Raw genomic sequence first — 57,671 nt, 5'->3', positions numbered from 1 at the left:
ATATTTAATATTATTCCTGTTTGCATATCCACTGATGCTGACATTTCTTCTGTTCCAGCTGCTGACTCCTCAGTTATTGCTGAAATCCCTTGAATAACTTCTACTACTTTATTTTTATTTTCACTCATACTTTTAATATTACTAGTTAGTAGATTTGTTTCATCTATGTTTTTCTTTACAGCAACTGAAATTATATCAAATATTTTTTCGGTTTCTGATAATTTTATGTTTGCTTCATTAACAATGTTTTCAACCAAATCCACATTATTCTTTGTTGTGTATATTTCATCTTTAATTTTACTAATTATTAAAGAAATTTCTTCTGTTGCAGTAGAGGTTTCTTCAGCTAATTTTTTTACTTCATCTGCTACAACCGCGAATCCCTTGCCTGTTTCTCCTGCCCTAGCTGCTTCAATGGCTGCATTAAGAGCAAGTAAATTAGTTTGCGCTGCAATACTTTTAATTGTTTCTACTATTGTTATTATAGAACTTGATTTTTCAGCTAATGAATCCGCATTTTGTGTAACTTTTTTAGACAATTCTATATTAATGTTGAATTTTTCCTGCAACACTTTTAATGATTGGTTACCTTCATTATTAACATCGTCTACAACCTTAACATATTTCTTGATAAGTTCTGAACTATTTACAATCGTGTCAATTTCATTAGACAATTCCGAAAGTTTTGAAGAGCCTTCCACAGCTTGTGAAGCTTGATAAGATGCCCCTTCTGCTATTTCTAAAACAGTTTTTGATAATTCCTCAATATTAGTAGATACATCTTCTGTTCCTTGAGTTACTCCTTTTGAAATATCCAAAACACTCAATGAGGATTTTTCCAATTTAGAAACTATTTCTCTCAGTTCTCGTCTCATATCAAACGTCGCTCTAGCCATATCACCAATTTCATTGTTTAATTTGCCTAAGTGCTCAAATGATTCATCATAAATCAAATCCAATTTAGAAGTTTTTTCCACTAACTTTGCAATTTTTGTTATTGGTATTGATATTTTTATTCCTATATACCAAGCGACTAGCATACTAATAATTACACCAACAGCTATTACAACACAAATGACTTTTATTGTTCTATACAACGGCTCCATAATTTCTGATGTGGGAACCACATTAACTAAAATAGTATCATTAATAAGTTTTGAATAACTAACAATCATATCTTTACCTTCAAAATTAATTTCATATATACCTTCATTAGTTGAAGATATATCATTTGCAAGTTCACTATATTTACCATTATCTATATTTTTCAAATTATCAGTAGAAGTATATTTAGGATGCACTAAAAAATTAAAATCTGAATTTAACAAAAATTCATACCCTGAATTATATAATTTAGAATCCAAAATATTTTTTTTAAATGATTCAAATTCTATATCAGTTCCAACTACTGCTATCAATTTTCCATCGACAATAACAGGCTTTGAATATGTGACTAGATTCATTTTTAAATTTTGATCATTATACGGATCAGACCATACTCCATTTTTAGCTTTAATAGGCGCATAATACCAAGCCATAGTAGGATCATCCTCTTTAAATTGTTCTATTGGAAGAGATCCCCCATCTACATATTGACCATTATCTAAAACAAACATAGATCCATATACTTTTCCTAAAATAGTAGGATCAAAAGTTATATATTCATCTAAAGATTGTTTATTACTACCAATAAATTTTTTTACCACTGGTTTTAGTGATTCGTCTAAATCCTTTAAGTAATTTGGATCATAAATTTTAGTCACATCAACTTTAGATTCAACTATATCTGCAAGACCATTGACTGAGTCTTCAGTAGATTTTAATTTAATGTTTTCAATGTTTGCATTATTTTTTACAATATAAGCAAGTTTATCTTTTGATTCCGATGAAATTATATTGCTACTTTTATAAATACTAATGGTCCCTATTGATGATGCTAATAAAATACTAATTGTTGCTATAGCAAGTATGATTTTTGTGCTTAGTTTCTTTTTCCTCATAAAAATCCGCCCCCTCTATCGTTTAAATTCATATCGCACTAATAAGTAAAATTAATTTTCACAAAGTAAATTAATTGTTAATTTTCTATCAAATATGATTTGTGTAGCTCTACTGGTAAGAAAAATACGTTTTGTAAACATTCATCAATTATCCTATAAACCAATTAATATCCCTTTTAAAACTAATTTGTCTACATACTATCTTATTAATATAAAATATTCGTATTCATAGTATAAACCAATATATTTTTACTGTATATACATAATATTTCTAGGAAAAATTTAAATTTAAATTAATTCATATCTTTTTACACTAGTTAATTGACACAAGTCCTTTATTTTACCCAGAGCAGAGATTTGGAATCGTAATAGAATAATTTCTGTTAGTAGAATAAGTAAGCATTAATGTATGAAAAATCTTTTTGTAGATTCTTTGTGTTGAAAAAGACTGTTATGTAAAATTAGGAGAAAACTAAAATTATAATAGCTAGCTAAAAGCAATTCAAATATTATGCTTTAGCTGGCTATTTATTATGCAGGTTAAAATTTTATGAATAATTTACATTATAAACTTAAGCTTAAGTATTCCTTTTGAATAAAATTCTTTCAGATCTCCAACAAGCTTTTCATATGGTGGAGGTATTTGATGTGTATATGAATTTATAAAACAAATTTTATAATGTCTAAATCTTTATTTTGTGATAACTTAATAAAAGTATCATCTAATAATATTAGAGGTCTATCTAAAGCGTTAATATCCATTTGAATTATTTGTGCTATTTTGTTATTATTTAAAACTACATCTTTTCCTAAATAATAATTAAATATATGATTTAAAAATATATCAGCATATTTGTAATCTAATTTACCAAAACTTTCTTTTCTTATTATTTGAAGTGATTCAAAAGGTAAACTTTTTTTCCTATAAGGTCTATTGGAATTTATATCATCAAAAACATCTGCTATGGCAATTATTTTACCAAATTGAGATATAGCATCATTTTTTAATCCAAAAGGATAACCACTACCATCTAATCGCTCGTGATGCAGTAATATACCTTGAGCAACTGAGGTATCTAAAAAGTTAATTTCTTTAATGATATTATAACCTAATAGTGCATGTGATTTTACAGTAATATAATCTCCTTCACTTAATGAAAATTTTGAATTTAAGATATTTGAATCTATCTTAATTTTTCCAATATCATGTAAAAGCGCAGAGTATGTAAGAAGATTAATCTTATTTTCTGAAAGTCCAATCCATCTTCCTAGAAGATTACTGAGTAATGCTACATTGACACCGTGACGGTATATAGAATCAGCTCCACTTCCGTGTAATACGATATCATTAATAAGTGCGTTAATATCAGTCATATTTTCTTGAAGTTGTTTAGTTAGTTTTCTGATTTCGTCAATTGTAGATAATTTGAGTTTATCTAATTTGAAAAAGGTTTGAGCTAAATCTAAAGATAATGAATTAAAATTTTCTTCTAAAATAGATACAGTTTCAAAAACATTAAATTTCTCCTTATTGTATTTATTTGAAACTTCATTTTCTAAAGAGTCATCTTCAAGAGTTTCAAAATCTGCATTATAATATTTTTTAGTTTTATAAACACAAATATCAACTAAAGTCGCTTCGCTTTTTAAAATCTCTAATATATTACTTGTTATAGTTTCATTTTTATATAATGTGTTATTTTCAGAGACTTCAATAGTTTCAGCTAAGATCATACCTATTTTTAAGTCATTTATTTTTAGTTTATGTGAATTATCAACAGGATTAGTAATAGTCATTCTTTTTGAATTCTCTTCCATTTAACCATCTCCATTAATATTAATGTTTATACTCATAGTATAATAATTCGACATATGTATTATTTATCCTGTTAAAAAAGTGAGAATTAATTGAAGGCAATAATTACTTTGTAGATAAGAGTTTATTAATAAAATAATTTATAGAAAATAGTGTAGATATAATATTAACGCCAAGACCTAGAAGATTTGGAAAGACGAAAAATATAGATGATGACCTTGTTTTTGGTGGAAATGATAAAACAAAATATAGTTTAAGATATTTAATTAGTACGAAAGAAGTCGAGAGATTCTATAATAATCATCCACGTTTTTACAAAATATGTAAAAGAGTTGTGGTATTGTATATCTTGTATATATTGTTATTACATTATATATATTATGTAGATGCGGAGGGGTATGATGAAAGATGCAACGATAATGCTTAGAGTTACAACAGATGAAAAGTTAGTTATAAAAAGAATGGCACGAAAACAAGGAATGACCATTACCGAATTTATGTTGTTTAATATTATGAAATCAATCAGTAAAGCTGAATTATCTGAATTAGAGGGAGGGATTGATTTAGACTTAGACTTAGAAACGGTAAAGAAATAGATGTGACCTTTTATTTGTGTATATAACATGCAGCAAGCAATACAATATACACAGCCATGCACAACACTAATATTAACGTTTATAAGGTAATGGTGGTATAAATATCATATAAATGCCACACAAAAGAAGATTAAAATATATATTTAATCGAGATAAATAATTTATAAGCAAATAGTGGTATAAACGCCATACAAAAGTATTAGAATATCAAAGTAAAAAAGGGAGATTAAAGAAATGAGAATTAGTGCAGATATAGGTTATAATACAACAAATTTCATCGGACATAACATAGAAGGTTCTTTTTTGTCTACAGTAAAAGAAAAGACACATGAGTTGGAGACAGCTGAATATACAGTAGAGTATAATAACAACACATACTTAATTGGTAATCATGATGGGTTTACCAGTATTGAACACACAAGAGATAAGGATATGATTTTTCATCTTTGCTTATATACAGCTATAGCAGGTAACATGAGATCTACAATAGACAACGATGTTAGAGTTGTAACTGGACTTCCTGCTCAGTTTTTTGCGGAACAAAAGAGTGCTTTAATAAAATCTCTTGAAAATAGACGAGTATTCATGAAACTTAATGGAGAAACCAAGACTTTTACAATTACTAAAGTAATTGTATTCCCACAATCAGCAGGGTTGTTTCTATATGACAAATCGTTGGTGGAAAAAGATACCTTAGTAGTAGATATAGGAGGGGGTACATTAGATATAGCATACATGAGTAATGGGCAATTTAAAGATGGAAGGACATATCCATTGGGAGTAAATTACACTTACGATATTCTTCTTCAAGAATTATCTAAGTATGGAGTGAACTACTCTAATCGTATGAAGGCAGAGCAGATAATTGCAGATAAAACTATATTCGTAGAAGGCAGAGAAGTGGATGTAAAAGAAGACATAGATAATGTCTTAAGTCTTAGAGCAAAAGAGATAGTAAATGCTATAAAACAGGCGTTTCCAGAGCAGGCAAAATACTCTAGATTCATTTTTATAGGTGGAGGAGCTCTATTGCTTAAAAATTACCTAAGTGAATATAGGGTGCTAGATGATGCTCAAATGATTAATGTTAAAATATATGACATAATAGGTAAGAGCAAGAATGTGTAAAAAAATAAAAACTACAATTACTTTAGCATCCCACATCAAAGACTTTGCGTCTCAAGAAGCAAAATCTCTCGGTTTAGATTTTTCGGCATATATAACAGTATTAATAGCTGAAAAAATGAGAGGAACCATGATTGCTCCACCTGCAAGATTTGTTACTGATAATACAAGTGATGAAATAGCTACAGGTAAGGAAGAAAGTGTAACTATAGATAGTGATCAGGAGAACGAAATAGATAGATTATTAAAGTGGTAAAAAACAGGTGAATTTTTTGTTCATCTGTTTTTTTTTATATTGAGCATATCAAGAACAGAGAGAAATATGATAAAATATAATTTAAATTTATAGATAAGAATAAAAAAGTTAAAGTAACAGATAATAAAAGCAATTTAAAGGGGAGATTTTAGGATGTTAAAAGAATTTAAGGAATTTGCAATGAAGGGAAATATAGTTGATTTAGCAGTAGGTGTTGTTATTGGAGGTGCTTTTGGTAAAATAGTTACATCTTTAGTTAATGATATTGTAATGCCTATAGTAGGTATGCTAATGGGTAAAGTTGATTTTTCAAATCAATTTATTGCACTTGGAAATGGAAGTTTTACAACTATAAAAGAAGCTAAAGAAGCTGGTGTTGCTACATTAAACTATGGTTTATTTATAAATAACATAATAGATTTTTTAATAGTAGCTTTTTCAATTTTTATAGTTATAAAACAAATTAATAGATTTTCAAAAAAGAAAGAAGAAAAACCAGTTGAAAATAAGAAAAAATGTCCACATTGCTACAGTGAAATTCATATTGATGCAACAAGATGTCCAAATTGTACATCAGAATTAAATTAAATTAATTTGATTAATTTCAATTTTATTCCAAGTAAATGAAGGAATAAAAAATAATTATTTCATATTTATAAAAAAAATAACTTGATATTATAATAAAAATCGTGTAAAAATTAATAGAAAAGATAAAAAATGTGTGTTAAATAGCATGAAATATGTTATAATCTAAGATATTAATTTTCAATCAAGGAAATTATATTATGACAACATATGAGTTATGAAAATTGCATAATTAGTTTTTTATAAACTGTGTTGCAAAGAATAATTCAGTTATTATAAATAAAAAATTAAGAAGTATTAAAGGAGTTGCATTTTAATTGGGGAAAAAATTTAAAAGAGTGCTAGTTGCCAATAGAGGCGAAATAGCAATAAGAATCTTTAGGGCTTGTCATGAACTAGGAATAAGAACAGTGGCTATATATACAGAGGAAGATAAATTATCTCTTTTTAGAACTAAGGCAAATGAATCATATTTAATTGGAAAAAATAAAGGACCAGTTGAAGCTTATTTAAACATTGATGAAATAATAAGTCTTGCATTAAAAAAGCATGTAGATGCTATACATCCAGGCTATGGATTCTTATCTGAGAATTCTGAATTTGCTAGAAGATGTGAAGAAGCTGGAATAGAATTTATAGGGCCAAAAGCAGAAATGATGGAACAATTAGGAGATAAGATTCAATCAAAAATAGTTGCTCAAAATGTTGGGGTTCCAGTAATCCCAGGTGTAGAAAGGGCAATATCTTCAGAAGAAGAAGCTGCTGAAATTGCTAAAATGTGTGGATATCCTGTAATGATAAAAGCTGCTGCTGGTGGTGGCGGTAGAGGAATGAGAATAGTAAGACGTGAAGAAGAACTTATTGAATCTTTCAGAAGTGCTAAAAATGAATCGAAAAAAGCTTTTGGCATAGATGACATGTTCATTGAAAAATATATAGAAGGACCAAAACATATTGAAATTCAAGTATTGGGAGATAAATATGGTAATATAGTACATCTTTATGAGAGGGATTGCTCTATTCAAAGAAGGCATCAAAAAGTTATTGAAATTGCACCAGCATTATCTTTAACAGAAGAGAAAAGAAAAGAAATATGCGTAGATGCATTAAAAATAGCTAATTCTGTAGGTTATAGAAGTGCAGGAACTTTAGAATTTTTAGTTGATCTTCAAGGTAATCATTACTTCATAGAAATGAATCCAAGAGTTCAAGTTGAACATACTGTTACTGAAATGATTACAGGAATAGACATAGTTCAAAGCCAAATATTAATAGCAGAAGGATTTAAATTAGGTTCTAATGAAGTGGGTATATATTCTCAAGATGATATAAAACCAAGAGGATATGCAATCCAATGCAGAGTAACTACAGAAGATCCTTCAAATAATTTCTCTCCAGATACAGGGAAAATTGATGTTTATAGAAGTGGATCAGGTTTTGGTATAAGACTTGATGGAGGAAATGGATATAGTGGTGCAATAATTAGTCCTTATTACGATAGCTTACTTGTAAAGAGTACTGCATTTTCAAGAACTTTTGAAGACACAGTTAGAAAATCTATACGTGCAATTAAAGAATTAACTATTACAGGTGTTAAAACCAATGTAGATTTCTTGATAAATGTATTAAATAATGAACAATTTAAAAAAGGTGAATGTGATACTAACTTTATATCAGATAATCCGCAATTATTTGATATAAAACCAAGAGCAGATCATGAATATAAAATTCTAAGTTTCATTGGTAACAAAATAGTAAATGAAACTAAAGGAAATAAAAGAGAATATGATGTACCTCATATTCCTGTTATAGATACGTTAGAAGCATTAGGAGGTACTGGAACTAAACAAATATTAGATACAGAAGGCCCAGATGGAGTCGTTAGATGGATAAAAAGTCAAAAGAAACTGCTTCTTACAGATACGACTATGAGAGATGCACAACAATCATTAATGGCTACTCGTGTTAGAACTCAAGATATGAAAAACATTGCCAAAGCAACATCTGCTTATGGAAATGACTTATTCTCTCTTGAAATGTGGGGTGGAGCTACCTTTGATACTGCTTATAGATTTTTAAAGGAATCTCCATGGAGAAGACTTGAATCTTTAAGAAAAAGAATTCCAAATGTTATGTTTCAAATGCTTATTAGAGGAGCAAATGGTGTAGGATATAAAAATTATCCAGATAATGTTATAAGAGAACTTATAAAAGAGTCTGCAGCAAGTGGAATAGATATATTTAGGATTTTTGATTCACTTAATTGGTTAAAGGGTATAGAAATATCTTTAGATGAAGTTTTAAAGTGCGGAAAAGTTGCAGAAGTTGCATTGTGTTATACTGGCGATATTTTAGATGAGAGCAGAGATAAATATAGTCTTAAATATTATGTAGATAAGGCTAAGGAAATCGAAAAGATGGGTGCACATATACTTGCTATAAAGGATATGTCAGCATTACTTAAACCTTATGCAGCTAAAAAGCTTATAACTGCATTAAAGGATGAAATTTCAATTCCTATTCATTTACATACACATGATACTACTGGTAATGGTGTTGCTACAGTATTGATGGCAGCAGATGCAGGGGTTGATATTATTGATACAACTTTTAATAGTATGTCAGGTCTTACAAGTCAACCAGCATTGAATTCAATTGTAGCAGCTCTTGAAAATACAAATAGAGATACAGGTATTGATTTAACAGGAATTCAAAAATTATCTGATTACTGGGATGCTGTAAGACCTGTTTACAGTCAATTTGAATCAGACTTAAAATCAGGAAGTGCTGAAATTTATAAATTTGAGATACCAGGTGGTCAATATTCAAACTTAAAACCACAAGTTGAAAGCTTTGGGCTTGGACATAGATTTAATGACGTAAAACATATGTACAAAAAAGTAAATGATATGCTTGGCGATATAATAAAAGTTACGCCTTCATCAAAAATGGTTGGAGATATGGCTATCTTTATGGTTCAAAATGATTTAACTCCTGAAAATATAAATGAAAAAGCAAAGAATATGGCGTTCCCAGATTCTACAGTTGCATATTTTAAAGGAATGATGGGTCAACCAGAAGGTGGATTCCCTAAGGAATTGCAAAAAATTGTTTTAAAAGGTGAGGAACCTATAACTGTTAGACCAGGACAATTATTGCCACCAGAAGATTTTGATAAGATTGAAGCGTACTTAAAAGAAGAATATAAATACACTCCATCAAAGAAAGATTTAATAAGTTATGCATTATATCCAGATGTATTTGAAGCATTTATAAAATCTGTTTTAGAATATGGTGATGTAAGTCGTATGGGTAGTGATGTGTTTTTCCATGGATTATCAGAAGGAGAAACTAGTGAAATTGAAGTTGCAGAAGGCAAGACAATGATTGTACAATTAATTCAAATTGGTAAATTAGATGCAGATGGAAATAGAGCTTTAGAATTTGAGATTAATGGAAATAGAAGAGAAATAAAGATAAAAGATAAAACAGAAAGAATTCTAGGTAATTCAAACGAAGGTACTGCTACTAAAATAGCTAATCCTGAAAATAAATTAGAAATCGGAGCAAGTATTCCGGGAACAATAATTAAAGTACTTGTAAAAGAAGGCGATGAAGTTAAAGAAGGTCAAAGCTTACTTGTAATAGAAGCAATGAAGATGGAAACAAATATAGTAGCTTCTAGTGCAGGAATTATTGAATCTATCCTTAAAGAAGAAGGTCAACAAGTTAAAACAGGTGAATTATTAATTAAAATAAAGTAATATAGTTAAACATAAATAACTATATTGATAAGTATTAATTATATATTCATGAAACACGATTTACATTATTTATTTTATATGAGTAATGTGGGTCGTGTTTTTATATAGTTATAATTATTGAAAATTATACAGAAAAATTATATAGTTGTGATAATATAATTTTATATAAAAGACTTCAAATTTCTGAAATAAAATACAAACAATATCTGTTTATGATAGATGTACTTGTACTTAATCTTGATTCAGAAATACAGTAATTCTCATGAATTTATGCTATAAAATGATTTACATAGAAAAGTAAAACTGTTAGTATGAATATAAGGATATTTATAGAAAAGATTTATACTATTTATATAGATTATTCAAATTTAAAAGCATAATATATGCAAGGAGTAGTAGTATTGATGCCAAATATGATGCAAGTTTTAAAAAGTAAAGTTTTTAAAAGATTTATAACATTATTAATAGTATTTATATTTTTATATGCAATGAAGAGTATGCTTAATTTAATGCTTTTGACTTTCGTATTTACATATTTAATTAATAATGTTTCTAAGTTTTTAATAAAGAAATTGGAAGATAGAATAAGGATAAACTATAAAGTGATGATATTAACAGTTTCTTTAGTTGTAACAGCTATGTTATTTATAATAATAATAGATTTCTTGCCATTAGTTATTAATGAATTTAGCCAGGTTGTTAGACAAGTAAGTGAGATATATAGTTCACCGCAAGAAAATCAAATTGTTAATTTGATAAAAGAGAAATTAGACCAAATTTATGGAAGTATCTTTTCCTCAGAAGGCATAAGCTATATGATAACCTATATTTCTAATATAGGTAAAGTTGGAATAAACATTATAATTGCTTTGATTTTAAGTATTTTTTTCCTTTTGGAAAAAGACAAGATAATTGAATTCACATCTAAATTTAGACAAAGTAAAATTTCTGGAATTTGTAGTGAACTTGAATTCTTTTGGGAAAAGTTTATTTCTTCATTTGGTAAAGTTATAGAGGTTCAAATTCTTATAGCCACAATCAATGGAGTACTTTCTACTATTGGATTATGGATAATTGGGTTTCCGCATTTATTAGGATTTGGAATGATGGTAATGCTGCTTGGTCTTATTCCTGTAGCTGGAGTAATAATATCATTAGTACCATTAAGTATAGTTGCTTTTAATAATGGAGGATTAGTTCAGGTTGTATATGTGCTTATTATGATTGCAATACTTCATGCAATTGAAGCGTATATATTAAATCCAAAATTAATGTCTGCAAAAACTAAGCTTCCTATATTTTATACACTAAGTATACTTATAGTATCAGAACATGTTGCTGGAGTTTTAGGATTGATTGTCGGAATTCCTATTTTTATGTTTATATTAGATATAATTGAAGTTCCTTATAATAACAAAAAGATAAAAGAATGATAAATCTAAAAAAAGTTAGAAAAGTTTATTAATCTAAAGAAAGAATTTATTGTTATAGTATTATGAAAATTATTGAGTATTGTTGAATTTTGAAATATAATAAGATTAACTGGTAGAAAGTAGATATATTATCTTGTAATGGGAATGTATTGCGAAATAATAAGTAGGGACATATCAAAGTTATGAGAATTATATTTTTAAGAAAAAAAGGGGTGTACGAATTATGAGAAAAGTGAATGTTGTTATAGTTGATGATTCTCCATTTCAAATTGCTTTATTGAGAGATTTGTTAACAGAGAATGGGTTTAATGTTGTAGGTGAAGCAAGTTCATTAGAAGAAACTATTGAAGTAGTTACTAATGCAAAACCAGATTTAGTGACAATGGATATGACTATTCCAGGAACTGACGGGTTTGAATGTACAAGAGCAATACATGAAATTGATTCTAATATTAAAGTAATAATTGTTAGTTCTATGATGGATGATGAAATTGTAAGAAAAGCTAGAAAAATTCATGTATCTGGATATGCACAAAAGCCAGTTGATGCAGAAGAATTAACTTTACTAATAAATAGAATTATGGGAGATGAAGAATTATTCTTAGAGTTAGAAGGATTTTATTCTAATGTATTTAAAGAAGCTTTATTAAATGTTTTTAATAAACTTACGAAGACTATTCCGGAAATTGTAAATGAAAGTAATGTTAATGTAGAAAAATCCAGTAAGGGTATTTCAGTTGTCATGGGTGTTATAGGAAAATATTCGGGTAGGATAATTTTTGATATGTCATTTGAAGCTGCAAAGGATATAGCAGAAATATCGCTTAAAAGAGAGCCTAAAAATAATGAAGAAATTCTTAATGTTATGTCTGAAATATCAAATATGGTAGCAGGGAATGCATGTTCAATGATAAATAAAAAGAATAAAATATTTGGGCTAAGAGTTGCACCACCAACTACATTTCATGGAGAATCAATTAGTATATCAAAAGCAGAATTAGGAGTTACTTATTCGGCAAACGTAAAGACTAAATTTGGAGATTTATCAATAAGTATAGGTTTTGGAAGAGGTGAAGGGGAATGGATGTCAATTATATAAACCCTATTTTAAGTTCCTTCGCAAATGTTATGCCTCAATTAGGGATAGCTAATGTGAGAAAAAAGGGGATGAGTTTAAAGGGTAGATTTATAAAAAGTCCAGGCGTTATGATTATTGTGGGTATAATAGGTGACATTAGAGGAAATGTTATTTATGGAATGAGTTTAAATGATGCAAAAAAAATTGCGTCAACAATGATGATGGGTATGCCTGTAGATAATTTTGATGAATTAGCTCAAAGTGCAATTTCAGAACTTACAAATATGTTAACTGCAAATGTAGCAACTAATTTTTCAAATGACAATATAATTATAAATATATCAACACCAACTCTTATTCATGGAGAGTTTACTGCAAATGCAAGTTCTGACAAAGTAGTTTGCGTAGAAATGGCCGTAAATGACATGGTTATTGAAGTTAATATATCTATGGAAAAGAATACAATTTAATATATTTAAGAGCTGGAAATAAAGCCATTTATGATTTTTTAATTATAAATGGCATTTATTATAAAATTACTATGAAAATATTATATTAGAGGTATGATTAATATGGGAAAGAATTTTTATGAAGCTGTGGCAGATAGTCGTTTAAACAAAACAAATGTATTTCTAAGAATCTTTAGAGATATATTTTATGCAATTTCCATTATTGCTATTGCTGTTTTAGGAGTTCTAAATACAACAATTGTATATAAATATGCAATAAATAAATATGAATTAAATAATTATACTGGACTATCAACAGAAGTATTGATGGATAATTATAAAAGAATAGTTCATTATGTTGGAAATCCATTTAGCAAGGAATTAATACTTAATAGTTTAACTATGAGTAACTTGGGAAAAATTCATTTTATTGAGGTAAAACAAATATTTTCGGTTTTATATATAATTAGTATTATTTTTATTAGTATAATGGTTTGCAAGATCATAACCGGTAGAAATAAGGGGTTAGGAAAAAAGCTTATAGAAAGTTTTAATAATAGTGTAAACATAATAGCATTAGTATTTATATTTGTTTCTATAATGGCAGTAATAGATTTTTCTAAAACATTTTATTTTTTTCATAAACTATTTTTTAGAAATGATTATTGGATTTTCGATCCAGTAACCGATCCAATAATAAATGCATTGCCGGAAGAACTTTTTATGCTTGAATTAATATTAGTAATAGGTTTATTAATAATATTCACTGTAGTTATTAAGGTGCTCTATTTAAAAAATACCCTAATTATAAGCAAGAAGAGTAGTTAAAGTTTGAAAATTATTAGAATTTAAATTATAATAATTTATAGAGAAATATAGGACGATGCAAAAAAAGCATTCTGTATAGGTGATGAAGTTCATATTTGAACATAAATTTAGATATTAAAAACTTCTACCATGATAAAACATAGTAGAAGTTTTTTACTTTTATATTATTCTTGAATGGAGATCCAAATTATAAAAAGATAAAATGAGATCAAGATGAAAAGAATATTATAGGTAATAGTAATATTTGTATACTAAAGGTAGGGAGGAATTAATTTGCAAAAAATTATTTATGTTGGTATTGGAGGATGCATAGGAGCATCAATTAGATATTTGATTACTATGCAATCATCAAAACTATTTAATTCAAATATTCCTTTAGGTACATTAATAGCAAATGTACTTGGAGGATTTCTTATAGGGGTAATAATGGAAATTAGTATGTCTACAAATTTGATATCTCCTAATTTAAAACTTTTTTTAACAACAGGTATTATGGGGGGATTAACAACATTTTCTACATTTAGTTATGAAACAATTAGTCTAATAAGCAATGGAAATTATTTGCTTGGAATTGGGAACGTTTTTCTTAATTTGTCTTTGAGTTTTGGCGGAGTTATCTTAGCTACATCATTATGTAAGATGATTCTCTAATAATATCTTGTGGAGGTATTGAAATGGAAAATCCTAATATTTTAATAGTAGAAGATGATCAAGAAATAAATAATTTAATTTGCAATGCTCTAAAAAGGGAGAACTATAATGTAGTCCAAGCTTTTGATGGAAGGCAAGCTCTTGAAAAGTATAATGAAAATTGTCAATTGGTTATACTTGATCTAATGCTTCCTTATGTTGATGGTATAGAGATCTTAAGAAAGATCAGGGAAAAAAGCACTTTGCCAGTTATTATTCTTTCAGCTAAAGATGAAGAAGCTGATAAAGTAATTGGACTTAGCATGGGTGCAGATGATTATATAATAAAACCATTTTCAGTAAGAGAACTACTAGCTAGAGTAAAAGCACAACTTAGAAGATCAGCGGATTACAATAATAGTGAAGTTCAAAATTCTATTTTACAATATGATGAGTTGAAATTAGATACTTTAAATTATAAAATATTTAAAAATGATCAAGAATTAAGTTTAACAAAAAAAGAATTTGAACTTTTAAAGTTATTTCTTTCTAATCCTAATAGAGTTTTTACAAAAGCACAAATATTTAATAGTGTTTGGGAAAATGAATATTTAAATGATGATAATACTGTAATGGTTCATATAAAAAGACTTAGAAATAAAATTGAAGATAATTCTAATAACCCTCAATATATAATGACTGTATGGGGAATTGGATATAAACTTGGTGAATGATATGAATACATTAAATTATATTTTAATAGCTATAATTTTAATTATTACAATAATAATAGTATCTTCATATAAAAAGTTGAATTACATATTCAAAACACTAGATGAAGTATTACAAGGAAATTTTAATCAAAGAATAAGGCTACAAAATCATATAAAGCCTATAAATATATTAAGTATAAAGATCAATAGTATAATTGAAAGACTTCAAAAGATAAATGAAGATAATAAAATAAGTGAAGAATCTAGAAAAAAGATGATATCTAATATATCACATGATCTTAGAACACCACTAACTTCAATGCTTGGATACATGGAACTTATACTTGATGATAATATTTTAAATAATAATCAAGTTTTAAATGATAACAATACTTTAGATAAGGATGAAATCTTAGATAGTAATAAATTAAGTGAGGAACAAAAGGAAGAATACTTAAAAATAGTTTATAGTAAAGGAAATTATTTATACAATTTAATGGAGGAATTTTTTCAAATTTCTAAGTTAGACTCAAATGATATTAAATTAGAAATCAAAGAAGTTAATATATCTGAAATTATAAGAGAAAATATTATTTCTTTTTTCAATGAAATAAAAAAGCTTAATATAGAACCTAAGATAAGTATTCCCAAAGAAGATATTTATGCGATTTCTGATGAAAAAGCATTAAATAGGATATTAAGTAATTTAATAAGTAATACATTAAAACATGGCTCAAAAGCTACAGTAATTGGAATTAGCTTAAATTGTGATGAAAAAAATATTTTTATAGATATATATGATAATGGTATTGGGATACCAGAAGCTGAAATAAATTATGTATTTGATAGATTATATACTGTGGAGAAGTCTAGAAAATTAGAGTTAAGGAGTAGTGGCCTTGGGCTTACTATAGTAAAGAAATTAGTGCAAGCTCTAGATGGAAGTATTTCTGTATACAGTATTCCTTTTGAAAAGACGGTATTTACCTTTACACTTCCTAAAAAATTAAAATAAGGCACCTTCAAAAAGAAAATAGGCAAACACAGTGATCTTGCTATTTTTTTTGATTGTGCCTTAAAGGTGGTTAAAATATTATATCTTAAATTTAGATACAAATTCGGATAGGTTATTAATACTGTCTTTAATAGAGTGTGTTTGTGTTGTTATATCGCTTGCCATTTCAACTACATCGGTTGTTTTTTCTGCTATAGTGGAAGTTCCTTCTGCGCCTTCATTGGTTGCTAAAGTTATTCCATTTAGTGATTCTACAATATTTCGCATAAGCTCTCCTATTTGTTGTGTTGACATACTAAAATCAGTAGATAAATTATAAATATCGTCAGCATCCTTATTGTACTTTTCACCTGTTTCTACCATTGAAATATAGTCATTTTTTACACGTTTATCAACAAATTCTAATATTTCACGGGAACTTGTTGCAAGATTTGCCACTGAAGTTAAGACTATTTCAGTTACATTTTGTATTTCATTTACAGTATTCGCTGAGTCTTCTGCAAGTTTTCTTATTTCATCTGCTACTACTGCAAAACTTTTTCCAGCCTCGCCAGCTCTAGCAGCTTCTATAGCAGCATTTAAGGCAAGAAGATTTGTTTGAGATGTAATCTGTAATATAGAATCGGATAGTACTTTAATTTGTTCAACTGCTTTTGACTTTTCTATTGCATCCCTTAGATTTATATTAGTTGATGAATAGATTTCATCTGCATTTTTTTGAGAAGTGATTGCAGTAGCTTTTATTTCATTTGCTCGATTACTTATGTCATTTGATGATAGAGCACTTTTCTTTGCCTTAGAGGCAATGCTTTCAATAGTATTTTGTATTTCTGTTGAGGTGGCATTCATTTCTTCAGTGGAGGCAGCAGTTTCTTCCATTCCAGCTGAAAGTTGTTCTGTTGTAGCAGATACATCTTGAATATGAAAAGATAATTTTGACATACTATCTTCAGTATTATTAATCAGGTTCTCAATATTAGATGATTCATTAATTACTGATGCTAAAGCTTCTCTTATTGATCTTTGCATTTTATCTAAAGCACGTAGCATTTCACCAATTTCATCCTTTTTATTTAATAAATTAGACGAAATATCCTTAGTAAAATCTCCAGTTGCAACTATGCCTAAATAATTTGTTGCAGTTTTTAATGAAAGCGTAATTGGTTTTACTATTAATATTGTAAGTATTATGCCAAGAATTATAGCTATAATTAAAATAGTTAAAAGTATTTTTATAGATTCTTTGTTGGCATTTTCTGTCTGTGAATATGTAGCATCAGCTTTGGCCAAATGAGATTTTAACAAAGCATTAGCAACACTTCGATACCCATCTAAAGTTTGTTCATTACTAGAAATATAATCATATATATCTTCAGCTTTAACATTTCCAGTTGAACACATCTCTCTTATTTTTGTACAAACTTTATTATATTCTCCTAAGTTTCCTTCAAGATTGGTAGCAGCATCTTGTTCATCTTTACCTAAATTCAATGCTTTATATGCAGTAATATTAGTGGCTATCCCTTTCAATTTTGTATCCATTTCGTCTGAAAACTTTTTTTGATTTTCTAAGTTACCATTATTTAAAGTTAAGTTAAGTAAATCATATTGACAAGTTCGTGCTTGAAGCCTCACATCATCCATTAGATTTATTGCTTTCATATCATCATTATACATTTTAGACAAGTTAGTATTTGAGTGTTGAGTAAAATAATAGCCGGTAGAACCGATAATAAAAGCGAATAATAATAATATTATTGATAAAAGTGTTATTTTGTAAAAAATTTTAAGATTTTTGAACATTTATTAATCCTCCTCGTATATGGTAAAAGATAATATCGTATTGATTTAAATTCTAAATTACCATCTTATATTATATTCGTAAAAGTTAAATAATAATGTACTATATGGTAGAATATTTTTTTATGTGGTTAATTAAAAAGGTGAATTTTGTAAAATATAAAGTGATTAAAATCAAGATAACCATCTGTGTAGAAAATATGTTAAAATATATATAAAATTTAAAGGGGTGAATTATTTGAAGTGCAACATATGTGGAGTGGAAATAAATGAAAAAAATTATAATTTTAATGAAGCAGCTTTTAATAATAAGAATTCTATAAATAATATCATATATTGCCCATTTTGTGGTGTGAGTGAGAGATACTTAGGTGAAGATGATGAAATTATTGCAGTAGAAAGTAATTTACTTAGCGAGAATGCTTTAAAAATTCTAGATCATGCTGTTAAACTTGAACTTTTTAATGGTGATTTTTACAATATGGCAACAAAGATGGCAAAGAGTCAAGAAGTTAAAAAAACATTTGAAGCATTAGCAAAAATAGAAATATTTCATTCAAAAATACATCAGAGACTAGGTGGATTTACTAAAACTCCAAATTTAAATAAAGTAAATTATGATAAATATGATAATGATAATGCGCTTTTAGAATTAGCAAAGCAAAAGGAAGAGCATGCTGTGTCCTTTTATGAAAAGTATAAGAATGAAGTTGATGATGCTAATTTATTTAAAATTTTTGAGGCGTTAGCAGATGTAGAGAAAGAACACATTATTCTGGTTGAAAAATAAGGCACATGAAAATATTTTAAAAGTTAAGGAATTTGTAAGAACACGGTAAAAGTGTTGTAAGGATTATGTTATATAGTTATATACATAGTCCTTTTGTGCGTTGCAAGCATAGTTATTAGCCATAGGACATATAGGCTGGCAAAATAAACAATATTTATAATGGAACAAGTATGATTAATGAATAATTGTAAATATAAAAAATTATGGAGGAATAAAAATGGAGTATATTTTAAAAACTTATAATTTAACTAAAAATTTTAAGAATTTTTCAGCAGTTAAAGATTTAAATATGAATATTAAACAAGGTGACATATATGGTTTTCTTGGAGAAAATGGTGCGGGTAAAACAACTACTATAAGAATGATCATGGGCCTTATGAAAGAGACTTCTGGTGAAATAGAATTATTTTCTGAAAAAGCATCAAAACAAAATAGAAATTTACTACAAAGAATTGGTTCTATGATAGAGTATCCAGGTTTTTATCCTAATTTAACAGCAGGAGAAAACTTGGAGATACATAGAAGAATGATGGGGATGCAAGATAAAAATTGTATAATGGATTCTTTGAAAATAACAGGAATACAAGATGTAAAAGATAAAAAAGTGAAGGAATTTTCTCTTGGCATGAAACAAAGACTTGGAATAGCTAGAGCTATTTTACATCATCCTGAATTTTTGATTTTGGACGAGCCTACTAATGGTCTTGATCCAAGTGGAATAAAAGAGATTAGAGAATTAATTTTAGATTTATGCCATACTCAAGGAATTACATTTCTAATATCAAGTCATATATTAAGTGAAATTCAGCAGATGGCAACTAAAATAGGAATAATTCATAAAGGAAAATTGCTTGAAGAAATAGAGTATGAAGAATTGCAAAAAAGAAATAGACATTACATTAATATAAAAGTTAATGATGATAAGAAAGCTTCAATTATATTGGAACAAAAACTTAATATAAAAGATTTTGTAGTATGGGAAAAAAATAATTTGAGAGTCTATGAAAATCTGCAGCAGGCTTCAAAAATAAATAACATATTAGTTTCAAATGATATATGCATAGATGAACTTTGCGTGAAAGTGGATAGCTTAGAGGATTATTTCTTAAGACTTACTGGAAAATAGAAAGCAGAATATTCGATAAAGTTACGTATTTATAATATTTATGATTAGGAGGGTGATTAATGTTTAACATAATATATTCAGAATTTATAAAGCTTAGAAAGTCGTTTATTTTTATAATAGCTTTAATTGGTGGAGTTTTAATGCCAGGTGTTCAGTTTGTAGGAGCTATAGGAACTGTGGCAGAGCATTATAATGAAATTCAACAAGTGTCAATAGAACCTTTTTTAAAAAGCTATATAGGAAATATAGAGGTGATGTCATTTCAATTTACATATATTATTATTTTTTCTTTAATAGCTGCTTATATTTTTTCAAGAGAGTTTACAGATAAAACATCAAATATCTTGTATACTTATCCAATTAGTAAAATCAAAATATTTATTGGCAAGTTTATTACAATATATATATTAATATTATTTGTATATATAATTCAATTTATAACTACATACTTAAGCTTGTATATAGCATGGGGGGAATTACCTTCAGCAGAGTTTATTAGTAATGATATGAAAGTAAATCTGTATTCTGTACTATTACAATTTTTATTAATACCTATACCTGTATTAATTGCAAATATTACTAAAAACATTATATTTCCAATTGTGTATGGAGTCTTAGGGGCTGTAATAGAGATGTTATTAATGGGAATTACAATAAAGGGGAGCATATATGGTCAATTCTGTCCTTTATTGTTACCATCTTTACCATTTTACCATTATCATATGGGAGATCCAATTGATTTTGTTATAACAAGTGGAAGTGCAGTAATTACTTTTGGTGTATTTATGTTTTTATGTATTTATCACTGTAGTAATGCAGATATAAATTAAGGTGTGGAGGGATTTATTTGTTAAATATAATATATTGTGAACTTTTAAAGTTAAAAAAATCTTATATAATTTATGTGGTTTTAATTGGTGGAATGTTTATGTCAATACTAATGAATTTAGTTATATTAGTAAGTGAGGAGAGAGTACGAACATTTGAAAGTTATTCATCTAACACGGAACATATAAATTTATTATTATTATATATAATTTTATTTTCTTTGATAGTTGGATATGTATTTTCTAGAGAGTTTACGGATAAAACTTCAAGCATATTATATACGTATCCAATATCTAGAATTAAAATTTTTATAGGCAAATTGATAACTATAGATATATTAATTTCGTTAGTTTATTTAGTTGAAATTATTTCTATATATTTAGGATATTATGTTTTATACCATACATTACCTGAACACACTTTTATAATTAGCCATATAAAATATAATATATATTCTTTAATTTTTCAGTTTCTATTAATTCCGATTCCTATATTAATTACGAATATAGGCAAGAATATCATGTTGCCAGTAGTATATGGAGTAGTAGGGACAATAGTGACAAACGTTATAGGAGAAAGTGATTTTTTAATTGCTAAGCATTTTCCTTTAGCAGTACCTTATAACTTTATTAAAAAATTATATTGGCCCAATTTGACTGACTTAAACTATAGTGTAATTAGTGGGATGTCATGCTTTATTATATCAATGATTATCTGCATTTATCAGTATAATAAAGATGACATTATTTAAAAAGCTGATTATATTTTAAGATAACTGAAATTTTATATTAAGGAGTTTAAAATGAAAAAAATTATAAAGATTAGTATATGTTTTATTTTAACTTTTCTAATACTACTTACTACTGGATGTGAAACACAGTATTTAGGTGGAGATAGAAATGCTAAATGGAAAAAAGACTTAGATTACTTACAAGCTGCATTACCTAAAAAACATGCGAATTTATTTTTCAAAATTAGTGAAGAGCAGTTTAATAAAGATATAGATGATTTGAAAAATTCCGTGGATAATTTAAATGATGATGAAATTATAGATGGAATTTATAAGATAGTTGGATCAGTAGGGGATGGACATACAAAAGTTATTAAGAAGTTTTCAAGGTCATACCCGTTCCAGTTTTATTATTTTAAAGATGGTGTATATACAATAGATACAATAGATGAATATAAAGAAGCCTTAAATTGTAAGTTAATAAAAATAAATGGACAAGATATAAAATCCATTGAAAATAGACTTTCACCTTTGATTGCTAATGAAAATGAAGAAACTATAAAAAAGGTTTTGCCTAATTACTTATTTAGACCAGAAATTCTTCATGGAGTTAAAATAGTAGATGATATAGATAAAGATGCTATTTTTACATTTGAAGATAGAAATGAAAAGATATTTGATTTAAATATACAATCAGTAGATTGTACTGTTGACAACGATTTAAAATTGATCATAAATAACGAATATGATGAATCTTATCCATTATATATGCAAAACGCTGATTTAAATTATTGGTATAAATATTTAGAAAAAGATAAGGTTTTGTATATCAAATATAATGCATGCGACGAGCAGGATGAAGCTGGAAAGCTGAGTGATTTCACTAATGAAATTTTGAACTTTATAGATAATAATAAAGTAGATAAGTTTGTAATTGATATGAGAGATAATCCTGGTGGAGGGCAAAATAAGTTAAATGCCATTATAGAAGGAATAAAGAATAATAAAATAAATAATAAAAATAATTTCTTTGTTATAGTTGGAAGGGGGACTTTTTCTGCACCTATTCTTGATGCAGTTAAATGGAGAGAAGAAACTAATGCTACTTTTGTTGGACAAGCAACTAGTGGGAAACCTAATCATTATGGAGTGGCTAAAAGCTTTGAACTTCCTAATTCAAAGTTAACTGTGCAATATTCTACAGAATATTGCAGACTATGTGATGATGAAAGTGATTCATTTATGCCTGATAAGGTAATTGAAATATCAATAGATGATTATGTAAATAAGAAAGATCCTGTTTTAGATTATATTATAGGAAGAAATAGTGAGTGATTAAAATAAAGGATACAATCTAGATAAGCAATTATCTATGCAATATTAAAAAGTAAAAAAGGAATATGAATCTCTATTATTATTTCCAGTTTAATATTTGGGATTGCATATTCTTAACCAATATCCAAGGATGGAATAAATTTAATATAAAGCCTAAAAGAATATCCTTGAATTTGAGAATTTTATATGTTATCATTAACAAGTATCAAAAATGGCGGTTAATAAAAGCCATTAATCAGTGGGGAATTTATATTCCACAAGATATTAATGCATAACAATATTATTAAATAAAATTTTTGAATTAAAATAGAAGCAATGATTAACATGGTTTGGCGTCCACAATGGGGACGGAGATTTTCTTTGATGAAAGTCTAGAGGTTCAAACCCTCAGCATTCCACCATTGCCATGCTAGATGGGGAGTCAGCGGTGCCCTGTAACCTGCAATCCGCTATAGCAGGATTTAATTCCTCGCTTAGGTATTAGCAATCTATAGTCTGACTTTTGTAAGTGGTGTTGAGGACTGGGTCCCACGCAATGAAAGTCCGTGAACCTCGTCAGATCCGGAAGGAAGCAGCGATAAGTGGATCCTTTCATGTGCCGTGGATCAATCTGGTCTGAGCTAACTGCAGAAGTAACGTATAGAGAACTAATATCAACGCGAGGTGCATGGTTTATTTTAATGTTTAATTACAATTAAGAATTTAAATTAGGTTATTCTTCAATAGGATTAACATAGGACACAGAATAGGTCACGCAATAGGATAAGAAAATGAGGGTATTTCATTTATGAAATACCCTCATTTTCTTTTCTTTTTTAATGAACTTAGACTCACATTTGTCACTTAACAGTATTTCTAAGGCAACCGATACCTTCAATTTCACATTCTACTACATCTGCAGCTTTTAAAAATCTAGGTGGGTCAAAGCCCATACCTACACCAGCAGGAGTTCCCATTGCAATAATGGTTCCAGCCTTTAAAGTAACTCCTTGAGATAATTCATGAATTACATCTTCAATAGAAGTGATCATAAGATCAGTTTTACTATTTTGTCTTAACTCTCCATTAACTCTAGAACATATTTGAAGTACTGGTGGATTTACAAATTCGTCTTTAGTAACAATGGAAGGACCCATTGGAGTAAAACCATCTAAGCTTTTACCAAAGTACCATTGCTTATGTCTTGTTTGCAAATTTCTTGCACTAACATCATTTATAATGGTATATCCAAAGACATAGTCATAAGCATCTTCTTTAGCTACATTTTTAGCATCTTTTTTAATTATCACTGCTAATTCTGCTTCATAATCTAAGCTATCAACAAGTTCTGCATAGCTAGGTATATAATCTCCATCACCCGTTGCAAGATTTACTCTTTTTGAAAAATAAACTGCATATGGTCTATCTCCTCCAAAAGCTTCTTTCTTATATCTTGCAGATTCTACTGCATGAGCCATGTAATTTATACCTAAACAAATAATATCTTGCTTAGGGTTAGGTATTGGAGCCATCTTACACACATCATTAATAGAAATAACTTCTTTAGTATCTTTTTCAAGTGCTATTTGCAATGTTTTCATTTCTTTATCTGTTATGTTTTCTATTAAATCATTCATGGTTTCATAATTTATACCAAGAGCTTTTATCGGATAAACTCCTTGCTCATTCTTAGTTAAAATTCCAACTTGTTCTTTATCTTCATACTTAAAAGTTATAATTTTCATATTAACCCCCGTTTATTAAGTTATTGCTAAATTCTTACTAAATCTACAAAAGTATAATGAAGTCCATTTTTTTCATCTATTAATTGATCTGATGTATATTCTGTTTTGAATTCATCATAATTAATTTCAGGGAAATATGTATCCCCTTCAAAAGTTTCATCTATTTTAGTTAGATAGATTTTTTGTGTATAAGGGAGAAGTTGCTTGTAAATTTCTGCACCACCAATTACAAAGATTTCATCTTCACATTTTGAATACTTTTCAAGCAATGAATTTAAATCATGAACTATAGTTACTTTATCTGAATCAACCTTAAAGCTTCTATCTCTAGTTATAACGATATGTTCTCTATTTGGCAAAATTCCAGGTAATGATTCAAATGTCTTTCTTCCCATAATCATTTTCTTGTTAGAAGTATTATTCTTAAATCTTTTTAAATCCTCTGAAAGATGCCATAGTAATTTATTATCTTTTCCAATAACATTATCTTTTGCAACAGCAACACTTATTGATATCATTTAATATTCCTCCTTTATACTGATACTTCCATCTTGATTGATTCATGATGTTCATAATCTTCAAGTTTTATATCATCTGGCGTAAAATCATAGAAATCTTTAACTTCAGGATTAATCCAAAGCTTTGGTGCAGTATATGCATCATTTTTTCTTGTTAATTGAAGTTTCATTCCTTCAATTTGATTTTCATATATATGAGCATTGTTTATAACATGAGTAAATAACCCAGGCTTAAGTCCAGTAACTTGAGCTAATAAATGAACTAGTACTGCATATTGACTTGTATTAAATGGAACTCCAAGTGGCCAATCACCACTTCTTTGTACAAGCATGCAGTTAAGTTTACCATCTGTTACATCCCACATTGTAAGGAAGCAACAAGGATACAATGCACCACCATCTAAATAGGGTATTTGCCATAAATTAAGCATCATTCTTCTGTCTTGAGGATTATTCTTTAAAGCCTCAATTAAATTATCGATTTGATTAAACTTTTTAACGATAAAACCATAAGAAGTTCCGATAGTACCATCTTCCATTTCCCATTCATCCCAGATCTTAACGTTTTGTGCTTGAAGATCCTTTACACTATTTGATTGATCTTTAAAAATCCATAAAAGCTCTTTAACAGCAGTTTTAAAAGCTACAAATTTTGTTGTTAGTATAGGAAATTCTTTTTCTAAATTAAATTGCATGATTTGATGAGGCAATTTATAAGTTGGCATTCCAGTTCTATTGTTATCAAAGTATCCATTTTCTAATATGTCATTAGCAATGGATAAGTATTTATCATCATATATACTCATTTTTATGTATTCCTCCAATTTTATTAGTTATATTTAAAATTATAATATTTTCTTTATCTATTTTAGCATACAAATTGGGTTAACAAAATTAAAAAAAGTTAATATGAATTCTAAATAATAAGACACTAAACATTTTTAGTTTTGAAATGTTTAATGTCTTATTATTTATTTTGTTATTTCGTCTATATTAATTACTAATCCGTCAAATACTTTACTAATATATGATTCGTTTATTGAAGGTTTAAATACACCAGATTCTAGATTGTATTGTATCATTTCTCCAGTTTGTTCAACTATTACATATTCTAATACACCATATTTTTGATATATTTGAAGTTTAGTTATATAATCATGTCCAGAATAGTTTGGTGAAACAACTTCAAATATTATTTTTGGAGGGGATACGAAGCTTTCTCCATTTTTTATAGCATCATCACACATTACAAAAACATCTGGAAACACATTTATTGTATCTTGAAGGTTATGAAATTTTAATTCTATTTGTTCTGTATATACTTTGCATTTACTATTATTAAAATAACTCATTAATTTGAATTGTATATTGTTTACTATTTCATTATGTTTTACTGAAGTTTTAGAATGAAGTATAACATCTCCATTGATAAATTCTATATTGTATTTATATTTGTACTGAAGCTTTTCAAATTCTTCTATAGTAAAAAATTTATCCTTTTCTAAATGCATTGTATCAACTCCTTTTTAGATAATTATATCATAGAAATAATATGTTATAATTGTAATACGCTAATATTAAGCTTTTATACTAATTATTTGCTTAATGGTGTATAATAAGTTTATATTCAAAGGAAAATAGAGAGGTGAGAGCCCGTGGGCTATACAGCACTATACAGAGAATGGAGACCAAGGACTTTTGAAGATGTTGTTGGGCAAGAACACATAACTACAACATTAAAAAATGAAATCCTAAATGATAGAATTGCACATGCTTATCTTTTTTGTGGAACAAGAGGAACAGGAAAAACATCTACTGCAAAAATAATGGCAAAGGCAGTAAATTGTCTTGATTTACATAATGGAGAGCCATGTAATAAGTGCAAAATGTGCATAAAGATAAATGAAGGATTAGCAATTGATGTAACAGAACTTGATGCAGCTTCTAATAATGGCATTGATAAAATTAGAGATATTATAGATGATACTAAATACCCACCACAAGAAGCTAAATATAAAATATATATAATGGATGAAGTTCATATGCTATCTGTTGGCGCGGTTAATGCATTTTTAAAGACTTTAGAAGAGCCACCTAAAAATGTAATATTTATATTGGCAACTACAGACCCTCAAAAATTGCCTATAACAATTCTATCTAGATGTCAAAGATTTGATTTTAAGAGAATAAATCAAAAAGTGATTTCGAATCTACTTAAAAAGATTACTGAATCTCAAAATATAAATTATGAACAAAAGAGTTTGGACTTAATTGCAAGGGTTTGTGACGGTGCACTGAGAGATGCAGTAAGTATATTAGATCAAGCAATTGCTATGGGAGAAAAACAAATTAATTATGAAGATTTAGTTAGTATATTAGGACTTGTAACTAACGAATATTTATTTGACATAACTTATGCAATTGTAGATAGAAGCATTGAAAAATGTATGATTATAATTGATAAGCTAGTTTATTCAGGTAAGGATATGCAACTGTTTATTAAAGATATAATAGCTCATTATAGAAATTTGCTCATGGTTAAGGTTACAAATAATCCAGAAGAAGTTTTAGATATGTCCCTTGAGAATATTTCAATGATTAAGGAACAAGGTCACAAAATAAGAGTAGAAGAAATAATGAGAGCTATTAGAATACTTCAAGATGCTGAGATGAATTCAAAAGCAAGTAAACAAAGTAGATTATATTTGGAGCTTGCTATTATAAAAATGTGTAAAATTGAGTATGATACTTCAAATGAAGTTATATTATCAAGAATAAATAAGCTTGAAGAATCATTAAAAAGTGGAAAAATACAAATCATTCAGGGTGAAACAACGGATGAAAATGTAAATTCTATAAATACTAAAATAGATAATACGTCAATTGAGGTAAATCAAATAAAAAAAACTATAACTAAAAATAATATCAATAATAGTAATAAAGTTAATTTCCAAGGAAATACTAATTCTACATTAACTCTTGATGATATTGGTAGAGTATGGACTGAAGTATTAGAAAAATTTAAAGCAAAAAGAGCAATGATTGTTTATGCTTCAATAGTTACAGCTAAACCGTATGGTTTTAAGGATGGAGTAGTTACGCTAGAATATGAAGCAATGTATGCATTTAATAAAGAAAGATTACAAAAATCAGAATATAGAGATATTGTAAATACTGTCTTTTCTGAGGTACTAAATGAAAAAATATTAGTAGATTATGTGGTAAAAAAAGATAAAGAACATAAAAATAAAGAAGAATTATTAAAGCAAACAATAGAAGGCGTACCCTTTGAAATATATGATGAATGATAGCAATTAACAATTAACAGTTAACAATTTACAATGTACAATAAAGGAACAAAGCCTTGCAGGCATTGAAAATATATATTTTTGAGAAACTTCAAAGGAAAAGTAAGAGTCCGAATCTCAGATTTGGTTCCTCGAACTTTCTCCAGGGAGCTTTCATCTTTAATTGTCAATTGTACATTGTCAATTGCAAGAAGTTGTTTTATAATTAAGAAATGAGATTCAAGAAAGAGGAGGATTTTTTTATGGCAAAAGGTGGATTTCCAGGCGGCTTCGGTGGCGGAAATATGAATAATCTTATGAAACAAGCGCAAAAAATGCAAAAGCAAATGGAAGATATGCAAAAGGACCTTGAAACGAAAGAGTTTGAAGCATCATCAGGTGGCGGTGCTGTATTAGTAAAGATAAATGGTAAAAAACAATTAACAGCAGTTAATATAAAGCCAGAAGTTGTAGATGCAGATGATGTAGAAATGCTTGAAGACTTAATAATGAGTGCAGTTAACGAAGTATTAAGAAAAGTAGAAGAAGAATCTGCAAACAAAATGGGTAAGTTAACAGGTGGAATGCCAGGCGGATTATTCTAGTAATAATGATGATAGTTAGCATACAGAATTGTTGGTTTATCCTTCAGTCTGTATGCTTTTATTATACGATGAAAGTATAGAAATTTTAAAGTTTGTAAGGTTTATATAAAAAATTAACAAAAGGAGACGTTAAAATTATGATGGATTTTTATCCAATAGCCATAGAAAGGTTAATAGAGGAATTTGCTAAATTGCCAAGTATAGGGCAAAAAACAGCTCAAAGATTAACATTATATATTTTGAATCTTCCAGATGATGAAGTAAGAGCATTTGCAAATGCATTAGTTAAAGCAAGAGGAACAATTAAGTATTGTTCTATATGTGGAAATTTTACAGATAAAGATCCATGTCCATTATGCGATAATCCTAATAGAGATAAGGGAACTATATGCGTTGTAGAGCAACCGAAGGATATTATGACAATGGAAAAGGTTAAAGAATATAATGGTGTATATCATGTATTGCATGGAAACATATCTCCAATGCAAGGAAGAGGACCTCAAGATATTAGAATTAGAGAGCTTGTTTCAAGAATGAGTGAAGACATAAAGGAAGTAATATTAGCAACTAATCCAAATATAGAAGGAGAAGCAACTGCTATGTATATATCCAAGGTACTTAAACCTCTTGATATTAAGGTAACTAGAATTGCATCGGGAATACCTGTTGGCGGCGATTTAGATTATGCTGATGAAGTTACATTATCTAAAGCTCTAGAGGGTAGAAAAGAACTTTAAAATTAAAAATATGTATATTCCTTCCTCAATATGGATAAAATAGTAACAAGAAGTTTTTGGAGGGATTTACATGAATAAAAAGAATATTGTAGAGCACCTGATGGATAAGACTGATGGCACAAATGTGTATGTGAAATTAATGGAAGATATGGAAATTGCAAAGATGGAAATAAATGTAGCACGTAGCATGTTTAATAATGTTAACGATGACAAATTGATAGAGGTAGCAATTTACTCAGAAAATGTTGCGAGAAAAAGATATGATTATTTATTAGCGATAGCAAGGGAAATAGGAATAAGTGTAGGATACGATTATATAATTGGAAAGAGTATAAAAATTGCGGAATAAACAAAATGGGGGAACTTAAACATGGATGGACAATCTCTAATATACGCATTGATAGGAATAGTAGTATTATTTCTGGTAATAAAATTATTAAAGTGGCCAATAAAAATAGTCATAAATGGGATAATAGGAGTTGTTATATTATATGTAGCAAATTTTATAATTGCAAATCTTGGTTTAGTTGGTATAAATACTAACTTCTCATTAGCGATTAATCCAATTACTGCTCTTATAGCAGGATTTTTCGGAGTCCCTGGTGTTATTGTATTAATAATAATAGGGCTGTTTCTGTAATCTAGTGTTAAGGAGATTCCAGAAAATAACAAGTTAGTATGCTAGTCTATTTTGCGTCATACTTCGTCGCTAAGGCTTACTAATAGCCTACTATGAGCAAGTCTTAGCTCCTTGTTTGACACAAAATATACATCGCATCTTTGACTTGTTATTTTCTTTCACCTCTCTTGGAGAAAATTAAGATATTACAAAATTCAATAGTAGTGAAAATAGTGCTTATTTGTTAAAAACATAAAAAGGAATTTTTTTATGTTTAATGAATAAGCACTTTTATTATTCTTAGTTTGTACTATGGGAGAACTCTTCATTAAAATTATGTTTAAATAAGCTCACATATGGTAGAATACATATATAAATGAAATTGATAACATAATTGCAAATGATAAATGAATTAGGGATGTGAAAGAAAATAACAAGTCAAAATAGACTAGCATACTGACTTGTTATTTCTTTGAACATCCCTTATAGGAAATAATTTATTAAAAGGGGAAAGTAAGAAGTGAAGAAGGAATTTCTCAAAAACATAATAATCGTAGGAATGACAACTTTAATAATAACAAATATGTATTGTATGCCAGTTTCGGCCAAATGGATTGATAATTCGAAAAACAATTGGAATTGGATAGAAAATGGAGTTAAGGCTACTGGATGGAAAGAAATCGATAAAGAGTGGTATTACTTTAATGAAAATGGAATAATGATTACTGGTTGGTTTAATGACAATGGAAAGTGGTACAACTTATCTAGCAGTGGAGTAATGGATATAGGTTGGAAACAGATTAATGGCAAGTGGTATCATTTTAATAAAGATGGAATAATGAGTATTGGTTGGATTGATGATAATGGTACTTGGTATTTTACTAATTCCGGCGGTGAAATGGAAACTGGAACTCTTGGAATTGATGGACAAGTCTACACTTTTTCAGATAGCGGAGCAATGATAAAAGGCAAGGAAACAATTCAAGGAATACAACCTGGAGCAACAGATGTAAGTAATGTAAAGACCGAAACAAAGGAGAAAGTTGATAAAAATGCTGGAAGTGATAAAGGTGATAGTAAAGTGCGTACAGCATATGTTACCACTAATAGTGACTCGTTAAATGTTAGATTAGAAGCAATAGTTTCTTCGGACATAATAGGAACTGTAGCTAAAAATGCAGAAATTAAAATTATAGATGTTGAGAAAAATGGATTTTATCCTATAATGGTAAATGAGAAAAAAGGATGGGTAAGTTCAACTTGGATTAGTTTTGAAAAGCCTAAAAACTCAAATATTAGCACAAATTCGAATAGTACATCTAATACAGAGATTGCTCCTATTATTACGAATAATATAGATCTAGAAGATGATTCATTAGGCAAAGATGCTATAAGGGATACGGAACCAAGTTTGAGTGATAAACATTATTATTCAGATGAGAATCTTTTCTATAAAATAAAATTGTCTCCGCCGTTTTCTAGTGGGGGAAATTTGATTAAAGGTAATTGCACATGGTATGCATGGGGACGCGCTTGGGAGATTACTGGAAGTAAACCAAATGATGCAGGCTTTATAGGTAATGCATATGAATGGTGGGAAGCAAATAAGAAAAGTGGCAAATATAAATATGGATCTGAACCTAGGGTTGGATCTATTGCAGTATGGAAATCCAACCTACCGAATTCCGGAGGGTGCGGACACGTTGCAGTTGTTGAAAAGATAAAGGATAATAAAATTTACATATCAGAGTCTATGTGGCATGGAGTAGTCTTCAAATATAGAGAAATATATGAAACAAATTACTTATATGGTTACATTTATTTAAACAAACCAAATTTTTAATTAAATACAATATAGACGCCAAGCTACTAAATCATACTAGAAGAGAGGTTAAGCAATGAAAAAGATGAAGAGATTAGGTGCGATAGCAAGTATATTAGTATTCCTATTAATGATGTATCCATCATCGTATAATAGTGTTATAGCATCTGAGATAGGATCTAATGTCGAAACCGCAAATAATAACGTAAGGTCACAAGATGATTTTTATGATGCAATAAATAGTAAGTGGCTTAATACAGCAAAAATTGAAAACGGAAAGTCAACGACCTCTACTTTTGATGATGTTGAAAAAAAAGTAACAAATCAGACAAAAGATATAATTAATCAATTATTAATTGATAAAGATAAATATAAGGAAAATAGTGACGAAAAGAAAATAATCAATGTATATAAAAATACACTAAATATAGAAGCAAGAAATAAAGATGGATTAAAACCAGTTGGAAAAATTTTAGATGAAATTAAGGCATCACAAACAATAGATGATATTACAAAGTTATGGGTTAATAAAGAAATAATAAATTCTACAATAAAGTTTTCTGTAAACAGAGATATACATGATGTTACAAATAACATATTGTATATAGCACCTACAGGACTTAGTTTAGGAGATTCAGATGAATATACTAATCCTATAGAGAGTACTGTTAGAAACAAAAAATTAACAGAAGATTTTTTCAATAAAATTTTGGTGTTAAGCGGATATACACAAGATGAAGCAAAAATTAAAGTAGATAATATGTTTAAATTTGAAGGAATGATAGCACCATCCATTATGGGCAAACAAGAAAAATTAACCACTTCAAATTTAATTAATTCTGTTTACAATGTTTATACTTTAGATGAACTTAATAATTTAGCGCCAAATTTAAACTTACCATCAATTATGAGTTCTTTAGGTTTAGATAAAGCAAATAAAATTGTTTTACAAGATCCGAGGTGGTTAGAGGCATTCAATAAAATATATACACAAGAAAATTTGCCTCTTATAAAGAACTATATAGAAATGGTTAATTTGATTTTTGCATCAGGTTATTTAAATGAAGATTTTCAGAATGCTAATAAAGAATATGAAAGTAACCTACTTGGAATAAAGGGAGCTGTATCAAAAGAAGAAGATGCTGTAGATACAGTAAGCTCTATGATGGGGATGGCTGTTGGAAAGATTTATGCAGAAAGATATGTTTCTAAAGAGACAAAAGAAGATGTGGAAAACATAACTAAAGAAATTGTAGAAACATATAAAAAACAAATTCAAAACCTTGATTGGATGAGTTCATCAACTAAGAAAAATGCTATTGATAAATTAGATAAATTAAACGTCCAAATAGGGTATCCAAAAGAGTGGGTTAACTATTCAAAAATAAGTATTAAATCTTATGAAGAAGGAGGTTCACTTTTTCAAAATATTATGAACTTAAGGATTTTTCAAAGTAATGAGATGCTTAGCAGAATAAACCAACCAGTGGATGAAAAACAAAATGGTTTTAAACCTCAAACAGTTAATGCATATTATAGTGCAAATGAAAATTCAATTATTATCCCAGGGGGAATTATCCAGGGTCATTTTTATAATTTAAATGCAACTAGAGAAGTCAATCTAGGTGGGATTGGCGCTATTATTGGTCATGAAATTAGCCATGCATTTGATAATACGGGTGCACAATATGATGCAGATGGAAATCTTAATAATTGGTGGACTGAAAAAGATTATGCGCAATTTACACAAAAAGCTTATAAAATAGCAGGTTTTTACGGTGGAATAGAAGCTTTGCCAGGAGAAAAAATTAATGGTTATCTTACAGTTGGGGAGAATATTGCTGATATTGGAGGCGTATCTTGTCTTTTGAAAATATTAAACAAAATGGACAAGCCTGATTACAAGGTATTTTTTGAAAGCTATGCAACTACTTGGCGTCAAATAACAACTAAAGAATATGAGGAGTATGCCCTAAGCATAGATGTTCATTCACCTAATAAATTTAGAGTAAATGCAGTGCTTCCACAATTTCAAGAATTCTATGACACATATGGAATTACAGAAAAAGATGGTATGTATGTTAAGCCAGAAGATAGACTTGGAATTTGGTAAAGAAATTTGACAATAATAGTTATACTTTAAAACTATTTAGCAAAAATAATAGATAGCCTTTTTAAAAGGCTATCTATTTCAGATTGTAGTTCTTATAAGTTATCTATTTCCTGGCACGATATTACTCCAATTAGAAATGAATAAATACAATATCCATATAACAAATGCAATTTCAATTGAGGAAATAATTTTAAGTATTAGTCGTGACTTAGATTTCAATTTTTTATCTAATATAATATTTACACTATCTTTTAAGTATTCAAAAATAATATCAAAATTTTTAATACCATATTGAAGTGTCCTTTTATGTCCGTTCATATGTTCAACTGTCAAATAGAAATATTCCTTTTCTTTATATAAATGTACTTCTTGCTTTATCTCGAAATAATTAGAATATTGCAAATAACCTGTTACCTCTGCTAAAAGAAACCTTTTATTTGTTCTTATCAAAATACAATTAGAACTCCATCCTAATATAGGATTAGCAATTGCAGAGCCAAATCCAGCAAATACAAGTCTTGTTGAATCACTTGTATAGTCTCTACCTACAAAATAAAATTCTATTTCTTCATTAGCATCTAATTTTTCTTTTAGATCTTTTAATAAATCAGCCATTAACATTTTCCAGAGTGTATTCGTCTGTCTTTTTTTCGCTCTTTCTAACATATCATTATTTACTTCTATTTTTTCTATTTCATCTATTTCACTTTGTGAAAGAAATTCATTGTTATTCATAAATATCCTCCCTTCTACAGTTCTTATTTCCCCATAGGTTTTTCAGTTTATCCCGCAGTCTACTTAATCTTTTATATAATACATTTTCATTGATAAGATAATATTCACATAATTCCTTTGTTGAAAGATCTAATACATATTTCTTAATAAATAAGGTCTTTTCTGTCTCAACTAATCTATTTATAATGTCATTAATTTCAGTTGGTAGTTCTTCTTTTAGATATTCATCCTCTGCACTCTTATTTTCACTAATATGTCCATTAAGTTCTACTTCATTGTAATATTTTTTGATTTTTCTTTTATAATCTAATGATTTATTTTTAGCTATACACATAACCCAATTTCTAAAAGGACATTCAAATTTGAATGTGTCACTCTTTTTAGAAACTTGCATTATAACATCATCAAAGCATTCGTCAATATAATCTTTATCTTGAGATTCTTTTAAGACATATGAAATTGTTTTTAATATATCCGTTGAATATACATCAACAAATTCTTGAAAAGCCTTTACATCCTTAGATATTAGGCCTTTTACTAATTCTGCTTCAAGCATACATTGTTCCTCCTTGTTTTTATTTATACTTTATAGACGTTTTAATTATTATGTTTTCTGACATATATATAATTTTACAATTTATCTTTCTCTCATTATAAATTTAATCGTACTAATATGGAATTTTATTATATAAATTTGACATTCACGAGCTTTGAGTTAATATTAAGTTAGTATATTAAGGCACAATCAAAAAATATCAAGTCCATTTGCCAGCCTATTTTCCATTATAAGTGAAGCTCGACTCGCTACGCTCACTGAGTAAGCGATTCACACCAAATCATAGATTTGGGTTCACTGCTCACGTCGGCAAATTGACCTAATAGGCCTGCTATGAGGGCAATTCGTCTCCTTGCTTGATGAAAAATATTCATGGCAACTTTGGACTTGTTATTTATTTTCATGTGCCTAAAATTAAAGGAGTAGTGAGATTATTATGCCAGCAGGAAATGGAGTAAACTGTGGAGATTGCACAGAAATAAAACAAGGAAAATGTAACGGTGGAGATTTAACTTGTTTATGTTATAAATGCCCAAGAAAATTAGCTCAATGTATGTGTGTTAAGTATTGTAGAGAAACTGAATCAGTATTATATTTTGATGATGAAGATAATTAAATATAAGATAAAAAATTAATATGACAAAAAATTAGGGGATATATTTCTATTATATAGAAATAGCCCCCCTTTGATTATCAAAAAATCATAAAAATTAAAAAGTATCTTTTTTATAATTTTTAGCATCATATAGAATGTATATATGAAAATATAAATTTGGAAGAATCCACAAAAGTAAAGAATAATAATTGTAGAAATTTGTATTATCTAATTCAAATAAAATATTGACACTTATAGATAAAAATATTATTATTATAATGTTGTATTGATAATAAGTTAAATATTATTACTAAAAAATTTAATATTAATAAAAAAAGTAACAAAGGAGTTATTAGACAGTTTTGATGTGTTTAATGACTCCATTAATATATTAAATATACTAAACCAATATGGAACCGCTTTCGGTAAAAATAAAAGAAATATATCAAAACAACACTTTTGACTCAATTATATATTCTTCAATTATTTAATAAATTAATATATAAACCAACATACAAACGTAAAAAGAAGGAGAGGGACACATGTATAAATATATTGGAAAAAGATTTGTTACAAGCCTATTAACAATATGGGTTGTAATAACAGTAACATTTTTTCTAATGAGGCTTATGCCAGGAGGCCCATTTGATGGAGAAAAGTTAACACCGCAAATTAGAGCAAATATAGAGGCGAAATATGGACTTGATAAACCTTTATCAATGCAATATGTAATGTACATGGGCAACTTAGTTAAAGGAGACTTCGGTGAATCGATGGTTTTCAAAGGTAGACAAGTATCGGAAACTATAGGTAAGTCGTTTCCAGCATCTGCAGAACTAGGTATAATAGCAGTACTTATTGCATTAATAGGAGGTATACTTCTAGGAACACTAGCAGCACTTAAAAATGGAAGATGGCCAGATAGGGTGGTAGTATTTGTTGCAACACTTTGTATTACAATACCAAGTTTCGTAATAGGTGCAGTTTTAATTTATATATTAGGTGTTAAATTTACATTACTACCTCCAACAGGATTTGGTGAGTGGAAAAATGATATAATGCCATGTATAGCACTATCAGCAGCATCATTATCGTTTATTACAAGACTTACAAGGAGTAAGTTGATAGATGTGTTAAAGTCAGATTATATAAGAACTGCAAAAGCGAAAGGTTTAAGCAAGAGTACTATTGTATTTAAACATGCATTAAGAAATTCATTAATACCAATTGTTACATATGTTGGGCCTTTAACAGCGTCTATATTAACAGGAGGATTTGTTACAGAAAAGATTTTTGCAATTCCTGGACTTGGTAATGAATTTGTACAATCAGTTACAAATAGAGATTATAGCATGTTACTAGGAGTAACAGTCTTTTATTGTACAATGTTAATATTCTTCACTTTTTTTGTTGATATATTATATATATTAATTGATCCAAGAATAAAATTACAAGATGCGGAAGCTTAGGGGGAAAGAAAATGGAAAATCAATTTAAAATAGAAAAGGAATTATTTACTCCTCTAAGCGCGGAAGAAAAGAAAATTAGCGTAACTATTAGACCAAGTGTCGGTTATTGGGAAGATGCTTGGAGGAGATTAAAAAAAGATAGAATGGCACTTATGTCATTAATAGTAATAATAGCTATAATTGCGGCAGCGGTATTAGTACCATGGTTCTCTAAATATGATTATGCATCAAATGATTTATCGAATACGTATTTAGCACCTTCAGCTGAACATTGGTTTGGAACAGATAATCTAGGAAGAGATTTGTTTGTTAGAAACTTATATGGAGCAAGATATTCACTAATTATTGCAGGTTTAGCAGCAGTTATAAATCTATTTATTGGTATAATATATGGTGGAGTAGCTGGTTTCTTTGGTGGAGTAATAGATAATATATTAATGAGAATAGTGGATGTTTTATCTTCAATTCCTTTGACTATATATGTAATAATTTTTATGGCTGTTTTAAATAAGCCAGGAGCTAATGGAAGTGGGCTTTTTACAATTGTATTAGGACTTTCCATAACATATTGGATTGGAATGGCTAGAATAGTAAGAGGAGATGTACTTCAATTAAAGCAACAGGAATTTGTTCTTGCGGCAAAATCATTAGGTGCATCAAATTCTAGAATATTAATTAGGCACTTGATTCCAAATTGTATTGGATCAATAATGGTTACATTAACATTACTAATTCCAGAAGCTGTATTTACAGAAGCATTTTTAAGTTTTATAGGTCTTGGAATTGCAGCACCTAGAGCATCACTTGGAACTTTAGCAAATGAAGCAATGCAGGCAATTTATTCATATCCGCTTCAATTACTGTTTCCAGCAGCTATAATTTGCTTAATAATATTATGTTTTAACCTTTTTGGTGATGGATTAAGCCAAGCATTAGATCCTAAGAATAAGAGATAGGAGGAGAGAGAAAATGGAAAATTTATTAGATGTAAAGAATTTAGGAACCTCCTTCAAAACTAGTGCTGGTGAAGTGCATGCAGTAAGAGGTGTATCATTTAGCTTAGAAAAGGGAGAAGCACTAGGTATAGTTGGAGAATCAGGTTGTGGCAAAAGTGTTACTATGATGTCAATTATGAGATTATTGGCTGACAATGGAAGGCTTGCAAGTGGAGAAATCCATTTTAATGGTAAAGATATTTCTAGTGTTAAAGAATCAGTGATGGAAACTATAAGAGGTAATGATATTGGAATGATATTCCAAGATCCTATGACATCATTAAATCCAGTATATACAATAGGAGACCAATTAATGGAACCCCTATTAAAGCATAGAAAAGTTAGCAGAGCAGAAGCAAAAAAGGAAGCTATAAAGATGCTTGGATTAGTTGGAATACCAAGTCCTGAGAAAAGAATGAAACAATATCCACATGAATTTTCAGGTGGTATGAGACAAAGAGCCATGATAGCTATGAGTTTAATTTGTGAACCAAAGCTTATTATAGCGGATGAGCCTACAACAGCTTTAGATGTTACAATTCAAGCTCAAATCCTTGATTTAATGAAGGATTTGAAACAAAAGCTTGGTACTGCAATTATATTAATAACTCATGATTTGGGAGTTGTTGCAGATGTATGTAGCAGAATTAATGTAATGTATGGTGGACTAATAGTAGAAACAGGAACTACTGAAGATATATTCTATAGAGGAAAGCATCCTTATACTTGGGGACTTTTAAGAAGTATACCAAATCCTAAGGGAGATATGAGAGAAAAACTTATTCCAATTGAAGGACAACCACCAGATTTATTGAATCCACCAATTGGATGTCCGTTTGCTGCAAGATGTGACTATGCAATGAAGGTTTGTATCCAAAAGCAGCCGCCACTATTTGAAGCAGGAGAAAACCATCATGTGGCATGTTGGTTATGCCATGAAGATGCACCCAAAATCGAATCGCCTATAAGGAGGATAAAGTAGTGGAAGATAATAAAGATATAATTTTAGAAGTTAAAGACTTATGTAAATACTTCCCTGCAAAGAAGAGCTTATTTGGTGCTAAAAGCTATGTTAAGGCAGTGGATAGAGTTTCATTTACACTTAAAAGAGGAGAAACTTTAGGGCTTGTAGGTGAGTCGGGATGCGGTAAGACAACTACAGGAAGAACAATATTAAAGCTTTATGAACCAACATCTGGACAAATAATTTTTAATGGAAAAGATATAACAAAAAATTCAGTAAAAGAAATGATTCCTTTAAGAAAAGAAATGCAAATGATTTTTCAAGATCCATATGCATCATTGGATCCAAGAATGACTGTTGGAGATATAATTGGAGAAGCGATTGATGTACATAAATTACTAACAGGTGGAGCAAGGACAGAAAGAATAAGAAGTTTATTATCAAAAGTAGGGCTTGCAAGTGACCATATAAATAGATATCCTCATGAATTTTCAGGAGGACAAAGACAAAGAATAGGTATAGCAAGAGCATTAGCTGTAGAACCATCATTGATAGTTTGCGATGAGCCAATTTCAGCTCTTGACGTTTCAATACAAGCGCAAGTTGTAAACATGCTTGAAGAACTTCAAGAAGAATTAGGATTGACTTATCTTTTCATAGCTCATGACCTTTCAATGGTTAAACATATATCAACTCATATTGGAGTTATGTACCTAGGAAGAATGGTTGAAAAGGGAGAAAGTAATCAAGTATATTCAGAAGGTTTACATCCATATACACAAGCATTACTTTCAGCAGTGCCAATACCAGATCCGGATGTTGCTAAAAATAATAAAAGAATCATATTAGAAGGAGATATTCCATCACCAATAGATCCACCACCAGGATGTAGATTTAAAGGTAGATGTAGATATGCAAAACCAATTTGTTCTGAAATTGATCCAGAATTAAAGGAAGTTAAGCCAGGACATTTTGTAGCATGTCATTTATATGATTAAAAATGTATAATAATAAATAATTTGCATAGTATACTGTTAAGAAGTTTTAGCAATAGCAACTTAAACAGTTATTATATAATAAATAATTAATTAAGGGGGAAATATTAATGAAAAAGAGCAAAGTAAAACAAATTTGCGCAATAGCTTTAGCGACAACAATTGGACTTTCAGTATTAGTTGGTTGTGGTTCTAAAACTACTGACAAAGGTGCAGCACCAGCTGGAGAGAAACAAGAATTAGTATTTAATTTAGCGGCAGACACAAAGACTTTAGATCCAGGATTAAATCAATCAGTGGATGGGGCTATTATAGCAGTAAATGCTTTTGAAGGTTTAGCTAAGTTAGACGACAATGATAAAGCAATTCCAGGTCAAGCTGAAAAATGGGAAGTGTCTCCAGATGGATTGAAATATACTTTTCATTTAAAGAAAGATCTTAAATGGTCAAATGGAGATCCACTTAAGGCAAGCGATTTTGAATATGCATGGAAAAGAGTATTAAATCCAGAAACAGCATCTGAATACTCATTCCAAATGTTATACCTTAAAGGCGGAAGTGAATATAATACTGGAAAAGGAACAGCAGATCAAGTTGGGGTTAAAGCAACTGATGATACTACATTAGAAGTTACTTTAGCAGGACCATGTCCATATTTCTTAGAATTAACAGCTGGTCCAACATATATGCCAGTAGAACAAAAGATTGTTGAAAGCAATAAAGATTGGGCAACTGATGTTAAAACTTTAGTTTCTAATGGACCTTTCAAATTTACAGATTATAAGATTAAAGACCAAATTGTATTAGAAAAGAATGAAAATTATGTATCAAAAGATGGTGTTAAGCTTAATAAATTAACAATGAAGATGGTTACTGAACCTACATCAGCATGGGCAAGTTTTAAAGCAGGTCAATTTGATATGGTATATGATGTTCCAGAACCTGAAGTTGAAGCAGCAATAAAGGATGGAAGTGCAACTCAGTTTAAAGATTTATCAACTGATTATATAAATATCAATATTTCAGATAAAGCTAAAGAAGTAAATCCAGATGCTGCTAAAGTATTAAGTGATATAAGAATAAGAAAAGCAATGTCACTTGCTATAGACAGAACAGCAATTACTGAAAATGTTATAAAAAATCATCCAACACCAGCTCATGGATTTATACCAGACAGTATTCTTGATGCAGATGGAAAAGTGTTTGCTAGTAAGCAATACTTCGATCCAAAGGGGAATGTAGAAGAAGCTAAGAAGTTATTAGCTGAAGCTGGATATCCTAATGGTGAAGGATTACCACAAATGACAATATTGTACAATCCAGAAGGCGGTAATGGGGCTAGATATCAACCTATCCAAGATATGTTAAAGAAGGCTGGGTTTAATGTTGAACTTCAAACTCAAGAATGGAAAGTATTCCAAACAACAAGAACTAATAAGCAATACGAAGTTGCAAGAGGTGGATGGACAGGTGATTATGTAGATCCAATGACATTCTTAGATATGTTCACACCAGAATCAGCACAAAATGATCCAGGATATAATAATCCTAAGTATATTGAATTAATTCATAATGCAAAGAATGAAGCAGATGCTAAGAAGAGAATGGAAATGCTTCATCAAGCAGAAGATTTATTAATGGAAGATATGCCAATTATCCCTTTATGGTATACTAATCAAACAAGAGGAATCAAGAGCTATGTTAAGGGTGTAAGAGTATCTCCACTTAGATTCATATACTTTGATAAAGCTTATATAGAAGGAAAAAAATAATTTATATAACTTAAAATAAGATGCTATTTCAAATGCAAATGTGTTTGAAATAGCATTTTTTTATATTTGATAATTAAAAGGTTTAGAGTTAAGGCGACTATAGTTATTGAAATGGATATTAATTTGATAAGTATGTGAAGAAAACTTTAACAATGATAGTCATATATTGATAGAAAAATATATAACTATCAACTAAAATCATCATTCAGCACAACAAAGTATTGAATTAAAACTAAATAAGTAGTAGAATATAAAAAACAAGTTTTAAGTAGATAATGAATATAATAGATTAAAGGTTAAAATATTTATTAATGTTTAAAGGCAGATTGATATTTGCAGAACTTAAAGAATTGCTTACACAAGAATAGTTTTTTGATTTATAATGTAGTTGTGTAATCACAATTCAGATAGTTTTGATGGGGAATATCGGTTTGTGTGTTTTGAAATTTTATAATAGTTAGACAGATCATAAAATTATGTAGAGAAATATTAAAGTAATAAGCATATTTAAATTAAGGGGGATTTTTTAAAAATGATTAGAGTATTAACAAACGACGGATTAGAAAACGCATCAATTGAAGCATTAAGAGCATTGGGCGCAGAGGTTATTAATGAACATTTTGAACAAGACATATTAGGAGAAAAATTAAAGGATTTCGATGCAATAGTTATTAGATCAGCTACAACTCTTACTTCTGATGTATTTAAAGCAGAAGAAGGCGGAAAATTAAAATTAGCTATAAGAGCTGGTGTTGGAATAGACAATATAGATATACCTGCTGGAGAAGCAATTGGAGTAGCTGTAAAAAATACACCTTCAGCTAGTTCAGATTCAGTTGCAGAACTTGCAATTGGTCATATGTTTGCATTAGCAAGATTTATTGCTATATCTAACTACACTATGAGAAATGGTGAATGGAATAAAAAGAAATACCAAGGAACTGAAATTGCAGGTAAAACACTTGGAATTGTTGGAATGGGAAGAATAGGTCAATCTTTAGCTAAGAAAGCTACAGCTTTAGGGATGACTGTTATATATTATACAATTGAAGGAAAACATGATGATTTAGATTATGACTTTGTATCATTAGAAGAAGTATTAAAGACTTCAGACTTTATTTCACTTCACGTACCATATGACAAAGCAGCAGGTTCATTAATTGGAAAGAAAGAATTAGAATTAATGAAAAGTACTGCATATGTTATTAACTGTGCTAGAGGTAAAGTTGTTGATGAAGCAGCATTACTTGAAGCTCTTAATAATGGAGAAATTGCTGGAGCTGGAATTGATGTATTTGAACAAGAACCAACTAAGAATGAAGCATTAATTAACCATGCAAAAGTTAGCGTTACACCACATATTGGAGCTGCAACTGAAGAAGCTCAAACAAGAATTGGTGAAGAAGTAGTTTCAGTAATTAAGGAATTCTTTAATATATAATTATTTGGGAGGAATTTTCAATGGCAATAGTTAAAGCTTTTAAGGGAATAAGACCAGTTGCAGAATTAGCTACAAAAATAGCAGCTTTGCCTTATGATGTAATGAATAGCGATGAAGCAAGAGAAATGGTAGTTGGAAATCCACATTCATTTCTTCATGTTGATAAACCTGAAATAGATTTGGATCCAGCAATAGATGCACATGATCCAAAAGTCTATGAAAAGGCTAGAGAAAACCTTGATAGAATGATAACCGATGGAGAATATACTCAAGACGAGAAACCTTGCTTATACATATATAGACAAATAATGAATGGAAGATCCCAAACAGGAATAGTATTTTGTGCTTCCATTGATGATTATATGAACAATATTATTAAAAAGCATGAATTTACTAGAGCAGATAAAGAAGAAGATAGAATTAATCACGTTGATTATTGTGATGCAAATACAGGACCTATTTTCTTAACATATAAAGAAGATCAAATTGCATCAGAAATAATAGATGCTTGGATTCAAAATGAGAGTAAGAGAAAGCCTGTATATAATTTTGTAGCTGAAGATGGAATAAGTCATATTGTTTGGGTAATTGATAATGAAATTATCATAAGTGAAATAGTTGATTTATTTAAAGAAGTAGATTACTTATATATTGCAGATGGACATCATAGATCAGCATCTGCTGTAAAGGTTGGACTTAAGAGAAGAGCAGAAAAACCAGATTATACTGGTAATGAAGAATTTAATTATTTCTTAGCAGTTGCATTCCCAGATAATGATTTAATGGTTATGGACTATAACAGAGTAGTTAAAGATTTGAATGGGTTGACTAAAGATGCGTTAATTGGAAAACTTGAAGAAAAGTTTACTGTAACAGAAGCAAAAAGTTCCGAACCAGTTAAACCAGCTAAGAAGCATACATTTGGAATGTATGTAGAAAATAAATGGTATGTATTGGAAGCTAAAGATGGTATTTACAATGCTGAAGATCCAATTGATAGTCTAGACGTTGCAATACTTCAAAACAATGTCTTAACACCTATCTTAGGAATTGAAGATGTAAGAACATCAGATAGAATAGATTTCATTGGTGGAATTAGAGGTCTTAAAGAGCTTGAAAGAAGAGCAAACAAAGACATGAAGATAGCATTCTCAATGTATCCTACTGAAGTTAGGGATATAATGAGCGTTGCAGATATTGGAGAAGTGATGCCACCGAAATCAACATGGTTTGAACCTAAGCTTAGAAGTGGATTGTTTGTTCATAAATTAAAATAATTGTCCCCGTCAAAAAAAGATTGACTAGGTTGCGGAGCAGTAAAAAAACAGAACCTAAAACAGAATGAAATAAAGAGCATAAAAGCGATAGAAACAGAGCCTTTGGGTCGGTTTTCTTAATTCGAATTTATGCTCTTTTTTTGTTCGAAATTAAGGGTGATTTTCGTAATTTGATACAATTTTTTTACAGGAATATTAATCCCGTCTTACTATATGTTAATTACTGTATAATTTGACAAAAGAACATATGTTTGATAATCTGTATTCATGGAAGTATTTTATAAAAGGGATGGTAATATATATGAATATGGAAGAGAAACACAAAAAAATTGTGGAAATTGTGGAGCAAAAATTAACGTGCTCAGCACATAATTTAGATCATGTATTTAGAGTTTATAATCTTTGTTTATTACTTGCAAAATATGAGAAAGACGTTGATTTAGAAATACTCATTCCAGCAGCATTATTACATGATATTTCAAGAGTGGAAGAGAGCCAAGATAAAACAGGAGAAATTGATCATGCAGTTTTAGGTAGTGTGATTGCAGAAGATATACTAAGAAAATTAGAATATGAAGAAGAAAAAATAGAGAAGATAAAGCACTGTATTATAGCACATAGATTTAGAACAGGGAATGAGCCTAATACTATAGAAGCAAAAATCCTTTTTGATTCAGATAAACTTGATGTTATAGGAGCAAGTGGAATTGCTCGTACTTTTATGTTAGCAGGACAATTTGGACAAAGGTTAATAGCAAATGAATCTCTTGATGAATATCTTAAATGCAATGCAGTTGAAAATGGAAGATTGAAAGATGTTACAAAACATACACCTTTTATTGAGTATGAGGTGAAATTTAAAAAAATTCCAGATAAATTATATACAGAGAAAGCAAAAGAAATAGGAAAAGAGAGATTAAAATTTATGGATGAATATTTTATTAGATTAAAGTTAGAAATAGATGGTGTTAAATAAAATTAAGACGGATTGTTATTATAAACTATAAGGTATTGATTGAGGAGGAGAAAAGAAATGTTAAAAGTAAATTTTTATGAATTAAACACAATAGAAGATAATAAATTATTATTTGCTGTGATAATGGCAAAGTTTAATGGAAAGTGGATTTATGTAAAGCATAAGAAGAGACGGACATTAGAAATACCAGGAGGCCATAGAGAACCAAATGAAAATATAGTTGATACTGCGGCAAGAGAATTGTATGAAGAAACAGGAGCAAAGGAGTTTAATCTTACACCAGTATGTATATATTCAGTAGAAAGAGATGAAACAGTAGATTACACTGAATCATTTGGTGCATTATTTTATTCTGAAGTAGAAAAACTAGATTAATTACCTGATTTTGAGATAAATGAAATTAAATTATTCGATGATATACCGGATGATTTGACTTATCCTTTAATTCAACCATTTTTACATAAGAAAGTATTGGAATTTATAAATAAAGTTTAATTGTATGTAATTTCTTTATAAGAGTAATATATTACAAATTTAATGGGGGAGAAGTTGAATGGATATTAATGAAGTAAGCAAAAGCATTGGTTATTGTGGTCTGGTGTGTAAATTATGTCATTTAGCAGATAAATGTGATGGTTGCAAGTCTAATAAAAATTGTTGTGGAAAACATTTATCTGAAGAGGGGTGTTATCAATATAATTGTTGTGTAGACAAAAACATTAATGGGTGTTGGGATTGTGAAGATTTTCCTTGTAATAAGGATATGTTTAGTAATACTCATGATATTAGGATTCGTGCCTTTGTTCGTTGTATTAAGGAAGAAGGAACTACGAAGCTTGCAGAATATTTGATTAGAAATCAGGAAAATGGAATATTGTATGGACATAATAAAGAGTATGATAATCTTGAAAATGAAGAGATCGTCTTAAAACTATTAAGGACAGGACAAAAATAATTATTTATTATAAGGAGAAAAGAATGGTTTATTTAAATAATTTTACATTGCCCAATGAGGATATGGAGTTTGACTTTTTCATGGAGGTAAAAAGAACCTGTTATGACTCGTTTTATCCATTCAAGATATTATCAGCACATGGTCTTGAAAGAATTGATTTCGAGGCAGTTACGATTTTATATGGAGGAAATGGTTCGGGAAAGTCAACGGCATTAAATGTCATAGCAGAAAAAACAGGAATAAATCGTGATTCTATCTATAATAAATCTAGTTTTTATCCTGATTATGTCAATATGTGTGAGATGTATCTTGAAACCGACATCCCTGAAAATAGCAGAATTATTACCAGCGATGATGTATTTGACTATATGCTAAATATTCGTAATCTAAATGAAGGAATTGACCAAAAACGGGAAAAAATCTTTGAAGAGTATTTGGATGCGAAATATTCTCGTTTCCAAATGAAGTCTATAGAAGATTATGAGCAACTAAAAAAAGTAAATAATTCTAGAAGTAAAACGCAGTCGCGGTTTGTGAGAAATGAATTGATGGCTAATGTGAGGGAATATTCAAATGGGGAAAGTGCATTCAGATATTTTATTGAAAAAATTGGTGAAAATGGACTATATATATTGGATGAACCTGAAAACAGTCTTTCTCCAAAACTTCAGATGGAATTAATGCGTTTTATTGAGGACTCTGCACGGTTTTTAGGATGTCAGTTTATTATATCAACACATTCGCCATTCCTGCTTGCAATGCGAGGAGCAAAAATATATAACCTTGATGAAAACCCTGTTGATGTAAAACAATGGACGGAATTAGAAAATGTACGTATATATTATGACTTTTTCAAAATACATGAAAACGAGTTTTAATAGTATTGGGTGTAGATTATTTCTATTTTTAATATAGACTATAATAAGTATAATCTTAAAAAAATATTAATCTATAAGCAGAAATTTTTTAGGAGATGATTATGTTTTTTTAAAAAGTTAAAGATTTTGCGAAGCAAGGATAATCAATACTTTTGAATCGGAGATTTAAATATAATGAACAATAGTGTATTATTAGAAAAAAACTAACTACTATGTATAGTCACAATATTCATAAATGTGTGCTAATAAAAGCTTGTAGTTACTCCACCAATGTAAATTATGAAGTAAGGAGAAATGATTTGAAATGAGAAAGAAATATGTAATTATTATATTGATTGTTTTCACTCTTTGCATTATTGGATATATCAAGTCAAGTTCAAATCTTAAAAATTATCTTAACAGTGGCACCCTAATTGATTCAAATGCAAAAGACATTATGCCATCTCTTGATGATTTGCCTGAATATCAAAATATCACATACAAATATACCCATAAATCAATGTTTTTCTTTGAATCTCACTCGGTTGCTCTCATTGTGAAATATGAAGATGAAACATATAAGAGAGAAAAAGATAAATTAGCAGAAAAATATACTTTTTTAAATAAAAAAGTTAATTTTAGATCTGATGAAAGTATATATCTTATCCCTGAATATGAGTTTTCAGTAAATAGTTATAATTTTAAAGTTGTAGATAGAAGCGAAAAATCTAATACACAATTTCCAAAATCCTTTGGCATGATTGGAATATCTGAAGAGAAAAAAAGTATAGCATATTTGTATTTTTATGATAAGGATCTGGATTTTATCGGAGGGGAAAATGACAAAGCCCCTATGGCTAATTTTGTTAAGGATTATTTTAAATACGATTTTTAACTATACGTTCTTCATATTATTAGCATTATCTATGTCCACGTCAAAGAAGGATAAAATAAGAAATAAAAAAGATTGATTACGATGAGAGTAGTAAAAAAGAGAATAAAATCATAATAAACAAGGTAAATGAGAAATAATAAATGTTTTAATTTAGTATAAAGTAATAATGTATTATATGGTTAAAGAGAAAAAGATTAGGGGGAGAAACGTTGAAAGTTTTTACGAATTCTCATGTAGCATTAATAATTGCTATGTCACTTATACTAGCGGGATGTAACTCATCAAGTAATGTTATTCAAAAAAATGATAGTGCCAGTGCTGAAAATGAAGCTTCAAAGTCTATTGAGGATGTGCATTTTAGGCAACAACTTGAAGATAATGAAATCTTATATGTAAAGTATCAAACAACAGAAGGAGAATTTGAAGCTGGAACTGCATTTAGTATACAAACAGATTATAGTAAGGAACCCATTCTAGTTACAGCACATCATCTTTTTGGACCAGCAGGGGGATTAGATACCCAGCTAAATGGAAATGAAGTAAGCAAGTTTGTAACGGGTGGAGAAATATTTGATATGTTTAGTGAAAAAACAAGTGGAACGACAATAAAAGAGAGTATAACTATATCTGATGCTAAGCCATCACCGGATATTAATAAGGATGTTGCAGCTTTCAAATTAAATAATGTAGGAAATTTAAAGCCATTTAAGGTATCTGATAAACCCTGTAAAAAAGGAGATAAGTTATATTTATTAGCATCTTTATGGAATAATGATAAAGTGAATGAGAATAATATTTATTCGGGAAAATGTAAATCAGATACAGATGGAGTTTTATATTATGAATTAGATAAAAATTTTAGTACAAATGGGGCTAGCGGTGCGCCAATTGTCAATGAACAAGGTGAAGTTGTAGGAATCCATATAGGTAGTGATGGAAATGGATTATATGTAGGAAATTCAGCAACAAGTTTTAATGATATGATAAAGAAATCTTTTAAGTAAGTATAATGAGCAGAGGTTAAATTTTGACCTCTGCTTGTTTTATGTGAAGTATTATTGAAATATAGTTCACTGTTAAATATATAAATTTTAATTATAAGTTCTTCTGCAAAAAGTGTTACAATAAAAATATTGAAAACAATTTAATTTTTTAAATATATAAGGATGGGGCAGGGGAATGAGTAAAGAGGGATTAGTAATAGAATTTAACAAATTACAATCATGCCAAATTGCAAAAGGGACAGAATTTGTGTCTATAGTTAAAGAAGATAAGAGTGAAAAATATAGAGTTGTAGATACAGAAGAAAAATTATTAGAGTATAGTTTAAATCCTATGGCTTATGTGGAGAAACAAATAGGAATATTGGTGACATGTGAGTGTAATAATATTTTTGCAATTTTCCGTGATGCTATATTTTTAGAAAAATTTAAAATTGACAGTTATTGTGAACCTAAGATAGAAGAGTCTGTATATTTAAGTTTTAACAATTGCCACTTCTTTGAAGATATAGAACTACTAGGTGGTGACTATAAAAGGTTGAAGATTAATGATTCAGTCATAAGAAAGAGTTTTTTTATTAGGTTTATAAATTGTGAGAAAGCTAGAATTGATAATGTTATATTTGAAGGAAATCTAATAGTAGAAAATTCAGATATTGGAAAACTTAATGTTAATACATCAAAGTTTGATGGAGATCTGCTTTTTCAAGAAGTAAATATTTTAAATGATTTTATTTTAGATAAAATAAAAGGAAATCAGAATTTAATATTTATAGATTGTAGATTTGAAGGATTGAGCAAATTAGAATTAGAAGTTAATGGAGAATTAGATTTTTCCCAATGCTCCTTCTATAAAAATTCTGAAATAAATTTTGATGAGATAAATGGTAGGATTAGTCTTTATAAAACCAATTTTTCAGATAAGTGCTATTTAGAATATGAGTTATTAGAAAACAAAGGGTACGAGCCATTAATTTTTGAAGATGATTTAAAAAAGACTAAATGGAATTTTTTGATTGTGTCTAGTATATATAAATCAAGTGGAAGAACAGAACAATATTTAGAAACTTTTTATTATTTCAAAAAGTATGAGAGGTTAGAAAGAAAAAGTAAGAACAAAGACAATTATAATTTTTTAGAGTATCTAATAGAAATATCAACCAAGTATTATACAAGCTGGGAAAGAACATTGCTATCAATGGCCTTAATAATAGTAGCATTTTTTATAATATATTGTATTTTCCCTAATTTATTAATATATAAGGATACTGTAATAAGTCAGCAAAGTTTATTTAAAACAATTTTTGAAATGTGTGAGACATCAACTTTTGAGATAAATTTCTTGATTAGTAAATTTGGTAATGCATTATATTTCACTATAATAACATTTACTACTGTTGGCTATGGAGATATAATGCCTCTTAATTGGATGAAGTTAGTTGTTAGTTTGGAATCATTTCTAGGAGTGTTTTTTACAGCAAGTTTTGTAGTAACTTTATCAAGACGATTTTTATCATAAATTTTATGAAGGATTCTATTTTTCAACATACGCTTTTTGTTTTATTTAAAGTTTATTAACTTGACAAATAAAAGTTGAATGATATACTGAATGGAATACAGTACAACATTCAAGGAGGGGAAAAATTAGAAAGAGAGATGATCGTATGGGTGAAAATGATGCTAAGGAAAGATTAATAGATGTCACTATTAAAATGATATGCCAAGGTAAAAAACCAAGTGAAATTACTGTTAAAGATATTACTGAAAAAGCAGAACTCGGAAATGGTATGGTAAATTATCATTTTCAAAGCAAAGATAATTTGATTCGTTTGGCAGTAAAAAGTGTTATGACATGTGCGACGAAATTATTAAGTGAAAAAATGAAAAATAAAGAAGAAAAGTCTCCAGTTGAAAGAGTTACTATAATTTTAAAAGAAGTAGTAAACTTCATTGCCGATAATTCGGAAATTTCAAAGATTGCAATTTTAGATGATTTAGAAAACGATCAAGGAACAGCACATTTATTAAGTTCAGAAGAATCTTATAATAAATGTCTTAAAGATATTTATGGAGATAATATAGAGAAACTTTTAATTAAAAATTATTTAATTGCAGGATATATAAATTACATATTTTTAAAGGCGGAGAAAATAAAAACCGAATCAGGATTTGATTTTTATAATAAAGTACATAGAGAAAAAGCCATTGAAGACTTAATGAATGAATTAATGAAATGTGATAAATTTCAATCTGGAAAAATCGTGTAAAAATAAATACAAAAGAAGATATGTTGAAAATACAATTATAAAAGGAGTTAATTATATTATGATGAATGTAAATAGTGAAAAATGTGTTGGATGTGGAATTTGTGTTAAGGATTGTTTTATTAAATGTATAGAACTAGTTGATGAAAAAGCCAAAATTAATAGCGTTACATGTATGAAATGTGGACATTGTATTGCGGTTTGTCCTAAAGGTGCAGTGTCTACAGATGAATATAATATGGAAGAAGTAAGAGACTATAATGAAGCTGAATTTAAAATAGAATCAGATACTCTTCTAAATTTCATAAAGTTTAGAAGAACTATAAGACAATTTAAAGATAAAGATGTAGAAACAGAAAAACTTTTGAAAATTATAGAAGCAGGAAGATTTACTCAAACTGGTACTAATGCTCAAAATGTTTCATACATAGTGGTTAAGGATAATATTGAACAATTAAAAGAAATGGCATTAGAAAACCTTAAGGATAGAGGGGAAGAAATACTTAAGAATTTAAACCCTAAAACTGTACCATTTAAAAGATACGCACAAATGTGGATAAAAATGTACAATGAATATAAAGAAAATCCTAAGTTAAATGATAAGTTGTTTTTTAATGCTCCAGCTTTAATTCTTGTAGTTTCTGATTCACAAGTAAATGGAGCTTTAGCATCTTCTAACATGGAACTTATGACTAATGCACAAGGTCTTGGAACATTCTTTAGTGGATTTTTTGCAATGGCAGCACAAGGCAATGAAAAGATTAGAGAATTACTTGGACTTGAAGGAAATAAAGAAATTGTAACTTGCATGGTTATTGGATATCCAAATGTAAAATATGTTAGGACTGTCCCTAGAAAAGATGCAAGTATATTGTGGAAATAAAGATTAATGAAACAAATATAATATAAATTGCTATCTAGAAATGATTTAAATGCATTTCTAGATAGCAATTTATTTTTAGAAAACAATTTATATAAAAGCACTATTTCAATTTAAGTTTACCTGAAATATCAAAAAGACTATAGATTTAAAAAGTATATATAGTTGTTGGCGATATTTGACAATATAGAGAGTTTAAAGTGGCAGAAAAGGTTTACAACAAGGTATCTAGACTAAGAGAATAGTGAAATTATAATGTTATTATAGTAATATTAAATTATATATAAGTGTGGATACTGTAAAATCCCAAAAATGCAATTTTGGATTTTAATATTTCACATAAATGTAAGATATGCATTTTATATATTTAAAATATTACAAATTATGAGTTGGTAAAATTATATTAGGGGGAGAATGAATGAAGAAAAATAGTAAGTTATTTAGAAAAATAGTAATTGGGATTGTTGCAATGATTGTATTACCGATATTGGTTATAGGTGCAATGGCAATTCTTAAATCAGAAGCAGTATTAGAAAATAATTTAAAAACAACAAGTATACAAACAATTAAAGAAGTAGATAAGGGATTTTCAGAGTACTGGGGAGTACTTGCTACACAAATGAACATATTTTCGAAGAATTCAGACATAAAAGATTTAAGTAATCTACAAGCTAATCACAAACTAACAGTAGAATATGTTCAAGGTGTGTTTAAAGATACGAGTGAATCAATAGAGGGAGTTCTTAATGTATATTATGGAGGCGAATATGGTGAATTTGTATTAGCTGATAAAACTCAAAGTATAGAGGAGTTTAACTTTAAAGAGAGAGGTTGGTATAAAGATGCTAAGGAAGCTGGCGGGAAAATTATATATACTGAACCATATAAAGATTCTATAACAGGTAAACAAGTAATGACAGTAGCTCAAGCAGTTAAAGATAAAAGTGGACAATTTATAGGTGTTATAGGGGTTGATATGTCACTAGATGCTACAAAAGAGTATATTAGCAATATAACATTATTGAATACAGGATTTGTGCTACTTGTAGATAAAGATGGCGATATTATAGTAAATAATGATAATAATAAAGATATCGAAGAGACTATTACGAAATTATCATTTTGGGATCAAGCTAAGAATGAGGATAGAGGAGTATATAATTGGACTTATAATGGTAAATCATTTTATTCATGTCAAGAAACCAATACAGTAACTGGATGGAAATTAGTTGGAATTATAGATAGTAAAGAAGTAACTGATAATGTAATGATTATGAAAGTAACAATAGCTATTACAGGAATAATATGTGTAGTTATTGGAATTGTCATATCCATTATTGCAGCATCATATCTTATGAAAGAAATACACAAATTAAAAGTATCTCTTAGTAAAGTTGCAGAAGGTGACTTTACAGAAAGAGTAAATGTTACATCAAAAGATGAATTTGGAGAGCTTGGAAATGACTTTAATTTCATGATAGATAATGTGTCTAAGTTAATGAAAAATGTTCAGAGTACATCTTCAGATTTACTTGAAGCATCAATTAATATATCAAGTATGTCAGAAGAAACTACAGCTTCAATATCAGAAGTATCAAATGCAATACAAGAAGTTGCAAATGGAGCGACAAATCAAGCACAATCAGCTACAGATGTTGCAACAAGTGTTGAAGAATTATCAAATAGGATAGATGACGTTGATAGACATACAAATCATATTAATGAATTATCAAATGAAACTGAAAAGCTAAGTAATCAAGGATTAGTTATACTTAAAGATTTAATAAATAAAGCTAGTAAGGCTAAGGAGAATGCTATTGAATCGGCTGGTATGGTAAATGAAATGGGAAAAAGTATAGATAAAATAAACTATATGTCAAATGCAATATCTGATATTACTGAGCAAACCAATCTTTTAGCTTTAAATGCAAGTATAGAAGCAGCAAGAGCTGGAGATGCAGGAAAAGGTTTTGCAGTAGTTGCAGAAGAAATTAGAAAATTAGCGGAAGAATCTAAAAAATCTACAGATGAAATAAAAGCCATTGTTACAGAAATAAATACTAAAGCCAATAGTACTCAGGGAGCAATGGAAGAAAGTAAAGAAATGTCACAAGAACAAGGCAAGGCGATAAAAGAAACAGAAGACATATTTAATAAAATAGTTAATTCAATAGTACCTTTAGCAAAGGCAATTGAAAATATTAACAGTTTAAATAAGAAGATGAACTCAAATAAAGAAGATGTAAATGCACAAATTCAAAATATAGCAGCAGTATCAGAGGAGTCAGCATCTATATCGGAAGAGGTTACAGCATCGACAGAAGAGGTAAATGCAACAATGAATGAACTTAATGAACATGCAAATAATTTACAAGAAATATCCCGTAAACTTCAAGAAGAATTAAAGAATTTCAATATAGAATAGGATTTAATCATAAGAGCATCCATATATAAATTTTGAATAAAAAATGTAAATGAATTTCTTAGGCACCTAAAATGATTTCAATATTATTTTTAGGTGCTTTTTTAGATTTCAATGAGTAATATAAGTACATATATAATGTACTAAAAATAATTATAAAGTAAGTAAAAAAAGTATTGCAAACATTTACAAGCTGTTGTATAATATAAACAAGATAAGAAATAAGTTATCTAAGTGGACTGACACTTCAATCCGGCAGAAGAGTATATCTTTTAAGATATACAGTTGTTAAGGGGCAACGTAAAAATCCCTAAGGCAATGTACGACGTACGGTCGTACCCAGTTGGCGGACAACGTAAAAATCAGTTGCTAAGAAAGAGCAAATGTACATTTTTTGTACATTTGCTCTTTGCTTTTGTTTAATATGCCTAAGAATATATTACATCATTTCAAGCATTTGCTTTAATATTCTAGTTGAATTTTTAACTGCAACTGGAATGAATTTTTGATAATCCATATGTGCTCCATTATTTGCATTATCAGAAATTGATCTAATAACTACAAATGGAATTGAATTTAAGTAACAAACTTGAGCTATACTAGCACCTTCCATTTCACAAGAAATTGCTCCAAATTCTTTATCAAGCCATTGAATTTTTTTAATATTCGCAACGAATTGATCTCCAGAAGCAATTCTACCTGTAAAGCTATTTATTTCTGAAATTTCTTCGCAAGCCTTTTTAGCTAAAGCAACCATTTCCTCATCACATTTAAAATCAAAAGTATCAAGTCTTGGAATTTGTCCCATCTTATCACCAAATGCTGTAGTGTCCATATCATGTTGAACTAAATTTTCAGCAACAACTATATCACCAGGATAAATTTCTTTTCCGATGCCACCTGCAACTCCAACATTGATAACTTTATCAACGCTATATTCAGATACTAATATTTGTGTGCATATAGCTGAGTTAACTTTACCAATTCCACAAACTACAGCGACAACATCCTTTCCATATAATGTACCCTTATGAAAAGTCATATTAGCTTTTTCTTTTTTTGATTCAAGTATTAAGTCTTTTAGTAAAATTTCTAATTCTTCTGCCATAGCGGCAATTATTCCAATAGTCATATTAATAATCCTCCTAAAGTATTTGTTTTCAAGTAAATATAACAATATAAAGAAATTGTATATAATATACATAACTCTAATGTATATTATAAACATTAATTTATAAATTTAATAGTATAAGCTTAATTTTTAAAATTAAATCAATAAGATTAATGTTTAATGACTTGAAGTGGCTTATTGTTAACATTAATAATTTCCATAGTTGTAGTTATAGTTGTCCAGCTTAGAAAGCTAGTATAAGTAGCTTAACGAAAAGAAAAATGAGTTTTTGTAATGAGTTAAAATTGATTTTATGTTATAATAAAAATCAAGATTTGAGAAGATAATAAACATAGAAATAAGGAGAGAAAAGTATGACAACACAACATTCTTTATCAAGAACTGAACTTTTAATAGGTAAAGATGGATTAGATAAATTAAGAAATAGCAAAGTAATTATTTTTGGAGTAGGCGGAGTAGGAAGTTATACAATTGAAGCACTTGCTAGATCTGGAGTTGGAGAATTAATTATTGTTGATGATGACACAGTTTGTTTAACTAATTTAAATAGGCAAGTACATGCTACATATAAGACTATAAGTCAGCCTAAGGTTGAAGTAATGAAAGAGAGAATAACATCTATAAATAGGGACTGCAATGTTATAACACATCAAGTTTTTGTTACAGAAGAAAATATATCAGAAATAATTCCTGATGATGTTGATTATGTTGTTGATGCAATAGATACAGTTTCAACAAAACTTGGATTAGCAGAATACTGCAGTAAAAAAGATATAAAAATAATAAGCTCCATGGGTACAGGTAATAAATTAGATCCAACTCAATTTAAGGTTACGGATGTGTTCAAAACAAAGGTATGTCCGCTAGCTAAAGTTATGAGACATGAACTTCGAAAAAGAGGTGTAGAAAAATTAAAAGTTGTTTATTCTGAAGAAATACCTATAAAACCTAATTATGATGATGTTGTCACTTGTAAAACGGGATGCGTTTGTACGGGTGGTACTAAAAAATGTGCAATTAAGAGACAAATCCCAGGCAGTATATCATTTGTTCCTCCAGTTGCAGGAATGATAATTGGCGGAGAAGTAATCAAAGATATTTTAGGAACTAAATAATTCATTTAAAATAAACAATTAGATATTAAAGTTTTAGAATAAAATCCACAATA

The 57,671-nt window shown here is 28.8% G+C and carries 53 protein-coding genes, 1 other RNA gene and 1 pseudogene (1 of these 55 cut by a window edge); 45 read left to right on the top strand and 10 right to left on the bottom strand.

Features of this window, described 5'->3' with window-relative positions; genetic code table 11:
* Together psyc5s11_RS26605 and psyc5s11_RS26600 are read right to left on the bottom strand one after the other, a co-directional pair.
* On the bottom strand, positions 1 to 2,000 hold the 5' portion of the coding sequence (locus tag psyc5s11_RS26605) for a methyl-accepting chemotaxis protein (protein WP_224035448.1). It extends 73 nt beyond the left edge of the window; only the first 2,000 of its 2,073 coding nucleotides appear in the window; it begins with the start codon at positions 1,998 to 2,000; the stop codon falls past the left edge of the window.
* Between the two features lie 660 nt (positions 2,001 to 2,660).
* The gene (locus psyc5s11_RS26600; protein ID WP_224035447.1) at positions 2,661 to 3,818 is read right to left on the bottom strand and encodes an HD-GYP domain-containing protein; all 1,158 of its coding nucleotides are present in this window, start codon (positions 3,816 to 3,818) and stop codon (positions 2,661 to 2,663) included.
* Positions 3,819 to 3,907: 89 nt separating this feature from the next.
* Here psyc5s11_RS26600 and psyc5s11_RS28280 point away from each other — a divergent pair.
* The 13 genes and pseudogenes from psyc5s11_RS28280 to psyc5s11_RS26540 form a co-directional block, all read left to right on the top strand.
* Positions 3,908 to 4,024: pseudogene (locus psyc5s11_RS28280) on the top strand (AAA family ATPase); the annotation flags it as partial.
* Between the two features lie 193 nt (positions 4,025 to 4,217).
* Positions 4,218 to 4,412: a type II toxin -antitoxin system TacA 1-like antitoxin gene (locus psyc5s11_RS26595; RefSeq protein ID WP_224035446.1), complete on the top strand. Its 195-nt coding sequence runs from the start codon at positions 4,218 to 4,220 to the stop codon at positions 4,410 to 4,412.
* Positions 4,413 to 4,646: 234 nt separating this feature from the next.
* Entirely contained in the window at positions 4,647 to 5,540 is an 894-nt protein-coding gene (locus psyc5s11_RS26590; RefSeq protein WP_224035445.1) for a ParM/StbA family protein, read from the top strand.
* Positions 5,533 to 5,793, top strand: a complete 261-nt coding sequence (locus psyc5s11_RS26585) for a hypothetical protein (RefSeq protein ID WP_224035444.1) — start codon at positions 5,533 to 5,535, stop codon at positions 5,791 to 5,793. The genes psyc5s11_RS26590 and psyc5s11_RS26585 overlap by 8 nt, the downstream gene beginning before the upstream one ends.
* A gap of 153 nt (positions 5,794 to 5,946) precedes the next feature.
* Positions 5,947 to 6,381, top strand: a complete 435-nt coding sequence (gene mscL / locus psyc5s11_RS26580; protein WP_224035443.1) for a large conductance mechanosensitive channel protein MscL — start codon at positions 5,947 to 5,949, stop codon at positions 6,379 to 6,381.
* A gap of 314 nt (positions 6,382 to 6,695) precedes the next feature.
* Positions 6,696 to 10,142 carry a pyruvate carboxylase gene (locus psyc5s11_RS26575; protein ID WP_224035442.1) on the top strand — a complete coding sequence of 1,149 codons (3,447 nt, stop codon included), beginning with the start codon at positions 6,696 to 6,698 and terminating at the stop codon, positions 10,140 to 10,142.
* 404 nt (positions 10,143 to 10,546) lie between these two features.
* Positions 10,547 to 11,575 carry an AI-2E family transporter gene (locus tag psyc5s11_RS26570; RefSeq protein WP_224035441.1) on the top strand — a complete coding sequence of 343 codons (1,029 nt, stop codon included), beginning with the start codon at positions 10,547 to 10,549 and terminating at the stop codon, positions 11,573 to 11,575.
* A 223-nt stretch (positions 11,576 to 11,798) separates the two neighbouring features.
* Entirely contained in the window at positions 11,799 to 12,674 is an 876-nt protein-coding gene (locus psyc5s11_RS26565; protein ID WP_224035440.1) for a response regulator, read from the top strand.
* On the top strand, positions 12,656 to 13,123 hold the full coding sequence (locus psyc5s11_RS26560) for a chemotaxis protein CheX (RefSeq protein ID WP_224035439.1): 468 nt from the start codon (positions 12,656 to 12,658) through the stop codon (positions 13,121 to 13,123). The genes psyc5s11_RS26565 and psyc5s11_RS26560 overlap by 19 nt, the downstream gene beginning before the upstream one ends.
* A 102-nt stretch (positions 13,124 to 13,225) precedes the next feature.
* Positions 13,226 to 13,930: a TIGR01906 family membrane protein gene (locus tag psyc5s11_RS26555; protein WP_224035438.1), complete on the top strand. Its 705-nt coding sequence runs from the start codon at positions 13,226 to 13,228 to the stop codon at positions 13,928 to 13,930.
* 273 nt (positions 13,931 to 14,203) lie between these two features.
* Complete coding sequence (gene crcB, locus psyc5s11_RS26550; protein WP_224035437.1) at positions 14,204 to 14,581, top strand: fluoride efflux transporter CrcB; 378 nt, start codon at positions 14,204 to 14,206, stop codon at positions 14,579 to 14,581.
* A 23-nt stretch (positions 14,582 to 14,604) separates the two neighbouring features.
* Positions 14,605 to 15,294 carry a response regulator transcription factor gene (locus tag psyc5s11_RS26545; protein WP_224035436.1) on the top strand — a complete coding sequence of 230 codons (690 nt, stop codon included), beginning with the start codon at positions 14,605 to 14,607 and terminating at the stop codon, positions 15,292 to 15,294.
* Position 15,295: 1 nt separating this feature from the next.
* Positions 15,296 to 16,288 (top strand): sensor histidine kinase, encoded by a 993-nt coding sequence (locus psyc5s11_RS26540; RefSeq protein WP_224035435.1) that lies wholly within the window; start codon positions 15,296 to 15,298, stop codon positions 16,286 to 16,288.
* 78 nt (positions 16,289 to 16,366) lie between these two features.
* Here the strand turns inward: psyc5s11_RS26540 and psyc5s11_RS26535 are convergent, their stop codons facing one another.
* Positions 16,367 to 18,091 (bottom strand): HAMP domain-containing methyl-accepting chemotaxis protein, encoded by a 1,725-nt coding sequence (locus tag psyc5s11_RS26535; protein ID WP_224035434.1) that lies wholly within the window; start codon positions 18,089 to 18,091, stop codon positions 16,367 to 16,369.
* Between the two features lie 235 nt (positions 18,092 to 18,326).
* On the opposite strand from psyc5s11_RS26535, the gene psyc5s11_RS26530 reads away from it, so the two are divergent.
* The 6 genes from psyc5s11_RS26530 to ffs all read left to right on the top strand — a co-directional run bounded on the left by psyc5s11_RS26530 (position 18,327) and on the right by ffs (position 23,568).
* Positions 18,327 to 18,878, top strand: coding sequence for a ferritin family protein (locus psyc5s11_RS26530; protein WP_224035433.1), 552 nt, complete (start codon positions 18,327 to 18,329; stop codon positions 18,876 to 18,878).
* A 217-nt stretch (positions 18,879 to 19,095) separates the two neighbouring features.
* The gene (locus psyc5s11_RS26525) at positions 19,096 to 20,004 is read left to right on the top strand and encodes an ABC transporter ATP-binding protein (protein ID WP_224035432.1); all 909 of its coding nucleotides are present in this window, start codon (positions 19,096 to 19,098) and stop codon (positions 20,002 to 20,004) included.
* A 59-nt stretch (positions 20,005 to 20,063) separates the two neighbouring features.
* Positions 20,064 to 20,834, top strand: a complete 771-nt coding sequence (locus psyc5s11_RS26520; RefSeq protein WP_224035431.1) for an ABC transporter permease — start codon at positions 20,064 to 20,066, stop codon at positions 20,832 to 20,834.
* Positions 20,835 to 20,851: 17 nt separating this feature from the next.
* The gene (locus tag psyc5s11_RS26515) at positions 20,852 to 21,583 is read left to right on the top strand and encodes an ABC transporter permease (protein WP_224035430.1); all 732 of its coding nucleotides are present in this window, start codon (positions 20,852 to 20,854) and stop codon (positions 21,581 to 21,583) included.
* Between the two features lie 51 nt (positions 21,584 to 21,634).
* A complete protein-coding gene (locus psyc5s11_RS26510) occupies positions 21,635 to 22,897 on the top strand; it encodes a S41 family peptidase (RefSeq protein WP_224035429.1) in 1,263 nt (420 codons plus the stop codon).
* Positions 22,898 to 23,301: 404 nt separating this feature from the next.
* Positions 23,302 to 23,568: signal recognition particle sRNA large type (ffs, locus tag psyc5s11_RS26505), an RNA gene on the top strand.
* A 168-nt stretch (positions 23,569 to 23,736) separates the two neighbouring features.
* Here ffs and psyc5s11_RS26500 read toward each other — a convergent pair.
* From psyc5s11_RS26500 to psyc5s11_RS26485, 4 genes are all read right to left on the bottom strand, one after another.
* Entirely contained in the window at positions 23,737 to 24,621 is an 885-nt protein-coding gene (locus psyc5s11_RS26500) for a fumarylacetoacetate hydrolase family protein (RefSeq protein WP_224035428.1), read from the bottom strand.
* Between the two features lie 26 nt (positions 24,622 to 24,647).
* On the bottom strand, positions 24,648 to 25,139 hold the full coding sequence (locus psyc5s11_RS26495) for a dihydrofolate reductase (protein ID WP_224035427.1): 492 nt from the start codon (positions 25,137 to 25,139) through the stop codon (positions 24,648 to 24,650).
* Positions 25,140 to 25,153: 14 nt separating this feature from the next.
* Entirely contained in the window at positions 25,154 to 25,945 is a 792-nt protein-coding gene (locus psyc5s11_RS26490) for a thymidylate synthase (RefSeq protein ID WP_224035426.1), read from the bottom strand.
* Positions 25,946 to 26,110: 165 nt separating this feature from the next.
* A complete protein-coding gene (locus psyc5s11_RS26485; protein ID WP_224035425.1) occupies positions 26,111 to 26,650 on the bottom strand; it encodes a Uma2 family endonuclease in 540 nt (179 codons plus the stop codon).
* A gap of 144 nt (positions 26,651 to 26,794) precedes the next feature.
* Here psyc5s11_RS26485 and dnaX point away from each other — a divergent pair, with 144 nt between their 5' ends.
* The 7 genes from dnaX (at position 26,795) to psyc5s11_RS26450 (ending at position 34,322) form a co-directional block, all read left to right on the top strand.
* On the top strand, positions 26,795 to 28,447 hold the full coding sequence (gene dnaX / locus psyc5s11_RS26480; protein ID WP_224035424.1) for a DNA polymerase III subunit gamma/tau: 1,653 nt from the start codon (positions 26,795 to 26,797) through the stop codon (positions 28,445 to 28,447).
* 242 nt (positions 28,448 to 28,689) lie between these two features.
* Entirely contained in the window at positions 28,690 to 29,031 is a 342-nt protein-coding gene (locus psyc5s11_RS26475) for a YbaB/EbfC family nucleoid-associated protein (protein WP_224035423.1), read from the top strand.
* 140 nt (positions 29,032 to 29,171) lie between these two features.
* Entirely contained in the window at positions 29,172 to 29,768 is a 597-nt protein-coding gene (recR, locus tag psyc5s11_RS26470) for a recombination mediator RecR (protein ID WP_224038271.1), read from the top strand.
* A 70-nt stretch (positions 29,769 to 29,838) separates the two neighbouring features.
* Positions 29,839 to 30,117, top strand: a complete 279-nt coding sequence (locus psyc5s11_RS26465; protein ID WP_224035422.1) for a YaaL family protein — start codon at positions 29,839 to 29,841, stop codon at positions 30,115 to 30,117.
* A 21-nt stretch (positions 30,118 to 30,138) separates the two neighbouring features.
* Positions 30,139 to 30,408, top strand: a complete 270-nt coding sequence (locus psyc5s11_RS26460; protein WP_224035421.1) for a pro-sigmaK processing inhibitor BofA family protein — start codon at positions 30,139 to 30,141, stop codon at positions 30,406 to 30,408.
* Between the two features lie 499 nt (positions 30,409 to 30,907).
* Positions 30,908 to 32,230, top strand: coding sequence for a CHAP domain-containing protein (locus tag psyc5s11_RS26455; RefSeq protein WP_224035420.1), 1,323 nt, complete (start codon positions 30,908 to 30,910; stop codon positions 32,228 to 32,230).
* Between the two features lie 55 nt (positions 32,231 to 32,285).
* Entirely contained in the window at positions 32,286 to 34,322 is a 2,037-nt protein-coding gene (locus psyc5s11_RS26450; protein ID WP_224035419.1) for a M13-type metalloendopeptidase, read from the top strand.
* Positions 34,323 to 34,421: 99 nt separating this feature from the next.
* Here psyc5s11_RS26450 and psyc5s11_RS26445 read toward each other — a convergent pair whose 3' ends face one another.
* Together psyc5s11_RS26445 and psyc5s11_RS26440 are read right to left on the bottom strand one after the other, a co-directional pair.
* Positions 34,422 to 35,057, bottom strand: coding sequence for a hypothetical protein (locus psyc5s11_RS26445; RefSeq protein ID WP_224035418.1), 636 nt, complete (start codon positions 35,055 to 35,057; stop codon positions 34,422 to 34,424).
* The gene (locus psyc5s11_RS26440) at positions 35,050 to 35,613 is read right to left on the bottom strand and encodes a sigma-70 family RNA polymerase sigma factor (RefSeq protein ID WP_224035417.1); all 564 of its coding nucleotides are present in this window, start codon (positions 35,611 to 35,613) and stop codon (positions 35,050 to 35,052) included. The genes psyc5s11_RS26445 and psyc5s11_RS26440 overlap by 8 nt, the downstream gene beginning before the upstream one ends.
* A gap of 436 nt (positions 35,614 to 36,049) precedes the next feature.
* Between psyc5s11_RS26440 and psyc5s11_RS26435 the strand changes: the two genes are divergently transcribed.
* The 18 genes from psyc5s11_RS26435 to psyc5s11_RS26350 all read left to right on the top strand — a co-directional run bounded on the left by psyc5s11_RS26435 (position 36,050) and on the right by psyc5s11_RS26350 (position 55,374).
* Positions 36,050 to 36,229, top strand: coding sequence for a hypothetical protein (locus psyc5s11_RS26435; RefSeq protein ID WP_224035416.1), 180 nt, complete (start codon positions 36,050 to 36,052; stop codon positions 36,227 to 36,229).
* Positions 36,230 to 36,750: 521 nt separating this feature from the next.
* On the top strand, positions 36,751 to 37,677 hold the full coding sequence (locus tag psyc5s11_RS26430; protein ID WP_224035415.1) for an ABC transporter permease: 927 nt from the start codon (positions 36,751 to 36,753) through the stop codon (positions 37,675 to 37,677).
* Between the two features lie 11 nt (positions 37,678 to 37,688).
* Positions 37,689 to 38,633 carry an ABC transporter permease gene (locus psyc5s11_RS26425; RefSeq protein WP_224035414.1) on the top strand — a complete coding sequence of 315 codons (945 nt, stop codon included), beginning with the start codon at positions 37,689 to 37,691 and terminating at the stop codon, positions 38,631 to 38,633.
* Positions 38,634 to 38,646: 13 nt separating this feature from the next.
* Positions 38,647 to 39,654 (top strand): ABC transporter ATP-binding protein, encoded by a 1,008-nt coding sequence (locus tag psyc5s11_RS26420; protein WP_224035413.1) that lies wholly within the window; start codon positions 38,647 to 38,649, stop codon positions 39,652 to 39,654.
* Positions 39,654 to 40,634, top strand: coding sequence for an ABC transporter ATP-binding protein (locus tag psyc5s11_RS26415; protein WP_224035412.1), 981 nt, complete (start codon positions 39,654 to 39,656; stop codon positions 40,632 to 40,634). Before psyc5s11_RS26420 ends, psyc5s11_RS26415 begins: the two co-directional genes overlap by 1 nt.
* Before the next feature lie 107 nt (positions 40,635 to 40,741).
* Positions 40,742 to 42,403, top strand: coding sequence for a peptide ABC transporter substrate-binding protein (locus psyc5s11_RS26410; protein WP_224035411.1), 1,662 nt, complete (start codon positions 40,742 to 40,744; stop codon positions 42,401 to 42,403).
* Between the two features lie 532 nt (positions 42,404 to 42,935).
* Positions 42,936 to 43,844 carry a D-2-hydroxyacid dehydrogenase gene (locus psyc5s11_RS26405; RefSeq protein WP_224035410.1) on the top strand — a complete coding sequence of 303 codons (909 nt, stop codon included), beginning with the start codon at positions 42,936 to 42,938 and terminating at the stop codon, positions 43,842 to 43,844.
* A gap of 20 nt (positions 43,845 to 43,864) precedes the next feature.
* Positions 43,865 to 45,121, top strand: a complete 1,257-nt coding sequence (locus tag psyc5s11_RS26400; RefSeq protein WP_224035409.1) for a DUF1015 domain-containing protein — start codon at positions 43,865 to 43,867, stop codon at positions 45,119 to 45,121.
* Between the two features lie 301 nt (positions 45,122 to 45,422).
* On the top strand, positions 45,423 to 46,097 hold the full coding sequence (locus psyc5s11_RS26395; RefSeq protein WP_224035408.1) for an HD domain-containing protein: 675 nt from the start codon (positions 45,423 to 45,425) through the stop codon (positions 46,095 to 46,097).
* Between the two features lie 57 nt (positions 46,098 to 46,154).
* Complete coding sequence (locus psyc5s11_RS26390) at positions 46,155 to 46,472, top strand: NUDIX hydrolase (protein WP_311196392.1); 318 nt, start codon at positions 46,155 to 46,157, stop codon at positions 46,470 to 46,472.
* A 178-nt stretch (positions 46,473 to 46,650) separates the two neighbouring features.
* Entirely contained in the window at positions 46,651 to 47,052 is a 402-nt protein-coding gene (locus tag psyc5s11_RS26385; protein WP_224035407.1) for a DUF3795 domain-containing protein, read from the top strand.
* 23 nt (positions 47,053 to 47,075) lie between these two features.
* Positions 47,076 to 47,930 carry an AAA family ATPase gene (locus psyc5s11_RS26380; protein WP_224035406.1) on the top strand — a complete coding sequence of 285 codons (855 nt, stop codon included), beginning with the start codon at positions 47,076 to 47,078 and terminating at the stop codon, positions 47,928 to 47,930.
* A 304-nt stretch (positions 47,931 to 48,234) separates the two neighbouring features.
* Positions 48,235 to 48,804, top strand: a complete 570-nt coding sequence (locus tag psyc5s11_RS26375; protein WP_224035405.1) for a hypothetical protein — start codon at positions 48,235 to 48,237, stop codon at positions 48,802 to 48,804.
* Positions 48,805 to 49,013: 209 nt separating this feature from the next.
* Entirely contained in the window at positions 49,014 to 49,808 is a 795-nt protein-coding gene (locus psyc5s11_RS26370; protein WP_224035404.1) for a S1 family peptidase, read from the top strand.
* Positions 49,809 to 49,983: 175 nt separating this feature from the next.
* Positions 49,984 to 51,324, top strand: a complete 1,341-nt coding sequence (locus psyc5s11_RS26365) for a potassium channel family protein (RefSeq protein WP_224035403.1) — start codon at positions 49,984 to 49,986, stop codon at positions 51,322 to 51,324.
* Between the two features lie 145 nt (positions 51,325 to 51,469).
* The gene (locus psyc5s11_RS26360; protein WP_224035402.1) at positions 51,470 to 52,072 is read left to right on the top strand and encodes a TetR/AcrR family transcriptional regulator; all 603 of its coding nucleotides are present in this window, start codon (positions 51,470 to 51,472) and stop codon (positions 52,070 to 52,072) included.
* Positions 52,073 to 52,130: 58 nt separating this feature from the next.
* Positions 52,131 to 52,952, top strand: coding sequence for a nitroreductase family protein (locus psyc5s11_RS26355; RefSeq protein ID WP_224035401.1), 822 nt, complete (start codon positions 52,131 to 52,133; stop codon positions 52,950 to 52,952).
* A gap of 415 nt (positions 52,953 to 53,367) precedes the next feature.
* Positions 53,368 to 55,374: a methyl-accepting chemotaxis protein gene (locus psyc5s11_RS26350; protein WP_224035400.1), complete on the top strand. Its 2,007-nt coding sequence runs from the start codon at positions 53,368 to 53,370 to the stop codon at positions 55,372 to 55,374.
* 436 nt (positions 55,375 to 55,810) lie between these two features.
* Here psyc5s11_RS26350 and psyc5s11_RS26345 read toward each other — a convergent pair whose 3' ends face one another.
* Complete coding sequence (locus tag psyc5s11_RS26345; RefSeq protein ID WP_224035399.1) at positions 55,811 to 56,503, bottom strand: 5'-methylthioadenosine/adenosylhomocysteine nucleosidase; 693 nt, start codon at positions 56,501 to 56,503, stop codon at positions 55,811 to 55,813.
* A gap of 353 nt (positions 56,504 to 56,856) precedes the next feature.
* On the opposite strand from psyc5s11_RS26345, the gene psyc5s11_RS26340 reads away from it, so the two are divergent.
* A complete protein-coding gene (locus tag psyc5s11_RS26340) occupies positions 56,857 to 57,618 on the top strand; it encodes a tRNA threonylcarbamoyladenosine dehydratase (RefSeq protein WP_224035398.1) in 762 nt (253 codons plus the stop codon).
* The last annotated feature ends 53 nt before the right edge of the window (positions 57,619 to 57,671 follow it).

Source organism: Clostridium gelidum (genome assembly GCF_019977655.1).
GTDB classification, from domain to species: domain Bacteria; phylum Bacillota; class Clostridia; order Clostridiales; family Clostridiaceae; genus Clostridium; species Clostridium gelidum.
Note: the sequence above shows the minus strand (reverse complement) of the source record. Positions and strands in the feature narration are given on the sequence as shown.

Coding starts and splice junctions, on each gene's coding strand:
- psyc5s11_RS26600 (WP_224035447.1), bottom strand. CDS start 3,818: ATGGAAGAGAATTCAAAAAGAATGACTATTACTAATCCTGTTGATAAT.
- psyc5s11_RS26595 (WP_224035446.1), top strand. CDS start 4,218: ATGAAAGATGCAACGATAATGCTTAGAGTTACAACAGATGAAAAGTTA.
- psyc5s11_RS26590 (WP_224035445.1), top strand. CDS start 4,647: ATGAGAATTAGTGCAGATATAGGTTATAATACAACAAATTTCATCGGA.
- psyc5s11_RS26585 (WP_224035444.1), top strand. CDS start 5,533: ATGTGTAAAAAAATAAAAACTACAATTACTTTAGCATCCCACATCAAA.
- mscL (WP_224035443.1), top strand. CDS start 5,947: ATGTTAAAAGAATTTAAGGAATTTGCAATGAAGGGAAATATAGTTGAT.
- psyc5s11_RS26570 (WP_224035441.1), top strand. CDS start 10,547: ATGCCAAATATGATGCAAGTTTTAAAAAGTAAAGTTTTTAAAAGATTT.
- psyc5s11_RS26565 (WP_224035440.1), top strand. CDS start 11,799: ATGAGAAAAGTGAATGTTGTTATAGTTGATGATTCTCCATTTCAAATT.
- psyc5s11_RS26560 (WP_224035439.1), top strand. CDS start 12,656: ATGGATGTCAATTATATAAACCCTATTTTAAGTTCCTTCGCAAATGTT.
- psyc5s11_RS26555 (WP_224035438.1), top strand. CDS start 13,226: ATGGGAAAGAATTTTTATGAAGCTGTGGCAGATAGTCGTTTAAACAAA.
- psyc5s11_RS26545 (WP_224035436.1), top strand. CDS start 14,605: ATGGAAAATCCTAATATTTTAATAGTAGAAGATGATCAAGAAATAAAT.
- psyc5s11_RS26540 (WP_224035435.1), top strand. CDS start 15,296: ATGAATACATTAAATTATATTTTAATAGCTATAATTTTAATTATTACA.
- psyc5s11_RS26535 (WP_224035434.1), bottom strand. CDS start 18,091: ATGTTCAAAAATCTTAAAATTTTTTACAAAATAACACTTTTATCAATA.
- psyc5s11_RS26525 (WP_224035432.1), top strand. CDS start 19,096: ATGGAGTATATTTTAAAAACTTATAATTTAACTAAAAATTTTAAGAAT.
- psyc5s11_RS26520 (WP_224035431.1), top strand. CDS start 20,064: ATGTTTAACATAATATATTCAGAATTTATAAAGCTTAGAAAGTCGTTT.
- psyc5s11_RS26510 (WP_224035429.1), top strand. CDS start 21,635: ATGAAAAAAATTATAAAGATTAGTATATGTTTTATTTTAACTTTTCTA.
- psyc5s11_RS26500 (WP_224035428.1), bottom strand. CDS start 24,621: ATGAAAATTATAACTTTTAAGTATGAAGATAAAGAACAAGTTGGAATT.
- psyc5s11_RS26495 (WP_224035427.1), bottom strand. CDS start 25,139: ATGATATCAATAAGTGTTGCTGTTGCAAAAGATAATGTTATTGGAAAA.
- psyc5s11_RS26490 (WP_224035426.1), bottom strand. CDS start 25,945: ATGAGTATATATGATGATAAATACTTATCCATTGCTAATGACATATTA.
- psyc5s11_RS26485 (WP_224035425.1), bottom strand. CDS start 26,650: ATGCATTTAGAAAAGGATAAATTTTTTACTATAGAAGAATTTGAAAAG.
- psyc5s11_RS26475 (WP_224035423.1), top strand. CDS start 28,690: ATGGCAAAAGGTGGATTTCCAGGCGGCTTCGGTGGCGGAAATATGAAT.
- recR (WP_224038271.1), top strand. CDS start 29,172: ATGGATTTTTATCCAATAGCCATAGAAAGGTTAATAGAGGAATTTGCT.
- psyc5s11_RS26465 (WP_224035422.1), top strand. CDS start 29,839: ATGAATAAAAAGAATATTGTAGAGCACCTGATGGATAAGACTGATGGC.
- psyc5s11_RS26460 (WP_224035421.1), top strand. CDS start 30,139: ATGGATGGACAATCTCTAATATACGCATTGATAGGAATAGTAGTATTA.
- psyc5s11_RS26450 (WP_224035419.1), top strand. CDS start 32,286: ATGAAAAAGATGAAGAGATTAGGTGCGATAGCAAGTATATTAGTATTC.
- psyc5s11_RS26445 (WP_224035418.1), bottom strand. CDS start 35,057: ATGAATAACAATGAATTTCTTTCACAAAGTGAAATAGATGAAATAGAA.
- psyc5s11_RS26440 (WP_224035417.1), bottom strand. CDS start 35,613: ATGCTTGAAGCAGAATTAGTAAAAGGCCTAATATCTAAGGATGTAAAG.
- psyc5s11_RS26435 (WP_224035416.1), top strand. CDS start 36,050: ATGCCAGCAGGAAATGGAGTAAACTGTGGAGATTGCACAGAAATAAAA.
- psyc5s11_RS26430 (WP_224035415.1), top strand. CDS start 36,751: ATGTATAAATATATTGGAAAAAGATTTGTTACAAGCCTATTAACAATA.
- psyc5s11_RS26425 (WP_224035414.1), top strand. CDS start 37,689: ATGGAAAATCAATTTAAAATAGAAAAGGAATTATTTACTCCTCTAAGC.
- psyc5s11_RS26420 (WP_224035413.1), top strand. CDS start 38,647: ATGGAAAATTTATTAGATGTAAAGAATTTAGGAACCTCCTTCAAAACT.
- psyc5s11_RS26410 (WP_224035411.1), top strand. CDS start 40,742: ATGAAAAAGAGCAAAGTAAAACAAATTTGCGCAATAGCTTTAGCGACA.
- psyc5s11_RS26405 (WP_224035410.1), top strand. CDS start 42,936: ATGATTAGAGTATTAACAAACGACGGATTAGAAAACGCATCAATTGAA.
- psyc5s11_RS26400 (WP_224035409.1), top strand. CDS start 43,865: ATGGCAATAGTTAAAGCTTTTAAGGGAATAAGACCAGTTGCAGAATTA.
- psyc5s11_RS26395 (WP_224035408.1), top strand. CDS start 45,423: ATGAATATGGAAGAGAAACACAAAAAAATTGTGGAAATTGTGGAGCAA.
- psyc5s11_RS26390 (WP_311196392.1), top strand. CDS start 46,155: ATGTTAAAAGTAAATTTTTATGAATTAAACACAATAGAAGATAATAAA.
- psyc5s11_RS26385 (WP_224035407.1), top strand. CDS start 46,651: ATGGATATTAATGAAGTAAGCAAAAGCATTGGTTATTGTGGTCTGGTG.
- psyc5s11_RS26380 (WP_224035406.1), top strand. CDS start 47,076: ATGGTTTATTTAAATAATTTTACATTGCCCAATGAGGATATGGAGTTT.
- psyc5s11_RS26375 (WP_224035405.1), top strand. CDS start 48,235: ATGAGAAAGAAATATGTAATTATTATATTGATTGTTTTCACTCTTTGC.
- psyc5s11_RS26365 (WP_224035403.1), top strand. CDS start 49,984: ATGAGTAAAGAGGGATTAGTAATAGAATTTAACAAATTACAATCATGC.
- psyc5s11_RS26360 (WP_224035402.1), top strand. CDS start 51,470: ATGGGTGAAAATGATGCTAAGGAAAGATTAATAGATGTCACTATTAAA.
- psyc5s11_RS26355 (WP_224035401.1), top strand. CDS start 52,131: ATGATGAATGTAAATAGTGAAAAATGTGTTGGATGTGGAATTTGTGTT.
- psyc5s11_RS26350 (WP_224035400.1), top strand. CDS start 53,368: ATGAAGAAAAATAGTAAGTTATTTAGAAAAATAGTAATTGGGATTGTT.
- psyc5s11_RS26345 (WP_224035399.1), bottom strand. CDS start 56,503: ATGACTATTGGAATAATTGCCGCTATGGCAGAAGAATTAGAAATTTTA.
- psyc5s11_RS26340 (WP_224035398.1), top strand. CDS start 56,857: ATGACAACACAACATTCTTTATCAAGAACTGAACTTTTAATAGGTAAA.